A 57,671-nucleotide genomic window follows, 5' to 3' on the forward strand; every position below is an offset into this window, starting at 1 on the left:
GAGCGTGTACAAGCCGACCGTGCATCTAGAAAACCAAATGATTTTGCCGGACGATTTCTTTCTGCCCTTCGGCGGGAAACTGGATAAAGAAAATCGTTGGGTTCAGTTGGCGAAGCTGGTACCATGGGCGCATGCCGAGAAAAACTACGGCCAGTTCTTCAAGGACACGTTTCGCGGGCAGCACACACTCAGCTTGCGAATGGGACTGGGCGCTCTCATTATTCAAGAGCGGATGCAGCTGACGGATCGGGAGACGCTTGCGTCGATCAGCGAAAATCCGTACATGCAGTACTTCATTGGCTTGGCCGGGTTCGAAATGAAGCCCCCCTTTCATCACTCCATGATGACGCATTTCCGCAAACGCCTGAAGGATGTGCTCGCCGAAATCAATGAGATCGTGGCCACCGAAGGCGCGAAGGAATGGAAGGACGATGACGAGGGCGACGCGAATGGCGGCGGCATAAGCAGTAAAAGAAAACGAGCAAGCAAGAAGAGCGCCTCTTCAGATACAGCGGAGCAACAAACGATGTTTGATGATGCGAAGGCCCAAGCCGTGAAGCCGGCGATCCCAGCCACTACGGAGCAGGCGCTTGCGGAACAAGCCCAGGAATGGGCGAATGAGCAGGCGTCAGCAAACGAGCCGCTTTCCACAGATAGGCAAGAACTCGTTACGGAAGCACCGCTCACTCCCAATGCAGGAACGCTTCTCGTTGATGCCAGTTGTGCACCGGCGGATGTCGCGTATCCAACCGATTTGAATCTACTCAATGAGGCACGGGAGAAGCTCGAAGGGATCATCGACACGCTGCATGAACCGGTTGTCGGTAAAGCGACAAAGCCGCGTACCTACAGGGAAAAAGCGCGCAAGCAGTATCTGGCGGTCTCCAAGCAGCGCCGTCCGGGACCGAAAGTGATTCGCAAAGCGATCAGGCGACAGCTTGGATACGTCGGGCGTAATCTGGCCATCATCGCCGAGCAGGCGAAAGAGCAGCCGCTTACGCTGCTTAGCCGCAAAGCCTGCCGCGACTTGTTGGTCATTCACGAACTGTATCGCCAGCAACTTCAAATGTACAACGGTCGTACACATCAGATCGAAGATCGGATCGTCAGCATTCACCAACCGCATGTCAGGCCGATCGTGCGCGGGAAAGCCAAAGCGCGAGTCGAGTTTGGAGCCAAGATCGCCGTAAGCATGACGAAGGGCTATGCGTTCCTTGATCGTATTTCCTGGGACAATTTCAACGAGAGCACGACGCTCATCGAGGCGATTAAGAAGTACCGCAGCCGCATGGGATGCTATCCGGCGGTTGTACAGGCGGATCAAATCTATCGCACGCGGGAGAATCGAAACTTCTGCAAACAACATGGCATTCGGCTCAGCGGACCGGCTTTGGGTCGACCGCCGAAAGACGGTCAGACAAACGAGCAGCGGCACCTGGCTAAACAAGATGCGGGGGAACGAAACGCCATTGAAGGCAAATTCGGAGAAGGCAAGCGAAAGTACGGGCTTGACCGTATTCGAGCGCGCCTTGCACAGACGAGCGAGTCCGTCATCACGCTGCAACTGCTGGTGATGAATCTGGAACGCAGGCTGCGCGTTCTCTTTTGCTTCATTTTTTCCATTCTGCTTCGCCGTCGCCCCACCATCATTTTCAGGTAAACAATCGTTCAGCAAGCCCTATGTAATGCAATTGCCCTGTCGATACATCCTGAGAGTTCTTTGACGTGATTTCATAATTAATCACAAAGGATTCATTCGCCTTGACTAATATGTAGGATGGGAAAGCAATGTTCTCTTTAGGATTAAGTTCATCGAAATGAAACTCTAACACCAAATAATCTGCCTCGTTATGGATTTCAAAATCAAGCAACGTTTTTAAATACCACCTAAAATCTGAATAATCATGTTCAATTCGATCTTCAAGACCTAACAAATCTCGATGCTGGTTAAATGGAGTAAACGAATTATTCACATTGTCTTGAACTTTGCTATCTTTTTGGTGACGCAAGCACAGATTTAAGATGCTATCATATCCTGTAAACTGTTTTAATACAATGTATTCGGGTTCTAGATAACTGTCTGGTGTAAGAACTTCAATACTCCTTGGTAATTTAATCAACACCTTAATTTTTTCGTCATACTGTTTTCCCTCGTTCTTTAAAACAAGAGGTATGAGTGAAAATTCTTCGAGAAATTTAAATTGCTTTACAAATGCATCAAGTTTCTCAAGTTCATAATCATATTCCTCTAACTTTTCAAACTTTTGCTTTTCAACTTCATCCCCGATTCGCTCAACTGGAATTGAAAAGAATGGTGTATGAAGCCAAGTTTTCTGCTCTTTCAAATTGCCAACATAAAAGAAATCATCACTTAGTTGAATACCCAGAAGCCGCTGTGTTTTTTCACGGATTTCTTGTTGCTTCTTCGGTGAGTATTCTGATGAAACGTGCAATGATAATTTAATGCGATTTCCAAATATTTCAGTTTCCTTCACCACTTCTTTGTCTTTTTGTGGTATATGGATATTATTGATTTCATCAATTGCTTTTATTAACTTTTGTTTTCGTTTTTCAATAAACTCCGTGTTTAGTAATTGGAGATTAAACGACTTCATCGTATTTGAAAAAGATACTTTTTGGGAATGGTAAAACTCAACAAGCAATTTATTGGACGGCAAGTCACCCTTAACTTCTGGATAATTAAAATACACCCAATCCAATAGTTGCTTCTCAAAATCAGCTTTAGATACTTTATTGCCATTTGTTGAAAATTTAATAAATTGATAAACAATTGCACCCGTCATCATTTCCAACAAATAATGACCAACAGTATGTCCCTTATGAGACAGGAATTTGTTGAGTGACGTATAAATTTTTGATTCCATTGAGTCCAATTCGAAATTCTCTAACTGGACGGTCATCTTATCAAGAAAAGGACTGATTGTAGCTATTTCATCCTGCTCGTCATCATCAAAATTGTTTTTGTTCAGTTTATTAATAAACTGTTTGGTTGGATCACTACAAGTTCCAATAAGGATTAATTTATAATCTTTTGCATTCGGCACATCCTGAATCAGCGTTTCAAACCAATGAATAATATTGGACTTAGTAAAATTATTTATCGAAGATTTAACTTGCGTGACTTCTTGTTCATCGTTTTCATAAAACCACGATATATCAACCTTATCGTTTGTCGTGTCAGGTTCGATTTGAACGAAAAGCCAATCCCTTGCGACCAATGAATTCAGTACTGACACAACTGACTGATACAGGTACCCTCTTGCCCCTTCTTTTCCGCCCATTCCTCTTCACCCGTTCTATATTTTCAAATGAATTTTACATTTTTTTAAATCTAATCACGAACACAACACCCACAAATATCTAACCACCTACACATATTGAATATGTAAATATCTATTTAACTTTTTTATGGCTTTTTCTGAAATTTGAGGGACATTAACAAACAAATTTTTCATTGCCCTACTACAGGCTACATAATAAACCCTATGATCCTCATTGCCATCAATATCGGGATTCAACAGAAATCCTGAATCTCTGTCCTCATTGTACTTGTATCCGTCCTTACTTTTAACTATCACTAAAACATGATCAAATTCGCTGCCTTTGGCTTTATGAATTGTTCGATGTAAGCTACCATCCTCTGCAATTTTTACATGCAAAGCAATATTCGAATAGATTGTACTTTTATAATAATTTTCTGTACTGGATGGAGATTTGCCACCCTTACTTTCTCTTATCTTTGAAAATTGGAAGTAACCAAGTTTCAATATTTTTTGATACAGTGACCATAATGGCTCATGACTAAATTCATGGTAATCATTCAATAATGTATGAATTACTTGCAATGCTGTCTTTTGTCCATTAAACTCATCAGTGGTTTTTAAATGTCTGCTCAATTCTCTTATCGCATCTTTGAAATGAGAAAGTCTTGCATACTCAATTGCTTTTATAATAGATATAAAAGTTTTCCTTCTGTCATTATCTGAATCTTCGAATGCTTCATCAATTATCGCCCATTTCTGTCCATCTATATATTCCATGTTATTTCTAACAGAATTGGCCATGAGGTTCGAGAATGATAAGGTATAGATTTCTTCGCCGTTAACACTATCCTTTGCATGGTTCAAAGCTTGCAAAGGGGTGCCAACAAGAATTACCGGAAGATTACCGGTCTTTTTTTTCGGGCTTTTTGTATAATGTCCTTCCTGATAAAATTTAATAAATTGATTATCTCTTGAGTGCTTCTATGATTATCTACCATCTTGTAAGAAGCCATGCCTGGCAGCAAGAAATTATCAAATTGCTTAACATCGGCACCTTGGAACTCATAAATAGACTGTGCTTTATCTCCAATAACCCCTACAATGACCTCTTTCATTGCGATTAACTTAATGATTTCCGTTTGTATAGGATTAGTATCTTGAAATTCATCAATGTAAAAATAAGGGAATTTAGCACGTATTATTCGTAAAATTTCCTGGGTGTTATTCAGAAGCTCCCATGAAAATGCCAAAACATCATCAAAGTGAATAATTCCTCTTTCCCAGAACAATTTCTTGTATTTCAACAAACTATTGTGATAGTCACTTTTTCTTCCCTTTATATGCAATTTACAATAGCTGCCCTCAATAAACCAGAATATTTTTTTCAGGTCCTCTTCCTCTACATATTTTCTTCCTAAGTCTGTCTGCTTAAAAAAACCCGTTGATACAATATGTTCGTAAGGAGCATCTACCTTCAAAGGATCAATCCCATATTTATCACCGATTAAAAATAGATACGGCTTAACAATATGAGTGAACAAAAAACTATGAATTGTACTAACCTCTACATGATCAGTCTCATCCCCTAATCTTTTTACTATAGTTTCAACTCCGACATTTGTATATGTGATACAAGCAACTTTCCTATTTCGCCCCAGACGGTTAGAATTGTGGAGAACGTTTTTAATATGATTTATTAAGAACTTAGTTTTCCCTGCACCTGGGCCAGCTGTAACTTTAAAATGCTTTTCAATATCTATTTTGGAATTAGAGTGTATTAGCTGCATACCCACGTTATCGCTTCCTTTATGTATTGTGGAACCTTAAAATAAGTGCAAGCATTCTCATTGTTTAAGTTTTCTTCTAATGCTTTAGATAGCTCGTAAGCATTTTCACCCTTAGAGATTGAGTTTAAATATCTAGAAGCAATTAAGTGCTCTCGGCTATCTGACCCTTTGTATCTTTTTATACTTTCAGCAATTCTAAGATTCTCTCCCCCTTTACTTCCTAATATACCTATCATTTCATCTAATGTTTTCCCTTGCTGATAATAATCAAATAATTTATTAAGTTCCTTAAGATTTGACATTGATTCTGTCAGAATCAACTTGCAATGAGGATTTATGTAAGCAAGTGCGTATTCAAACGTCTTTCCCTTACCTTTATCCTGTGAGAAACATTCGATATTTTCAGCAATACGTTTATCAACCAATTCATTTGAACAAGACTTATAAATGTACTTTTCGTCTTCTAAATCAAGCTCGTAAGGATAACATTTTTCAAATTTTGAATCATCACTAACCCTTTCTTTTCGAACCGGATCGAGATCTGTTATGCACGCAATTTTTTTATGTATTGTATATTCTTTAGAGGAATCAAAAAGCTTGAGAAAATGTTCAAAATAACGACTACCTATATTGATAACTGATATGTGGCTGCTTTCTAAATCAAAGCCTACATATTGAGCGAACAAGGACATGGTTAACTGTTCTGTTATTCCCTCGACCAAAATTACCCCTTTAGCAAACAATATATCTGATTTTGTAGTATCTAGAAATCTTTCCACATATGCCTTTGATTTTAGATCATCACCAAAAGCTCTACCTAAATAACCGACATTTAAAGTGTTATTATTCTTTCTGTGAAGGCAGATAATCTCATCCAAACTTACTGCAGAGGTAATATTCGGTGAATGTGTCGTAATAAAAATTTGTCTAGCTTTCTCTTTCGAATTTTCTCTTAGAAATTTCAAAAACTTATACTGCATTGACGGGTGAAGGTGTGCTTCTGGCTCTTCAATAACAAGTATTGGAAAAATTTTGGCGTTACTTCCAAGATAATCGCCAGAAGCATCTCTCTGCATTTTGGCTAATAAAAGTGACATGTAAATTAAGTTATTATAGCCTAATCCGTTATGAGTTGCTGGGATTGTAATACCAGTCTGATACTTAACTATTAATCTAAGAGCTGAGTACAGCTCTGAATCTAATATATGCCCATCAAAGTCCGGCTCAGCATTTCCAAACGAAGCCCCAGTATCGTTTGCATAACTGAGCATTTCTTTTTTTCCTCGCTCCATTCTCTTCTGCAAGGCATTTATTAGTTCAGATGCTTTCTCGGAGAATTGTTTTTTCAATTGTGCGATCTCTTCTTGCTGCTTTACTTTTGTTATTGTTCTGTCGCTTTTTATTTCGTAGTCCATAAAAAAGTCAATCACTTCACGTAATAACGTATTCTTCCCTGTGAAGAGATCTCTTTCAACATCCCGGACAGCATCTAAAAATTGAAAATCAATTTTTTTAAGGGCTTCAGAGTCTGCCACTTGTTTAAAGTCAGGATTACCTCCATAAATGTTACTCTTGTACTTTCTTAAAAAATTATGTTTTATCGCTAACCAATAATCCTCAATATTATCTGAAGTGATATTTGCCAGAGCTTGTTTATATTCTGCCTCTTCCTTCTCTGGCAAATAAAACACATATGTTAATTGCGCTTTATAAGGACTTTTCAGATCCGTTAACCATGTAGAGACAGTAACTAGATCTTCAGAATACTCTTCTTCATTCTTCGATTCCGTAAATGTAACGGTAATAGAAACCTTCGGCGGCTTCTCTTTCAACTCTTTAATACTTATTTCTTTATTAAAATCATCAACAGATAATTTTTTCGATGAACCAAAATTTAAAACTAAGTCTAAAGCTTTTAGCAAATTAGATTTCCCCGAGTTATTATGACCAATTACTACGTTTATGCCTTCATTAAATTCAATAACATTATTAGGTCCTTTATAATTACGAAAATTCTGTATTTCTATTTGAGAAATGTACATTGATTACGCTCCTTTACAATGCAGAATTTCTTTGTTTAATCATCGACCATAGATTGTTAATTATCTTTTTCGACAACAACTGCTTCCTTCCTACTTTACTCTCCAAAAAACTGGTACTACGAACGCATATATTTAGTGATTATCGACGTAAGTTGCCCAACTCCGATGGAGTTTTTAAAAAAATCACAATAATTATACCTAAACGAGCTTGACCATTTGTACGTCACAAAAAGAGCCGAGGAACTAGTTGAATACTTGACTATTCCTTGGCTCGTTATCAACATTCACTTCAATTATCAAAGTAATTAACATATACCTTCAGTTGCTGAATAATTTTTTCGTCTAACTCTTCTGTAGTATTTCTATACATTGGACTAAATCTCTTAATACTATCAAGTGAACTGACTTTCTTTTTATACTTTCTCATCTGATTAATTATTACGGGGAGATGACGGAGCAAGTATTGTTCATCCGATTCAATGAAACGGCGGTCGATCCTGATAGCCCGGCAAGCCGAGGAAGTATTGGAGGTACGGTTTTCAACGAACGTCCCCATCGTCTCATCAAGGCTCCCAGCGCCGTTCGAACTGAGACTGCCTTTTGCCCGCGGAACGATTTCTTGAAGGACTTCGTGTACTTGCGACGGGGTCGAGTTGTCCCGGCAGACGATGGCCAACTGGATGCTACACGGCGCCCAGTGGCTCACCCACGTATACGAGCGGATGAAACGACGCTGCAAGTGCTGCGGGAGCCCGGACGGACTGCAGATCAGAAATCGTACCTGTGGCTATACCGAACCGGCCCTTGGAGCCCGTTGATCATCCTGTACGAGTACCAACCGACGCGAGCGGGCAAGCATCCGCAGCGCTTTTTGACGGGCTTGACGGGCTACCTGCATACATACGGGTACGACAGCAACGATCAGGTCACCGGTGTGAGCGGGTGGGCTGCTGGGCGCACACTCGGCACAAGTTTGTCGAGACGGTTCAGGCGCTGCCCAAAACACGCCGGCTACCGGCACGGCGGCGCAGCAGGGATTGGACTTCTGCAATCGCCTCTATGCGGTTGAGCGAAAAGCCGAAGGGCTACCGCCAGGAGCAAAGCCGCCCGGTACTGGATGCTGTTTCGTTTGGCTGGAGAAACAAAAAACGAGGGTACTGCCCAAAAGTTTGAGTGGAGCGGCTATTACCTGTTGCCTGAACCAATGGGGACGACTGAAGGCGTATCTCTTGGACGGACGGTTGGAGATCGACAACAATCGAAGCGAGCGGGCGATTGTATTTCGTCAAGCAAAAATCCCCAAAAAAATCGTGCATTTTTCCCCATCATCGTCGTGGGGAATTTTTACCGTTCTTTCATGAGCGCATGCTTCATCCGGTAGCTCTCGCCTTCGAATACGAGCAGGTGCCCGTGGTGCGCCAAACGGTCAATCATCGCCGCGGCCATCTGGTCATCGGTGAAGACGGTCCCCCATTTGGAGAACTCCAGATTGGTCGTAATAACCAGACTGCGGCTCTCGTAGCTGTCGGCAATGACACGGAAGAGCAGCTGCGCGCCGTCCTTGTCAACGGGGTGTAACCGTCAAGTCCATTTGAACATTTTTCGATAAATAAGATTGAACACTTTTAGCTGAAAATCGTTTGCCGATGTTTAAGACGATAACTGTCACCTTGCAGTTGAATAATTTCACTCTTGTGTAGGATGCGGTCTAGGATTGCCGTTGTAATTGCTGGATCACCAAGCAGCTCTGCCCATTCCTCGGGCCCCTTGTTCGACGTAAGGATGATGGAGGTTTGGCCGTAGAGCTTGTTGACGAATTGAAAGAATAAGTTTGCTTCGATCCGATCCATTGCCATAAACATAAGATCATCCATGATCACAAGGTCAGATCGGTAAATCCGCTTCATTTTGTATTGGGAGGCCCTTGAAATGGCCTCCGTTTTTAGCAGTTGAACCAGTGCGTCCATGGTCACAAAGCTAACCTTATAACCCTTCTTTAGGGCCTCCACGGCAAGGCCAATCGCAAGATGTGTCTTCCCGACGCCTGGTGGACCAAGGAAGATGAGGTTGCAGTTTTGTTCCAACCAGAGTAATTCTCGCAGTTGGCTGAGTTGCCGTTTGCTAAGCGACTGCTGTTCTTCGAGTCGGAACTCCTCCAACGTTTTGATCTCCGGCAAAAGTGCCCATCGGTATCGCTTGGCAAGTTGTTTCTCCTCGCGGCGGTTCAGTTCGTGCCGTAGAAGCTGCCCGAGAAACTGACGACATGTCCACTCCTTGGATTCTGCGTCCATCAGGGTCTGTTCAATGACTTGCGCGGCCTCGGTTAAGTTTAGATTGCGTAAGGCCTGTCTAAGCTCAAACGTTGCTTCACTCATCGCTGTCCTCCTGAAAGAATTGCCTTGTAGGCGGAAAAATCCCGAACTTGAGGCTTTACCTGCCGCTTCTTCGTATCGGTGTCCATAAGCGGTTTGACAGGGGGCTGGGAAACGGATGTCTGCTGCTGTGGCCGCTTGTAGTGTTCTACGGCATCTGCAAAATCCGTCGCCCGGTATAACCGATGCTTCACGCAGTAATGAAGTGCCTTCTCCATCGCTTTGGAATCCGCCCCTTCCAATGCCCGCCCAATGAGCTGCAGTTGGTCACGGATATACCTTGGCTTTCGTTTGTAGATCTCATGGAGAAAGGGCACGGCCGTCTCTGGAACAGGGAATGCTTCGGCTACCGTCTGGATGTAAGCGGCTATTCCCTTGGTTCGATCCCGTTTGTGGTTCGTGTTTTGAATCAGTTTTCCACTGCCGGACCCAAGCGGATGTTCCGCCAGAACCTGGCCAGTCTCCACGTCGTAAATTTTCAATTGGCTAGCTTCGGTTACCTGAATGCCCACTCGTTTATCTGTACCGTCATAGGTTCCCAAAGGGACGGAGTAGCGGTTTCCTTCATACCAAATGGTGTTGTCCTTCCGAACGGTCCTTGTTATACTTGATGGTAACGGGTTTATTTTTGTGTGGACCGGGCGGAGGTGCTCCCTTTCAAGAGCAAACACTTCGGCCGGTATTTTTTTCGTTGTATAATGCATCGAGGCATTTCCTGTGCGATGAAGCCAGGCAACACAGTCTTCGTTCAATTTATCTACGTGGCTGAACAGGCGATGACGTGCGAAATTTCTTTTTACATACTTCACGACATTTTCAATCCGGCCCTTACTTTCAGGATCTTGCTTCCGGCACATCCGGATTTGGAAACCTCGCTCCTTCACATACCCCGCAAATTCATGAGTGAGCAGGAGATCTCCATGATTTTCACTGGTCAAAAGCAAATGGTCCTGATCATAGACAAGTTCCTTCGGAAATCCACCGAAGAAGGAAAACGCATCTTCGTGCATCTGAATGACGTCCTTCGTGGTGAACGGGCGGTCCTGCCACTGAACATATTTATATCTCGAATGAGACAACACAAAGGCGATGAACCAAAGTCGAACCAGATTTCCTTGCGGGTTGCGAAGCTTCGTCTCTCCAAAGTCTACCTGAGTTTGGTGGCCCATAGGAGGATCTTCTACCGCTTCGTACTGCCTGATCTGCATCGTTTTCGGAATGCCATGCTTGCTCCGAAGCTCTCGCACATAATTCCTTACCGTACCTTCAGAGATATTTCCCACCTGATACCGTTCTTTAAGCCAATCTTGTACTTGTGCAGCAGAGAGATCGGGGTACTCCCGCAACCACTCTACAATGGTTTTTTCATAACCATCCAGCTTCTTTTTCCTGCTCTCTAGCTGTTCCAGATACTCACTGAACTGATCGGGATTCATCTCGATAAACTTGTACACCGTATTTCTGGATAGCTCCAATCTTCTGGCAATTTGGGTAATCTTTAATCCTTCTTGCTTCATCCGTTGAATGGAGAAGTACATATGCCACCTCTCTAAACGTCTCATACTCTTCCTCACCATTGATGTTTTATCTACCAAAATGATACGAGATCGAGTATGGGGGGTAAAGAGTGTTCATTCTTATTTGTCGTTTTCTGTTGATTTTATTTTACCGGTTACACGGGGATATACCCCCACTCATCAAGAATGAGAAGCTGGCAGCGCTGGATCTCGCTCATTAGGCGTTCGAGCGTGCCGCCGCGCTTCGCTTCAGCCAAACGCATCACCAGCTCTGCGACCGTGTAAAACTTCACTGTCATCCCGAGCTCACAGGCACGCAGCCCAGCCGCAATGGCCAGGTGCGTCTTGCCGGTGCCGACGGGGCCGTACAACACCAGATTTCGCCGTCCTTCAATAAACGTGCCTTCTGTCAGATCGCTCCATTGCAGTGAGCTCGGCAGCTTGACGCCATGGCGCTCGTAACCCTCCAGTGTCTTGTAGACCGGAAATCCGGCGCGGCTGAGTAGCCTAGTGCGGCGGCTACGCTCCCGGCTTTCCATCTCCTCAGATAGTACGCGGTGCAAGAACTCTTCCTGTTTGGGCGTCGCCTCCGTTTCGCACAGCTGGACAGCACGCTGGCTGAGCACAAGCTTCTTGCAGAAGGCCGAGATCTCCGCGCGCAGCGCCTCCCGTTCCCGAATCGCGCTCATGGCTTCACCCCGCCGACAGGCTCCAGCATCCGGTCGTAGACGCTCAGATCGACACTTGGACTTTCTTCCGGCTCAAACGAGGCCAGCCTGGCGGCAAGCACGATGCTGTTCGCACTGGTGAGCCGTCCGAGCTTGGTCGCTTCCTCCATGGCCTGCAGGGCGGTGTCGAATCCATAGCGCCCGGAGAGCTGCTCCATTGTCGCCAGCGTCTCTTTCAGTTCTGTGCGTTCCAGCTTGTCCAGTTCTTCGCGCAGCAGATCCGGAATCGCTTTGCGCAGCTGGCTGTTGCGCCAGGCGCCGGGATTCTGCAATAGGCGGCTGAGCGTGGTCCGCACGTCCACACTGTCTGTCCGCTGTTTGCCGAACAGACGGAGATGGATCGTAATCGGCTCACCGCTTGGCAGGAGCGGTTCCACGGTGTGGGCCCCGATTCGCACGGTGACTTCGCGCCCGGCCCACTCTGGTGACGAGGAATAGAAGTGCTTGCCGTCAATCGAGAATTTACCGTAGCCGTCCGTCTTCACGCGGGCATAGCGACAGGCGGCGAACGGATGGCGCGGAAGATAGAGCAGCGCATTCTTATCATCTTCAAAGAGCAGGTGAATCGGGACGCCTTTCTTGTAATGTTCACGCTGCCAATCGGCTTCGCAGCGGCCGAGCAATTCCTCGTTAAAGGCCTGCATGTCCGTCACGGTGGGCAGCGGCACGAAAAAGTTGCGCCGAAAGTAGCCGACCTTGTTCTCGACATTGCCTTTCTCGTGGCCAGCGTACGGATTGCAGAACGTGACCTCGAAACCATAGTGGGCCTTGAAGCGAAGGAACAGATCCGCCATCTGGACATTTTCGTTCACTCGCCGGCCTACGCCGCTGGCATTGTCAAAGATCAGTCTTCCCGGCACACCTCCGATCCGGTGAAAAATATCGCGCAGGCCGTGCACCACGCACTCGGCCGTCTCGCCGCCGAACAGCTGCGTGTAGCCCGCGTTGCTGTAGGGGAAGGTGACGCAGAGGAACTTACAGGCTTTCTTCTCGCCGTCCGCATCAAAGATATCCGCTTCACCGAAATCGACTTGCGCTTCACCCGGCGGCCATTCCAGTTCCAGCGTCCCTTCCTGATGTCGCGCTTCCCGCAGACTTCGCACGTATCGCTGGACCAGCGGATACGAGGCGTCATACCCGGGGCATTCCGCCACAAGCCGGTTATGAATGCGTTGCGCCGTGTGCCGCTGCTTGTAGCGATTCTTACGATCTTCTTCGAGCCAGCTTTGGATGAGTGGCTTGTACGGATCCAGCTTGGAAGGCTGCGCCACTGCCGCCTTCGGTTTTCGATTCTCAAACGTCTCCGACTTCATGACCTTCCTCACCGTCTTTCGGTCCATCTGCAGCCGCTCGGCGATCGCGCTCGGCCCAAGCCCCTTGCTTTGCATGTTCTTGATCGTTTCAATCTGACTCATCTTCAGCATCTCCCCGTCTCCGCCCCCTCATCGTCTACGAACAGGGTAACGGAGTTGCTAGATTCGGTCCATTTCCGCACGATTAAAGTGGGGAATTTCGCACGATTTTTTTGGGGAAATCCGTTTGATCATTTTGGGTATTTTTATCTTACCGTACACAGGCGATCAAGCCATTCGTCATTGGGCGGAAGAACTGGCTGTTTGCCAACACGCCGAGAGGGGCCCAGGTGAAGCGCGACGATCTACAGCCTCGTCGAGACGGCTAAAGAGAATCGGTTGCATCCGTTTTACTATTTGACCTATCTGCTGGAGAAGCTGCCGCAACTGCCTGATCCCCAAGACGAAATGGCGCTGGACGCTCTGCTTCCCTGGTCACCCCTCGCTTCCTTTAACTTGCCGCGTGTTTACTAAATAGCTTACCCGAGTCCCCGTCTACTTCATAGGTGGGGACTATTTTACGCATACGGTTTTAATTGTAACTGCCCAAATTGACACATCATCAACTTCGACCTTTGGGTGACCTCTGGTAACCTCTGGATGACTTTTTGGTGATCTCTGGGTGACCTTCGATCCTGCAGAATAGAGCTCCAGAATGGCTTAATTCGAATGCTTTATTCTTTCACTATTATTTCACTAAGAAAGCGACTTGGTAGTTTGCCGTTATCAATGCCGCCACGGCGACTTTCACGCTGCTGTGAAGAAGACAGGAACAATTTGCTTTCCGAACGGGTCATCGCAACATAAAGTCCACGCCGCTCCTCAGCTTCATCATTCCTAGCAGGAATAATGTCGTCTTCCAAAGCGATGATAAAGACAGCCTTATACTCCAGGCCTTTGGCCGCATGAAATGTAGAAATTCCAACCTCATCAATTGTATCAACGATATGGTTAGATTCGTCTTGAAGATCAAGCTCACCGATCAAATCCACTAGATTTTTCGCTTGAGATTTAGTCATTTTCTCTTTGAGCAATTCAAGATGCCGGATTTGTTCATAAGTGTGTTCTTCCATCCTTTCGAGCGAGACATCGATTTTAAGAAGGTCATACAAAACATCATAAACCTTTCGATTGCTTATCGAGCTATTGTACCCTGCGCAAAATTGTGCAAACTTTTTTACCGCATCATCCATGTCATCCTCTGGCGTAATTTCAGAAAGCTTCGTAATGGACAATTCTCCTCCAATCAGTTCCTTGTAATAATTGACCGTATCATCATAATTGTGAAGCCTTGAAAAATAAGCAATTAATGGCTCCAGAATCAAATCGTTTGAAGGTTCAATTATTAATTTTAACGATTCGTGAATAAGATCGGACAAAAGCTCGATCCTGTTATTAAAATTTCTACCGAAATGTCGGAACGGTATACCTCTTTGGGTGAAAACATTATCGACAATTTTAAGTCCGGGATGTCTGCTACGATAAAGCACAATAATTTCTTTATATTGAATACCTTCCGTGTGAATTTCTTGTATCTTATCGGCAATCCATTCAGCTTCTTGAAGGGCTGTAGTGAAGCTCAAAATTTTTAAACAGTCTCCGGTCTCTGTCTTCCGGCCACTAAGAGACTTCATTTCCCTTTCATCGTTATGTTCTATTAATGAATTTGCGGCGTCTAAAATAATCTGAGGCGAACGATAATTTTGAATCAGCTTAATGCTTTTTGCATTCAATTGCGTGATATATTCGCGAATTACTGTCGGGAGCGCGCCGCGCCAACCGTATATGGACTGATCATCATCCGCAACAGCCATCACATTCCTCGCACCCGTGCCCAGTAGATGAATTAGTTCAAGCTGCATGCGGTTGGTATCCTGCATCTCATCGATCAGCAGAAAAGGGAACGCGTTATGGTACAACCACAATATTTCAGGATGTCTTTTAAACAAAGTTACAGTTAACAAAATAGCGTCATCAAAGTCAATCATTCTATTTTCTCGCAAGCGCCACTCATATTCGGCAGTGGCAGACTTAAAGCCTATAATTCTTGATTCTGTTTTCTGAACATAATCATCGTAATCTACAGATGAATTCTTCAAGGTGCTGATTCTATTGGCGAGTTCGAATTCGCTCATGGTTGTTAAGCGATTATTACTTCGAATAGAGCGAATTAGCGCATTCCTGTTCGCTGTGGACACAAATGTAAAATCGCGTGGTACCCCGATCTTGTCCCCGTAAGACCTTAGAACGGACTGGCATAAATTATGAAAAGTTCCCAAACGAATACGGCGACTATCAATTCCAAGGTCTTGCACTCTCATTTTCATTTCATTAGCTGCTTTATTGGTAAAAGTTATGGCAAGAACCTTCCTCGAAACTGGAACGAAATCCCCCTCGAACAAATAAGCGATCTTCCGGGTAATAACACGAGTTTTTCCCGTACCTGGACCCGCAAAAACCGGTTTAAACCCGTAACTTTAGAGTCTTACACCCTTATTCACACGATTGCGTAATTTCTCATTGATTTACGTCGTTGTCGCTCGTTGTCGCCCTTGACATGGAGCCTCCAGCGGGCATGATTTTTCGCGATAGGGCGATGCGGATAACACATGCATCGCGAGGCTAACAAGCCTATCATGCCCGCCCCTCCATGTAAAGGGCTTTATCCATCATACCTTAATCACAAGCGGTTTTACGGCTTGCTGATGCATAGCTTGATGAAATTCCTGCGGGGATAGATCATACAAACTTCCATGGATCCGCCGCTGATTATAAAACAAGAGATAGTCAGATACGATACGGTATGCATCCTGATAACTCTCAAATTCATGCCTGGAGAGACACTCTTGTTCTAAAATGGCATGAAATGCTTCGATATGCGCATTTTTATTCGGCGTTTTCGGAGGAATACGTTCATGTTCTACACAATACTCCAGGCATGCTTCTTCAAAAGCATGGCTGATAAATTGCGGGCCGTTATCGGTACGAACCACGGGCAGCTGATCTTTCTCAAAGAGCCGCCGTTTCCATAACGCTCTCTGCAGGATTTGCGCAGCATGCTTCCCTTCACAAGAGAGGCCCATGTGGTAGTCGATAATCGATCGGTCGTAGACGTCAATCAGGCTGAGCAAGAAAAAGAAACGCTGCTCTGCTGCAATATAGCCGTATTTCACGTCCATCTCCCAAAGCTGATTCGAAGCGCAAATCTCACGGTTGTTCGCCAGCTTTCGGGGATATTGGATTCGCTTCCGGCGTTGTGGCTGCAGGATGCCCAGTTCCTGACACAGCCGGTATACTTTTTTCTTGTTAATGATCAGCCCATACTGTCGTTTCAGGCATACGGTTAATTTACGGTAACCGTAAGTCGCTTCTTCCCCGGCAATAAGCTCCATCAGCCATTCCTTGATCTGCTCATCGCTGACGGGACGCCGCTTATGATCCAAGGAAAAGCCGGGAATCGGCCGTCCGCCGTTATACACTCGCTCTTGCTTGAAGTGTTTCTTCCGGTAATAGTACGTCGCTTCACTGACGCCGACGATTCGCAGCACCACTGCAGCTTTATAACCCCGCGCAATCCATTTGTCGGCGATCTCTATTTTGTCCGATAGGCGGGGTTCACCTTTTTTACGAGATCACGAAGAATCGCAATCTCCAAATCCTTCTCGCCCAACAGCTTTTTCAATTTGTCGTTTTCCTGCTCTAACGCTTGAAACTCTTTGGATGATGGAGTGTAGGCTGCAACTTTTTTGGATTCTGGTGATGCGTTTTTCCAGTTTGCATGCTTCGATTGACGAATCCAACGAGCGAGCATTTTCCCGTCTATTCCATGTCGTCTTGCAACTTGGCTGGCATTGCCTGCTTCTAAGGCTTCTTGGATGAGCTGTTGTTTAAATTCAATGCTGTAACTCTTGCGCTGCATCTTTGATCCCTCCACTTTTGTTAATTCATATTGTAGTGGATAAGGAGAAAAGACTCAAAGGTAAATATGGGGCTTTAGAGAAACCATGGTGTTACGATCCATAGTTTCTACAGCTTTAATTTGTTCCTCGTTTAATCCCTCAAGACTCCTCATTTGCAGTTTGCTCTCCTTCAACATCATCTCCATACCCCGCCAATTGTACGACAGCATCGAGCGTATTTTTGATGAATTCATCCGGAAAATGCTCGCTGAACCCTTCTCCGATAAGCCTTCCTGTCGTTCTGCCCTTAATTTTCCGGAATGAATTAGCCAAAGTTTTTCTTATTTTAAGCTCCGCTTCAGGATAATGGGAAATGACAGCCATCAATAAAGGAATCGCATCTACCAAGCTTCGATCATCTTTTCGCATTTCACGCAGGACATTTGACTTCTCTACATCTACAATCTTTATTACCCCTTTTAGATTAGAAAAAAGTTCCGCTTTTCTTTCCGGTGGAAGGACTTCTTCCAAGAATGCAATCAACTTAACAATTGGCATGTGGTTACAAACATATCCCTCGATGTCCCCCATGTCAGGAGTCCTAGGCAACTCATATAGTCTGGAACATATCGTTTTGATTTCCTCCAACTCGTCCTCATGATTTTTATCTTTGGAATCATAATCAATCACAGCGGCGCTCGGTATGCCGAAGTTATTCAAAAGCCTGATAAATGCTTTGATGTTTGTTTTCCCACCAGCATTTATCACGGAAACACCAATGCGATCCAAATCGTAATTGCTGTCCAGATAAGTGAGAGAAAGTCCCAACTCAGGAAACAAACCTTGTTCTGTCGGCCCTTCCGTCAATAAAACCGCTTTAGAGAAGAATGCATCCGCTTTTCCCACATCAAGATGCTTTTCATAGGAGGATACAAACTCTTCAGGAAAATCCACGGGTAATTGCACACTAGTTGATGTGCCTTGCGCCCCTTTTCGAATTAAGCATATTTGCCTCGGATTGATGAGTTCAATCAATGATGGAGAATGAGTGGCAACCCACACTTGTCTAGTCCGGGATAAATGCAAGATCTCTCTGAACATTTTGCGCTGGGCATGTGGGTAAAGGTGAGACTCAGGTTCATCTATAGCGAAGATTCCTTCTCGTAACTTGCCGATACCAGCAAAGGCCCGAAAAATGCTTACCGTAAGCACGCTTTGAAGCCCCAAGCCGAGTTGATCAACATTGAGGTACTTATCCGATGTATGATGTTTTAACTGTATTTGAATGTATTTTTTTATATCTACAGCTGTTGATGTCGCAATAGTAAGACGCAAAAGGTTGTCGATTCTCGGCAAATCAATGATTTCTCTGGTGATATCGGCTACCCCTTTAGTAAAGGCTGCGATCTCTGGGTTGTTTTTTAATGAATCACTCGCTTCGTTTAGTTTGGACAATATAGCTTTTTCTTGTTCCGTAAGATTAATTTGATTGAGTATGCGACCGAACAAACTTCCTTTATTAGACTTGATAGCCCTATAATCGCGCATAGCGTCCTGTAAAAAGAACGAAATCAATTTCTTCTCTCCGAACGACACTGAACGGTCAGGCTGGCGACCAAAAACTAGTGAAGGCTCTGCTTCACGTGTATCCGGGTTATAAATAACGGAAAAATGTAACGGTAAGGTATATACTTCTTTTCCCTCAACTTGTACAGCATCGACAAGACCGATAAATTCCGCGCAGAGTTCCTCACTGAGATCTTCAAAAATAACCTTTACTTCGATAGGTTTGCTAATATCTCTAAAGCCCCATATTTACCTTTGAGTCTTTTCTCCTTATCCACTACAATATGAATTAACAAAAGTGGAGGGATCAAAGATGCAGCGCAAGAGTTACAGCATTGAATTTAAACAACAGCTCATCCAAGAAGCCTTAGAAGCAGGCAATGCCAGCCAAGTTGCAAGACGACATGGAATAGACGGGAAAATGCTCGCTCGTTGGATTCGTCAATCGAAGCATGCAAACTGGAAAAACGCATCACCAGAATCCAAAAAAGTTGCAGCCTACACTCCATCATCCAAAGAGTTTCAAGCGTTAGAGCAGGAAAACGACAAATTGAAAAAGCTGTTGGGCGAGAAGGATTTGGAGATTGCGATTCTTCGTGATCTCGTAAAAAAGGTGAACCCCGCCTATCGGACAAAATAGAGATCGCCGACAAATGGATTGCGCGGGGTTATAAAGCTGCAGTGGTGCTGCGAATCGTCGGCGTCAGTGAAGCGACGTACTATTACCGGAAGAAACACTTCAAGCAAGAGCGAGTGTATAACGGCGGACGGCCGATTCCCGGCTTTTCCTTGGATCATAAGCGGCGTCCCGTCAGCGATGAGCAGATCAAGGAATGGCTGATGGAGCTTATTGCCGGGGAAGAAGCGACTTACGGTTACCGTAAATTAACCGTATGCCTGAAACGACAGTATGGGCTGATCATTAACAAGAAAAAAGTATACCGGCTGTGTCAGGAACTGGGCATCCTGCAGCCACAACGCCGGAAGCGAATCCAATATCCCCGAAAGCTGGCGAACAACCGTGAGATTTGCGCTTCGAATCAGCTTTGGGAGATGGACGTGAAATACGGCTATATTGCAGCAGAGCAGCGTTTCTTTTTCTTGCTCAGCCTGATTGACGTCTACGACCGATCGATTATCGACTACCACATGGGCCTCTCTTGTGAAGGGAAGCATGCTGCGCAAATCCTGCAGAGAGCGTTATGGAAACGGCGGCTCTTTGAGAAAGATCAGCTGCCCGTGGTTCGTACCGATAACGGCCCGCAATTTATCAGCCATGCTTTTGAAGAAGCATGCCTGGAGTATTGTGTAGAACATGAACGTATTCCTCCGAAAACGCCGAATAAAAATGCGCATATCGAAGCATTTCATGCCATTTTAGAACAAGAGTGTCTCTCCAGGCATGAATTTGAGAGTTATCAGGATGCATACCGTATCGTATCTGACTATCTCTTGTTTTATAATCAGCGGCGGATCCATGGAAGTTTGTATGATCTATCCCCGCAGGAATTTCATCAAGCTATGCATCAGCAAGCCGTAAAACCGCTTGTGATTAAGGTATGATGGATAAAGCCCTTTACATGGAGGGGCGGGCATGATAGGCTTGTTAGCCTCGCGATGCATGTGTTATCCGCATCGCCCTATCGCGAAAAATCATGCCCGCTGGAGGCTCCATGTCAAGGGCGACAACGAGCGACAACGACGTAAATCAATGAGAAATTACGCAATCGTGTGAATAAGGGTGTAAGACTCTAAAGTTACGGGTTTAAACCGATATCGTAAAAATCCGTCTCCTCAAATTCCAGTGTTCTAATCGATCTATCTGGATTGAAGATCATATGGAGAATGGATAGCACATTGGACTTTCCAGCGTTGTTTTCTCCAATAAGCACCACGATATCGTGACCGTTTATTTTTTGAGGAGTGATTCGCATCTCATCTTTGAAGTTGCGTAAGTTTTTAATCCGCAATTCTTTGATTCTCATCGCTTACCTCCGGAATACTGTCATTAAGGTTGAAAGCAGGAAAAATAGCTCGTCATCTTAAAGGCAAGGCATTTCATCGTTCCCAAAGAGCTATTGCCACCAAGAATATTCAGTTTTTAAATCTTTTCCTTTCTCGTGTTCGCGTTTCCCAAGAAACTCATCTTCTCTAGCTATTATTGGATCATACCAATCGGCCTTCTTCTTTGCCCAATCGATCCATTGTAAATCTTCCCCTGTCAAATTACCGGACGATTCCAAAGCTGCAACGAATGCCCTGATCTTGCACGCCATCGCGTAATCCTGCGCCAAATTTGTCAATGCAACCGTGCGCTCGACCTCGATCATATAACGTTTTCGGCGTTCTTCTCGCAATCTCTCTACTTCTTCGCGTTTACGACGTTCTTCTTCGCGCGCCTCTCGCTCTTTTCGTATAATTTCAGATGCTTCATACATCTCGATCAGAAGAATTCCCAATTGGTCTTCCACGATGGAAGATTTCGTATCACGAAACCTTTTATTTTGATTCTGATTTATATTGATGCACAGCTGCCCATTAAACACATAATCATATTTGCGAAAATTCGGTTTCGAAGCCCAGGAGTACCGTTTCTTATCTTCCTCATATTTGCGAAGCTGATTTTCCTCTGACTTTGTTAAAACATGATCGACTTTGTCCTGCATTTCATATATCTCAAGGGATACCGATTCATTCCGAATAATAAAGGAGAGAGTATCCGTCACTGAGCATCCCAATGGTTCTATAGTATGAATGAGTGCCCCAAGGATTCGGTAGACACGCGGAAGCGTCTCATTCGAAATCACGCCCGCTAGAAATGGAGGACTGGACTTATATGAGCTGTAGCTTTGACGGCTTCTTTGAGCGCCAACTTCTTTTTTATCGTTCCTGTTCCATTCGTTAACAACGTTCTTATATGCGGCAATTTTAGGGTGCATCTTGGCCTTTTCATGCGGGATCTGTATCCGACTCGCTATATCAAATACCTTGTTCCTTTCATCCTCGTCGAGGAATGCCAACTTATCCAAAAAGCTTTTGTGAGCAGCTTCGGAATAAGTTCGGTTGTTAATATAGGGCTTGCTGAACAAGATTCGTTCCATTTACACCCAACGTAAGTCTCTAAACCCAAGCAGTCTGAAAAAATGCAAAAAGAGAACACGCAGTCGCCGCTCCAGATTCATGACCAGAAACTGAAGGGCGATGACGGTCAAACTGGTTTCGGCGCCACGCGCCCGAATGCGACCTAGGCCCAATTTGCGCTTGCCTTCTCCAAATTTTCCTTCGATCGCATTACGCTGTACAGCGTCCTGGCGCTCTTGCCGACGATCGGCGACTTCACTTTGCTCTTTCGAGGGTCTGCCGAGCTTCGGGCCACTAAGGCGAATCCCTAGCGTTTTGCAATAGTTCAGGTTGTCTCGATTGCGGTAGATTTTATCGGCTAGAATGACGGCGGGATAATACCCGAATCGCTGTTTGTACGCTTCCACCGATGCTTGCAGCGTGGTTGCCTCGTTGAAGCTGTCCCATTGTGCCGTTTCGATCCAAGCGTAACCGTCCACCAGACTGGCGGCGATTTTGGCGCCGAACTCCACGTTCGCTCCAGCTTTGCCTCGAACCATCGGACGTACATGCGGCTGTTCGATACTCACGATGCGATCGGCGACGATATGTGTCTTCTTCTCCATCATTTCGCGCTGCTGACGGTAGAGCTCCGAGATGATCAGAAGCTGGCGATAGTGTCTTTTGCTCAGTTCCGTGAGAGGCGTATACTTCACGAGGGCTTCAATAATCCGCAGATTCCGTCCCACGTAGCCAAGTTGCTTTTTGATCGCTTTGCGGATCACCTTGCCCGATGCCTTGCGTTGCTTGGAAACACTCAGGTACGATTTTCTGGCTTTCTCGCGGTACGTGCGCGGCTTCTCCATCGCTCCGACATGGGGACGGTGCAGTACGTCGATGATGTCTTCCAGGATTTCACGGGCGTGATTCAGCAGCCCCAAGTCAGTCGGATACTTGATGTCCGCAGGCGCGCATGTCGCATCCAGCATGAGGGTGCCCTTGTTCATGACTTCCGCTGTCGGTGCGGCTGTAGATGGCAGGACGTGTAGCTTTTTCGCCATGTTGCGGGGTTTCTTCGCCACAACAGGGGGCTCCTCGGGAATAGAGAAAGCGTCCCCTACCTCCATGGTGAGCTGCGAGCCGCCCGCGTCGTTGTCGTCGTCATCGCGATCTCGCTTGGACGATTTCGGTTTCGCCTCGACCTCTCGCTCTGCTTGCAGCGCGGCTTGGGCGATCCAGTCGTTGACTTCAGCTAGGATTTCCAAGCCGAGCCGTTCCCGAAAATGCGTGAGCAGGGAGTGATGAAACGGCACTTCATCGACATACGCAGTGTAGCCCAAGAAGAACTGCAAATATGGATTTTCCTGGATTTGTAAGGTGGTCTCGCGGTCACTTAAACCAAGGCGCTCCTTGATGATGAGCGAGCCGAGGGCGATACGTGCCGAGTACGCCTTTTGGCCGATGGCTGGGGACTTGAACGAGCTCACATATTTCTCTTCTACTTTGTCCCAAGGGATGATCGCCGCAAGCTGCACCCACCGATTGGTTGGATTTAATTTTCCGCCAAAGGGCAAATAGAAGTTTTCCAACAAGTCTGCCATATCTCGATTCAGCACGAACACTTTCGCTCACTCCATCTGCAAGGTTTTTTACCGATTTTCCGTGTTTTCTTTGCAGATGAATTCGACAAAAGTGCCTCTAAACCCTTGTGAGATAAGGATTTTTTGATTTTTCAGCAAGCCCTAATATATTTTTCGGTTTTACTTGATTTGGATAGTGGCATTGCGCCAGTATCCAAACCTGCTTCTAGGAAATCGTCCTCTTTCATAACAATTTTCGAACCAGCATCAGCATTGTTTACCGCTTCTCCATCCTGTTGCGTGGCCTCGAGCTCTGCTTCTGGAATGGTCGCCATACCCTTATCAATCTTCTGCACTCTTATCCGCGGCGTTTTCGAACACGGAATAGCAACTTCGTGTATAGATGAGTCTGGAAGAGGTGGTTTCGTTACCGACTTTCCAAAATTTAATTTCGTCCAATACCCCGCAGGAGGTATGGGCACATTTGCTTCCTTACAAAGCTTATATATTAGGCCATATGATGTGCCATATTTCCTAGCAACACCAGCAAGCGACAGCTCCCACACCTCGTTATAGATCTGCTCGCGAGCCAGCATTTGAGGTTGTTCCTCGACCATCGTTACGACCTCCTTCTCAGTTTCAAATGCCTTTTCGTTGATAATTTTCTGGTCAGGTTCATAAGCTACAGGAGCCGCTTGTGAAAATAATTTAGCCCCGCCTCCTATTCGTTTCTTTCGCTCAATAAAAAAACTAAATCCTTCTTCATTTCTTCAAATTGCGAAATGATTGTCTCCAGATTTTTCTCTATGCTTTGAATTTGAACTTCTTTGATTCTTCCATACTTGTACGCAATAAGTCGTTCAGCAATAATGTGATAACTCCAGCTATCAGAGTATCGATCCTCATTATGAATTGCAAAACCTATCGGCAGGCGGTCATTTCTCATGCCGATACTTACAACCATGGGAGCGATGCCAAGATAATCAGCTGCAATTTTACAGGTAATTTTGGGTAAGCTTCTTATTTCTTCATCCGTGTATCTTCCCACACGACTCACCTCTAGTCATTCCTTCCGCTTTAAGTTGAAATGTTGTATTTGCTTCATATACTCTTGGTTTTCGAACATCAGTTTTAGTAATATTTCGACAAATGTAAGTGTTTTCCTGTCCATGTGCTGTATCGGTCAAAATTCGCGTCCAAATTCAAGTCTAAAAACACAAAACCCTTCAGACTTATTCTGAAGGGCAGCATTATAAGTTATGTAGTTGTGTTGTTAAGGGATTCTCTATCATTGTATTAACAGGGACCGAGATAAGAAATTGGTTAATAATAAAGGAGCAGACTAATGGAACTGCCCCTATCATTTTCCTTCTAGTCTCTCATTATACACGTACTCATCGCCCATTCAGTTCAATAAATTGGCAGCTAATCTAACTGTTGCTTCCGGGTCTTTGACATTTAATGCGCCGGGATCAAGATTGCAAAACATCTCCACATACTCTTGCGGCACTCCGCTTTCATGGATGATTTGGAGTTCATTTTTTACTTTCTTTTCAAGCAGCAATTGTATGCTTTTTCTTAATACAACGGGTTCAGGCACTGGGATAACGTCATCCAACGGTTCCTTCACTCTCATTCTTTTCATGGACATTTGTTTAAATAACGAAGTGAATTTGCTCTCCGTTATTAGCCCCAGGTCTTTGCATCTATATATCATAGCGGCAATCGAAACTTTCCAGTATTTTTTAAGCTCCACAAAATGAAGCAATGATGTTGAAGTCACTGTTTTTGCAAATGCCTCGGCAGGCAACAAAAAGGCAGACGCAAAGCGATTCGCCTGCTCTTCAATCTTTTTAAACTCCTCTTTGGAAAGAAGATTATTATTCACATCTTCATGCATTAAACGATGTCCAAGTTCGTGAGCCCCATCCAATTGACGCCGAACCGCGGATTGTTTGTCATCACCTAGAAAAATAAAGGGACGGCCTTTTCGATGCTGACAAAAGGCATCGATTTTTTCGCTGGCCATATGGATAGTGAACACCATAATTCCGTTACGTTCAAGCAAATTGACGATGTTAGTTAAGGGTTTATCGCCCAGTCCCCAATGATCTCTAGTCAATTGCGCCAATTTTTCTATTGATACCACATCCCAATTGCAATTGCTGAAATCTTTGGTGTCCGGCAAGTTTAGTTTAGGGAAATCTATATATTTGCTCAGATAGTCGTATATATATCCTGCAAGATACGATTTGTTCAGCTGTATTTCTCGACTTTTTTGGGTTGCGGTTGCATTCGCCCTAAAAAAAGTGTTGCCTACGTATTGCTCGCTGTCTCCATAAAAGAAACTTTTCGGAAATCGAAGCATAACACCGTCGTTATGCACCGTCATTTCATTACGTCACATAGTCTTTATTCCATCATTTTTTCTTTTTCAATCGATCACGTAAATGTCCGATATAGATTGAATTTGGATCGTTCGGATTGTACTTGCGATTCATTGCACGTTCAAACTCATCGATTAACATTGCAAAATCATGTACATTCGGTTCCAGTCCAAAGGTACGCTTCATATCACGGTAATGACGAAAAAAAACGCCCGTTGCCTATTCGCTGTAACTCGCAAATCACCGCTTGAGCATATTGTCTATTCATCTCGCGACGGCTCTTCATCCCACCATCCTCCCACTATAAAGTAATTTTTTCTCCTGTTTTCCCGCCCATTCTTAGTTTTTCAACTTTGACGCCTTGAGGATGTTGATAGACATTGGTGAACAATTGAATAGATTACATTTTTTTCTGTAAGGGCCGGTGGCGGGAATAGAGCTTGAACTCGATTTTATCCAAACTATGGATATATTGGTATGATCGCACAGTGGATCTCCACATTCACCCTTGGGGTTTACCCTCCCATGTCACGCTGGGTCTATGCCCTTACATTCCTTCGTTCTACCTCTCAAGGGGTGGAGGCCGATTCTTGCTCCCTTACTGGGTCGTTGCCCTTATGGTGTATTGTTCTTCGGCTTCTCCGGTGCTTCCGTTGTCAAAGTTGTACACATATGAATACGTGAGAATTCAGGATGACATTGATTAATTTTAAGCTGCACTCCGTTGTAGCTGGGCTTGTCGAACGGGTCCTAATACATCGATTGCATCATACTCTTTTTGCTTTGTCCCCAAGGTGTATAAGATTCGAATGAGTTTTCCACATAGGGCGATGATCGACTGTTTTTTCTTCAGCGGATTCTGACTCCGCGTGGTGTAGTGCTTGTGTAGAGCCTTGAACACTTCGTTCTTGGCCACCATCGGCATCATACAACGGAACAAAAGCGCTCGGAGGCGAGATCGCCCTCGCTTGGTGATGCCGGTCTTCCCTTTACGTTTACCAGAGCTGTTCTCTTTCAGGTTGAGACCCGCCAGGCGGATGATCTGCTGGCCATGGTCGTACTTGTTCAGGTCTCCTACCTCAGCCAGAAATCCAGCTACGGTGACTTCTCCAACCCCTGGGATACTTAGCATGTGTGCAGCTCCCGGAATTTTCTCCAGGATTTCCATCACCTTCTGCATCGTGGACTCCAGTTGCTTGATAAACAGATCGAACTGCTCTAATAGGGCGGATAATTCCAACCTTGCTGCCATGGTTCCTTCCGTTAATCCAATGGAGGACGTTGCAGCAGCGTAGAGTTGCTCTGCTCGCTTGATGCCTACGCCTCGCTTTACTTCCGTCTTCCAGTGTGTGAGAATGCCTCTGGCGCCTGTAGAGACAACCTCCTCTGGCGTTGGAAACCGTCGCATGGTCATAAGCGAGGTCTTGCCGTCCCATTCCTTAAATACGCTGGAATACTCTGGGAAGAAGCGATCGAACCAGTTCCCGATTCGTGCCTTCACTTGCTTGAGATTGATGGATACCTTCTCTCGAAAATTCATCAGAATACGCAAATCCGCATATTCCTTCGTCGGAAGACTGGGCTCAGAGTACTTGCCATTTCGGATTAAATCCGCAATGACTTTAGCATCCTTGTAGTCGCTTTTGGTCGGTGAATTGTCTTCCAGCTCTTTAGTTTTGTTTACATGATGCGGATTCACCACTACAACTTTGATGCCTTGCCCTTCTAAGAATGCAGCCAACGGGAACCAGTAGTGTCCAGTAGGCTCAACGCCAAATACAATTTCCGTTTTGGCATTAGCTTGCTGAAGTTCCTTCATCCACAAGGCTAGTTTCATTAGCCCTTCTTGATCGTTGTAAAAAGTGCATTCCTTGCCTAGTTCAAGGCCACGGAAGTCCACAGCACGAGCTACATGAATCTTCTTGGCAATGTCCGCACCGATGACAAGCGTTCTTTCGGAAATTCTTGTAATTCGTTGATTTTGCTTGTATTTGTCAACTGAAAATCCGGCCACATAATCATTTAATTTCCGGCCACGCGGCATAAAATAAAAGCTACGCCAACTGCTGTTTTTGCAACCACTCCTTTGTTTCTTTCATGCGATATGAATTTCCGTTCATGTTGACGATGTAAGACTGATGCGTCAGCCGGTCAATCATCGCAGCGGTCATCACCGGATCTTGAAAAATCTCACCCCATCGTTCAAAGGACAGATTGGTCGTAATGATCGTCGATTTACGTCCAGCCCGAAGTGACAGATGGGTAAACAATAATTCAGACCCTTCTTTATCAAACGAGATGTAACCCATCTCATCAGCTATGACCAGATCATACTTCTCGAAACGGTTCTGGAATGCACGTAGAGTCTGTTCCGACCGGCATTCCCTGATCCGGTTCACGAGCAGGGGGACGGTTGTAAACCATACTTTGTAACCCTCCAGGCAAGCTTTCAGACCTAACCCGATGCTAATGTGCGTTTTTCCAGTCCCTGGGTTTCCGGACAGAATTACGTTGCGCCCTTCTCGGATAAAATCTAGCGTTTTCAACAGTTTTAACTTCTTCTGTGCATCTTCCGGCAAGTCCCCGACAACCAAATCTTCGAGATATTTTTTGTGCGTAAATTCCGCCAACCGTATTCGGTTGTACCGGGACGCTTCCCGACGGGCATCGCATTCCTTTTCGAGAAGTTGCGTCAGAAATTCTTCGTAACTGGCGTCCCGTTGAGTCGCTTCCTGAATTTGCTCTTCCAAATGCTTACGAATCATCGGGAGCCGCAATTCTTTGCTGTATTCCAGAATCATTTCCTTCAACGCCTTGCGCGGCGAGTGGCTCATGCAGCGCCCTCCTTCGTTTCTGTCGGCCTAGTATCAAACAATTCATCGTACATGCGCAAATGCTCAACTGATCGCTCCGCAATCTCTTGGCCGGTTTCCGAATGTGTCGTCCGAACCACCGGCGCCAGATCTCGGTTTTTGGCACATAGCACTTTAATTTTATCCGTGGTTACATGGGCTGGGTGGATCCACTCCAATTCCTGAATAGCTTGCTCGATCTCCGCGAAACTGGCATCATCTCGAATATATTGCAATAGTTGTACAAATTCCTTGTTGCGTCTGGTATAATACCTTTCGTAGATTGTTTTTATCTTTTTGGGAGCCTGTTGCCACGCCGCGCTACCGGCGAATGCACCAGGTTTTTTCTTTAGCGTATCTAAATAATGGTTCAAGTCCAGCCGCCACTCATGGCTGCCGGTACACCGTACATGCTCCGCTACTTTCGTTTCTTGGTGAAAACAAAGCACTCGGGTCGAGTACACCTTGATCATGATCGATTCTCCAACCAGATGATCTGGTACGGAGTAACGATTTTGGTCCACCATAATCGTCGCGTATTTATCCGCCCGCCCGTAAAGTACACGGGCTGCGTCAAACGGGGGCGGGGAAGGCAAAAGGGTGGGGCGTTCTTCTTCCAGTCGTTCCTTCGCCGTCTGGCCGTTATTCTCGGTTTGCGGCTTTTGGTTGCGCTGAGTGCACACCTCCTGTAAATATTGGTTCGCTTCTTCAAGCGATTCAAATTCGTGCCGGAAGGCGAAGGCTTTCCGACGCACGACTTCTACGCTGCGTTCCACATGTCCTTTCTCATTGCCGCTGCGAATATTGCAAAACCGGAATTGAAAGCCGTAATAAAGCGACAGTTGGAGTAATCCTTGTGTCGGCTCCTTATCCGTTCCGACGAACCGTTTCACCGCGACTTTCATGTTGTCATACACCATGGTTCGATACACACCGCCGATATGCTGAAAGAACAGGGCATGTGCTTCTTGGAAGCATTCCGTCGTTTGCTTGGTGAACAGGTATGCAAAACGGTAATTCCCATATGCGGATGTGAAGACTGCCATCTGAAAAGTTTGAAACTTTCCATTAATTTTGAGCTTCACTTCACCCCAATCGAATTCGCAAATGTCCCCAAGCTCATACAGTGCCTTTATGTATGCTTCCTTTGGTTTTCGTTCCAAACTACGAACCGTCCGAAGAACAGTACTATAGCTGATTTGGATACCTTCGGCTTCTAGTGCCTCGAAGATATCTACCGCCTTCTTTTGCTGTTTGCGTTGCCCTTGGCTTCGCTTTACTTCGTTCTCATCCAGATGAGCCTGAATCTTAGCTGTCATTTCGTCGGTCAGTTTTCGTTTGGGTCGAATTCCGACTGTATACTTGGGCGCGGTAGTGAGGGCATCAATCAGTGCTTGGATATCCACCGAGTTGTTCCCCTCAGCTAGTAGCTGTTGTCTCCTTTCCTCATATTGCCTGATGTACTTCCCAACCGTCTCCCGATGGATCCCTGTCAATCTTGCAATCTCCCGGCGCGACCTCCCCTCATGAATATGCATCATTAATATTTGTTGCATCGTGTTCATCGCGATCATTCTCTCCCAGCCCCTACTTGTTGATTTTCTCTCCAAGTAGGTTTATCGGTTGTGGCCGGTTTTTCAATGATTTTGCTGGCCTGTTTTTAAGTTACCATAGACAATTTTGCTTCTGTTTCAGCTTATACTTCATGGTAGAGCGTCCTCCTTTTAATTAGGGCAGTGAATGTGTCCCATTCCAAGACCCAGCATACAGGAGACGCTTTTTTCATTCAAACCTCAATTTACTTCATTACAGGAATGGCTCCCTTTTGACCCCGTTATTTAACCCAATTATAACCAAAATAGCGATCCATCGAGCAAGGTTTGACTACCTCTCGAGGACCGCTTTTTTGGTAACTTGTTTCACATGAAATATCTATACTATAGTATGTTTTTTAGAAAGTATACCTGCTTTATTCCAATATGTTATTCTTCTGTGATAATGTTACCCTATAACTGTTCTGAGATAATGTCACTATGGGACAGGAGATAATGACATTAACACAATCGAAATTGAAATAATGTGATCGTAGCATCCTCCATTTGGGTTTAATGACAAACCAAAACAAAGGGGGGAGAGCGACAGCCAACGCTCCACGGCAAGCAGGAAGCACAACAAAAAAGACCTCGTGTAACCGTCAAGACCTCTTGAACAATTATTGCTAAATAATTTTGAACAGTTTTAGCTGGCGAAAATAGTCTGCCGGATAGCTATCACCACTTAATTGGATGACCTCGCTCTTATGCAAAATGCGGTCCAAGATCGCAGTCGTAATCGCTTGATCTCCCAATAGCTCACCCCAATCCTCTGGTCCCTTATTGGAGGTAAGGATGATTGAGGTTTGGCCGTACAACTTATTCACAAATTGAAACAATAGATTTGCTTCATTGCGATCCATGGCCATAAACATCAGATCATCCAGAATGACCAAATCAGAGTTATGAATACGTCGGAGTTTGTAGTGAGAAGATCGGGAAATCTCTTGTGTCTTCAGTAGTTGAATTAAGTTATCCATCGGCACGAAGCTCACTTTGCAGCCGTTATTTAATGCCTCTACGCCCAATCCAATGGCGATGTGCGTTTTACCGACTCCAGGAGGCCCGAGCAGGATGAGATTGTAATTCTGCTCAAGCCATAGAAGTTCCCGAAGTTGCTGAAATTGGCGTTTGCTTAAGGACGGTTGTTCTTCCAAACGAAACTCATCCAGCGTCTTCACTTCAGGGAAGGACGCCCATTTATACCGCCTGGCGAGTTGCTTTTCTTCTCGGCGGACTAATTCATAGCGGAGTAGCCGCTGCAGGAACTCACGGCATGTCCATTGGTGTTCTTCAGCCTCCATCAAGCTTTCGTCAACGATCTGGGCTGCTTCCGTGAGGTTGAGCGTTTTTAAGCTTTGTTTCAGGTGCACAATGGTCTCGTTCATGTTCAGCCTCCTCCCAAAATACGCCGGTAAATCTCAATATCACGAATTTGAGGCTTGACTTTCCATTTGGTTGGATCCACTCCGCTCACCCGTTTAATGTTGCTCATATCCGGCGTCGTTTTTTCGTAAGACCTCGAGAAGTGGTTCACGGCATCAACGAAGTCCACTGCCCTGTATAATCGGTTGGTCAAACAGTAACGAAGTGCTTGATCCGCGGCTTCTTTCGATGCCTGATCCAGCGTCTTTTGAATGAGTTGGAGTTGATCTCGGGTATACCGAGGATGAAGCCGATGAATCTTTTTCAGGTAAGATGAAGCCAGGTCAGGATCGAGAAATTGCCTCCTCACGCTTTCTAAGTAGGCAGCGATACCTTTCTGGCGATCTCGCCGATGATTCGTGTTCTGGATGAGTTGGCCCCGCCTCTGTGAGCGTTCATGTTCAGCAATGATTTCCCCGGTATCCAAGTCATAGATTTGCAATGTTGATTCATGGACCCGGACTCCAACTTCTTTCGAGGTGCCATCATAAGTCCCGAGGGGAACGGAATACCGGCTCCCTTCATACCAGATGGTGTTGTCCTTCCGCACGGTCCTTGGTATACTCGTACTAGGAGTTTTTATTTTTTCTGGGACCGGGCGAAGGTGTTGCTTCTCAAGGGCGAACACTTCGGCTGGTATTTTTTGGTCGTATGATGGATAAGAGCATTTCCTGTCCGGTCTAACCAAGCCATGCAGTCCTCATTCAACTTGTCTACACTTACGAAGATCCGATGGCGTGCGAAATTCCGTTTGACGTACTTCACGACATTCTCGATACGACCTTTGCTTTCGGGATCTTGTTTCCGGCACATGTAGACCTGAATGCCTCGGTGGCGAACGTATGCCGCAAATTCGTGGGTTAGGATTAAATCGCCGTAATTTTCACTGGTAAGCAACAAGTGATCCTGATCATAAACGATTTCTTTCGTCATTCCTCCATAAAAGGCAAAAGCTAATTCATGAGCATCGATCACATCCTTCGTAATAAACGGCCGATCTTGCCAATGAACGAATTTCTGTCTGGAGTGGGATAGAACAAACGTAATAAACCAGCACTTCACGAGATTCCCTTGGAGATTCTTCATTTTCGTCTCCCCGAAGTCCACCTGCATTTGTTCACCCATTGGGGGATCGGGAATGGCTTCATACTGCCTTTGTTGCGTCTCCTTTGGGATCCCGTACATCTTTCGCAGCAACCGGACATAGCTTCTTACAGTACTTTCCCCAACTTCAATTTCTGGATGGTGTTCCTTTAGCCAATCCCATATTTGAGCGGCAGAGAGGTCGGGGTACTCCCTCAACCACTGGATGATGCGCTGCTCAAAAGGGTCTAATTTCTTTTTTCGAGTCTCCAGACCTTCCATGAATTGTTTGAATTCATCCGGATTCATGCTCATGTACTTATACACCGTGTTCCTTGAGACATTCAGTTTTCTAGCAATCTGAGAGACTTTCAATCCCTTCGCTTTCATCTGATGAATGGAGAAATACATATACCACCTTTCTAAGCGTTTCATCTTCCTCACCCATGATGATTATTCTACGATGAATAATAGTCACGGGAGGAAGTGGTCGTAAAGTGTTCATTACTATTGAGCAATTTTTGTTGTCTATATTCTAGCGGTTACACCGCTCGTTTTTCAGATCTTTGAACGATGATAAGGACCCATGCAAATGGTACAATTTTGCCCTGTAATTCTTTCTTTTCTGTAAGGCCTTCTCCGGATCAAAATAATGCCGACGGATACTGCTGCTTATAGAACGGTCGTCGCTTATTGCATACCAAGGTCCTGCTGGATAAAAAAAGTTCATGTAGTTAACGTCGCGGAAGTTCAGCAATATTGTCTCCAACAAAAGATCATAATTTAACGTGAACAGATTAACGTCGTGATCTGTCTTGATGATAGAGTAGAGCCATCTTACGAAATTCGGAATGTTTGCTTTGATCTGAGGCAAGCGCACATTCCTGTAGATGATGTCAAGAATCAACGCCATGTATAAGTCGATTGATGCGCGTATTGATTTCTCGTGTTTCTGAATTTCCGCGAGATCCAGACCGTGGCTTTCGACGAATTTGCTTCCGTATATGTCGCTTTTAAAGAAGTTCAATTGGCCATGTAGAGCATCGTAGAGCGTCTCAATTGATGCGATGCATTCCTCGAAGTTGCTCTTGTTAATATTCGCTGGCATGTGATGCTCAACAAATGCGCTGTGTTCATGGGGTAAGCAACCGAAGAATTTTTTGGTTATTCTTGGGATTGAAAATTCAGGATTCAATGCGATAGACAGACCGTTCCCTGTTAACACCACAACTTTCGCCAATGATCGCGCCTCGCTTACATCGTTTTTATCGTGCAGGTAAGAAGAAATTCCCACAGGCGCGGCTAATGATGCCGCCTCCCACTTAAAATTCAGTTCGCTAATAATGTCCCTAAACCCTTTTGCTGCAGATAACTGCCCGTTACTTCAAAAAGGACGCTCCCGCTCCTTCGCTTGGGCTACGTCCTCCTCATTATAATTAAAGTACATATGAGGGTAGTATGTATTGCTTTAATAAGAGACTTTAACTCAACTTTCGCACCTAGAAAATCAATGTAAAACCAATTGTAGAGCGGGCTTAAGGTCTGTTGAATAGCCAGCTTGCACAAATAGAAAAACACCACTTCGTTTGGTAAAGTGAGAGTGACGAACAATCACCACCAGACAGAAGAGGTGTCTTCCATCATGATAGACCATCAGCCCGACCTGAATCAACTGCCAAACGAATTAAAGCCCGCTTTTCAAGAACTGAAAGTGCTGAAACATCTTCAGCAAGCCGGGTTCCGTAAGCGATTCGGCTTTAGCTGTGCTCGGCTGTTCCAACTCGTCTTCGTTCTGCTGTTTCACCAGAAGAATTGGTTCCGACTGCTCGAGAGCAGCAAGGGCGACGCATTTCCCGGCAAGGATGCCGTCTATCGTTTCCTCAACCATGCAGGCTTTGCCTGGCGTCGTTTTCTGACGTCGCTCAGCGTCGCGACGGTGCAGAAGGTCAACGTGCTTACGTCGTCCAATCGGGACACCGTCTTCATCGTCGACGACTCCATGTTCGAGCGCAACCGCAGCAAAGCCGTCGAGTTGCTGGCCAGGTTCAAAGATCATGCTACCGGCGCTTATTACAAGGGCTTTCGCATGCTCACCATGGGATGGTCCGACGGCCATACGTTTCCGCTGGACTTCACACTGCTCAGTTCCAGCAAATCTGCCATTAACGGCATGAACGAGAAGATCGACAAACGGACGAACGGCTATAAGCGACGTCAAGAAGCACTCCTGCCGGCTCCGCAGGTAATCGTATCGATGTTGGATCGTGCGCTTACCGCTGGAGCCACGGCCTCCTACGTCTTGATGGACAGTTGGTTCACGCACGCGCCCCTCATTGGCGAAATCGTTTCTCGCGGGCTCGACGTGATCGGCATGGTCAAGAACGACAATAAGCGTTTCCTTGTTCAAGGCCGGAAGCTGTCGCTCAAAGAACTATATGCGGCAGCGTCTCCGGTGCAGAGTAAGAAACGGGGCATCCTCCGTTCGATTCAAACCGAGCTTGCCCCCGGCATACCGGTTCGCGTGGTATTCGTCCGTCATCGTACGAAGAAGAATGAATGGCTCGCGGTACTGTCGACGGATCTTTCCCTCTCCGTGGAGGACGTGATCCGTATTTACGGGATCCGCTGGGACATCGAGGTCTTCTTCAAGTGCACCAAGTCGCTGCTTCGTTTGCAGAAAGAGTTTCAAGGTCGCTCCTATGATTTGCTGATTAGCCATACGACCATTGTGTTTTCACGCTATATTCTGCTGGCATGGCAGCACCGGCAAAGTACAGATGCTCGCTCGTTCGGCGGCTTGTTTTATGTTTTGTGCGACGAAGTTGGCACGTTGGACTGGGCGATCGCCTTGCAGCAACTGCTCGATCTGATCAACGAAACCGCAACGAAAGCAGGAAAAAAGCTTTCGGCTCTGATTCAACGTCAACTCCAGCAATGGATTGCCGCTTTACCCAACTACATTAAGGCTTGTTTGCCCATTTCATGCTGCGAAAGTTGAGACTTTAACAACTATATTGATCTTAAATTTATTTTTACTTTTATAAACTCAATTATTTCGTTCTTGTCATAATCATCAAGATTTCTAAAAACTTCAATCAACCTTTTCTCGAAATCATCTTCATATGTCGTCCCATCTTCTGCAGCGACACCGGTTAATAACCAATTTATGTTCACATTATACTGCGTTCGAATAGATATAAGCGTTTCTGCAGAGGGATTACTATTCCCCATCTCAATTTCACTCAGGTTCCCTTGGGAAATTCCTATACTTTTTGCAAACTGAACTTGGTTTAAATTGTTCTCTTTGCGGATACATTTGATTCTATAACCAATGTCACTCAACAACTCCACCACCGATCGTCAAATCCTGTGTATATTGATTTCTTAGCAGATTAAAAGGGAGCCACGAATTATTCCCCCCGGGCTCCCTTCTAGATGTTCAATATCTTGCATATCGGTTCACGACATCTTTTACTGGTTCACAACATCTTTTACAGGTTCACGACATCTTTTACTGGTTCCACACTTTTTTATCACTGGACAACAAAAACTACCCAATATCGCTAACTACTCCACCGTCACGCTCTTTGCCAAATTCCGTGGCTTGTCGACATCGTTGCCGCGGGCCAGTGAGGCGTAGTAGCTCAGCAGCTGCAGCGGCACAACGGACAATGCCGGGGTTAACAGAGGCAACGTTGCGGGAATGGCGAACACTTCATCGACTGCCTTGGCAAGCTCGTTATGCCCTTCCGAATGGATGCCGAATACATGCGCGCCGCGGGCCGTAACTTCTTTTATGTTGCTTACCGTCTTTTCGAACAGGTCCTCCTGTGTCGCCAGCGCGATGACCGGGATGCCTTCTTCGATCAGGGCCAGCGTTCCGTGCTTCAACTCTCCGGCTGCATAAGCCTCGGAGTGAATATAAGAAATCTCCTTCAGCTTCAGGGATCCTTCCAGAGCTACAGCATAATCGAGGCCGCGGCCGATGAAGAACAGGTTGTCGTGCGTGGCGATTTGCTCCGCCACATTCTTGATGGCCTCCGATTGAGCGAGAATACGCTCCACCTTCTCAGGCAGCTCTTTCAACTCGGCGATGACTTCCGCGATGTAGGCATCGTCTTGCGAACCCAGTGTTTGAGCAAGGTACAATCCGAGCAAATAGAAAGCGATCAACTGCGATGTATAGGCCTTGGTCGAGGCTACGGCGATTTCCGGGCCGGCCCAAGTGGTAATGACATCATCCGCTTCACGAGCAACCGAGCTGCCCACTACGTTAGTGATGGCCAGCACACGCGCACCGCAGCGTTTGGCTTCACGGAGCGCAGCAAGCGTGTCTGCCGTTTCCCCGGATTGGCTCACAACGATAACCAACGTTTCCGGAGTAATGATCGGAGCACGGTAACGGTACTCGGAAGCTACGTCCGTTTCCACCGGAATACGCGCCAGCTTCTCAATTACCGATTTGCCGACAAGTCCTGCATGGTAAGCCGTTCCGCAGGCCACAATATGAACGTGACGAATTGCCTTGATCTGCTGCGGCGTCATTCCGACTTCATTCAGTACAACTTTTTTGCCGGACGGATCCAATCTGGAGCCCATGGTGTCACGGTAAGCTTTAGGCTGCTCGTGGATCTCTTTCAACATAAAGTGGTCGTATCCGGCTTTTTCCGCGGTGACGATATCCCAATCGACATGAAATAATTCCCGGGAAATAAAATTCCCCTCAATCGTCATTAATTCGACACCGTCTCTTGTCAGAACAGCCATTTCTCCATCATTCAAAATATACACATTTCGCGTATATTCGAGGATCGCCGGAATATCGGAGCCGATAAAGTTCTCACCTTCACCCACACCAATGATGAGCGGGCTGGATAAACGAACCGCAACCAGCTTATCCGGTTCATGCTCTGTCAATACCCCAAGTGCATAAGCGCCTTTCATCCGGCTGACCGCTTTTTGCACGGCTTTGACAATGTCGCCTTCATACAGGCTTGCAATCAGGTGAGAAATCACTTCTGTATCCGTTTCGGATACGAATACGTGACCTTGCGCCGCCAGCTCCTCTTTGAGCACCATGTAGTTCTCGATAATCCCGTTATGCACTACGGAAAACTTAAGAGAATTGTCCGTATGGGGATGCGAGTTGACATCCGACGGTTTGCCGTGCGTCGCCCAACGGGTATGTCCGATCCCGATCGTTCCGTTCAGCGGCGTTTCTCCGAGCTTGGATTCCAGATTGGCCAGACGGCCCTTCGATTTTTTGACCTGAAGCCCTTCGGATGTATAGACGGCTACACCGGCTGAGTCATACCCGCGATACTCCAATTTCTTTAATCCTTCAATCAATATATTTTGAGAATTACGATTCCCTACATAACCAACAATACCACACATAGAATAAGTACCTCCTACAGTATACAACACATAATCATTCCACTTGATCTCGTCGAACTCTTGTCCGCCCGGTCGCCCGGACGTTTTGCATTTCGACTTACGGTATGGATCATCACCGGAAGGCCCCCGCCGAATCCTTCGAACACCTTCACCTCGTCAACTGAGCCGCCCCCTGATATGCTTTTGCTTTCCGCGCTGTCCAAGAAAATGTACGGATCCCGGCAGTACCCGAGACTGGAAGGACCGGATTCGCAGAAACTTAAACCATCAGAAACAGCCGCTCAGTTCTGGCGCTTCGTATGACAATATACTACCCACCTTTCTCTTCAGAATAAATATAATCCCATCTTATTCATTTTGCCATCGATGTGCAACCTCTATTTTTCATGGTGTTTTCATTAATTATTTCGGCACTATGCCCTTATATAGAATCCCAGCCTCACAATTCGGGAGCTGATCCCGAAACCGTAAGGCTGGGGGTCTAACGCACTCAAATTTCCTGCAAAAAGGCGAATTAAACCAACTCCCGCTGAATCACTTCGGCAATTTGCTGGACGTAAGCTTCCACCTGCTCCTTGTCCGGTCCTTCCGCCATGACGCGGATCAGGGATTCGGTGCCAGATGGGCGGACCAGTACGCGCCCGTTGTCGCCGAGTTCTTCCTCGACTTTGCGTATCGCCAATTCCACAGCGGCATTGTCCTTCAGCTTGCTTTTGTCGGCTACACGTACATTCACCAGCGTTTGCGGGTACTTGCGCATAATTTGCTTCAGCTCGCTCAACTTTTTGCCTGACTTCACGACCGTATCCATCAACTGAAGGGCAGTCAAAATACCGTCTCCCGTCGTATTGTAGTCGAGGAAAATAACGTGCCCGGACTGTTCTCCGCCGAGATTATAGCCGCCTTTGCGCATTTCCTCCATGACGTAGCGGTCTCCGACAGCCGTCTTGGCCGCCTTCATGCCAAGCGATTCGATGCCCTTGAAGAAGCCGATATTGCTCATCACCGTAGTCACAATCGTTTGCTGACGCAGCTTGCCCGCCTGATTCATCGCTTGTCCGCAAATGCTCAGAATATAGTCGCCGTCTACTTCCTCGCCATTCTCATCAATAGCGATCAGGCGGTCCGCATCGCCGTCGAAGGCAAGCCCGATTTGAGCGCCCCGCTCCACCACAAGCTTCTGGAGCTTTTCAGGATGCGTCGAACCGAAGCCTTCGTTAATATTGCGTCCGTCCGGCTCCGCGCCGATGGAGATCACCTCAGCTCCCAGTTCCTCAAATACCTTGGGAGCAAGCTCATAGGCCGCCCCGTGAGCGCAATCGAGTACGATGCGGCAGCCTTTGAAGGAAGAATCGACCGTCGATTTTACGTAATCCAGGTACATGTATTTAGCCTGATCGTTGTCCAGAACCGTTCCAATCTCGCCGCCTACCGGCCGCGGAAGCTCGTCAAGCTCCGCATCCATCAACCGTTCGATCTCAAGCTCCGTCTCATCGGACAGCTTAAAGCCATCGGCCCCGAAGAACTTGATGCCATTATCCTCAACCGGATTATGGCTGGCCGAAATCATAACTCCCGCGTCCGCTTTCAGCGTCCGGGTCAAATAAGCAACCGCCGGCGTCGTCACGACACCAAGACGGATGACGTTTGCGCCGATCGACAGCAGCCCTGCCACTAGCGCAGCCTCCAGCATCGGGCCGGAAATCCGCGTATCTCGGCCGATCACGACATTCGGTTTTTCCACTCTCCCGGCAAGAACAAAGCCGCCGCAGCGGCCGATTTTATATGCAAGCTCCGGCGTCAATCCCTGATTGGCGACCCCTCGTACGCCGTCCGTCCCAAAATATTTCCCCATAGTTTATCTCTCCTCAAGTACAATAACCTTTTCATAAGAACACCTTAAACGAAGCCATTCACTGGATGAGCAACCGCGATCAGAGGCAGGTTTTTCTTGTATTAAAAACGGTTCAGCTCCGCAAATTTACTCTGTCGCTAAAAAACCAATGATCCTTTTATTATCCACTAATCCTTGTATGCGGGTCAAATCCTCTGACCGTTATGGTGAAGATGAAGGATTCGCGGTGCCGGAAGGAGCGGAGGTATCGCCCTCCCTGGCACTGATTTCCACCGTCGCTCTGAGATATTCCTGAGACCCTTTCTTTACAAAGGTCGGCAAGTTCCATGTCACCGGTACCTCATGCCGGCCCGGAGGCAAATTGCTCACATCCACAATGCCCTGCACATCCTGGGGCTTCAGCTTTTCAATCCAGTCCGGCGCTCCCTCGACCGTAAGATTCAAGCGCCCTGATTGAGGAATCAGCACACTCGTATGAAAGCCGTCGTTTTGACCGATGATCGACAGCGGAATCGACTCCAATATTTTGGTTTGGGACGGCACAATGCTGACGCTCACCGTCACCTCACCGGGATCAATCTGCTTTACATCGCCCCGAAGCGGAATCGGCAGTGTGAATTCTTTATCCTCTTTCAGCCCGGAAAGATCCACCTGCGGCCCTTCGTAGAACTCCAGCCGATCCAGCATGTCCTGAGCTCCGTACACCGTAACCTTGTCGATGCTTTGGCGAATACCCGATACCGCAAAGCCCGGCGGCGGTTCACCTACCAGCTTCACTTGCAGCGGCACCAGCTTGAACGGACTTGTAATAGGCACTTCCACTTCCACTACCGCAGGATTGATGATGGCCTCCTCGATCGCTTTACCGTCCTTGTCATAAGCAACCAGCTTCGCCTGGGCCGTGACCGGTGAATCCGCCTTATCTACATCCACATCGGCCCGGACCGACTCCACGGCCTCATAGATACGGCTTGGCACACCTACGGTGACCTGCTTCGGTTTAACCACCGGCTGTCCCGCCTTCAAACCGACCGTCGGCGTCCCCGTAACCTGGACCGTCACCGGCATCGATTTGTTTTTCTTCTCATCGACAACCACTTTAGCATATGCCGGTGTGATTTTGACCGATACACTGGATGGGAACCCTACCGGAGTCAGCGGAACCATATGCTCCCCTTTGCCGGTGTTCGTTAAATCCAGCTCCACCGAATAATTGGCCGAATTCAAGACACGCTTCAACGTAGAGCTTCTCCCTGCTATCGTCACCGTAACTTGCGCCGGGGAGATATCCTCAATAAAAAATTGATCTTCATTATACTTGGGCGTGACCGCCACATTCCCAATCGTTTCTTCCACCGTTCCCGTCCCTGTCGATCCGGGAATGGAGCTGCCGTCCATTCGTACGACCGCCCACAGCAAAATACCGATGACGAGGGCCACTACCTTTACGACGTTCGTGTTGCGTAACCATTGGTCCATCTTACCGTCGCCTCCATTTCCAAATGGAGCTCTTTTCCTTGATTTTCATCTTCGGCTTTAATTCCTCGAACAGCTTGGCCAGCAGCGCATCCTCTTTAATGTCCCGCAGGACATGGCCGTTCAAGGCCAGCGATACTTGACCCGTTTCTTCGGATACTATCACGCACATCGCATCAGATACTTCACTCATGCCAATCGCCGCCCGGTGACGAGTGCCGAGCTCTTTGCTGATAAATGGATTCTCCGACAACGGCAAATAGCAGCCGGCAGCCATCAGCCTGGATTTGCTGATAATGACAGCCCCGTCATGCAGCGGCGTGTTAGGTATGAAAATATTAATAAGCAGCTCCGAGCTGATCTGCGATTCGAGTTGAATGCCCGATTCCACATAATCGTTCAGTCCGGTTTCCCGTTCGAACACAATCAGCGCCCCGATTTTCCGCTGCGCCATATATTGTACCGCTCTCAGCACCTCGTTGATCTGCCTGTTGATATCCTGCTCCTCAACGTTCGTACGGCTGAAAAGTTTGCCTCGTCCGAGCTGTTCAAGCGCCCGGCGAAGCTCCGGCTGGAAGATGATAATGACGCCGACGAGCCCGAATGTGAATATCTGATTCATCATCCACTGAAGCGTATTCAGCTTGAACCAGGAACTGAGCGCCCAAGTCACCACGACGACGAGAATCCCTTTGAGCAGTTGAATCGCCCGTGTTCCTCTGACCAACAGAATTAACTGGTAAATCACATAGCTGACAATCAATATATCTATAATATCTGTAATACCTATGTCTGTAATCCACTCCATCGCGTGTGCCCCCAACCTGCCGCGGTGATTTCTTTCTATTATTGTCCCCTTCCTTAAATCATACCATATTTACAGCAAAAAACCCTCCCTTTTGACCATCGGTAAGGAAGGATTTATAACAATTGGGACCGATGAACTATTTCGATCCCGATACGAGAGTGAACCATTGATTCATTTTATAAAGTATCCAACTAAACGCTTCGTCAATTTCTTTAATTTGTCCGGAGATGTGCGCCGTTGAGGCCAGGTTAACCGACCCGTCGATGACAACGATATTGCCTTCAATATCGCCGTCAACCTTGAGTTCTCCGTTCTCGACCGTTAGATCCCCCGCCACTTTCTTCCCTAAGGGGACATAGACCGTGCTCCCTTGGATGACGACCGATTGCAGGTCTGATCCTTTGACAAGCAGTTCTTTATCATCGTTCCATGTGGAAACAAAGACCGACATCATTACGAGAAAAAACACAGCCGCCACCGATACCGCCGGATGCCTGCGTATCCATTGATACCAAGGATGTTGTTCGCGAACGGGAGGCAGGACTTGCATCACCCGTTCCGTAAGCCCTTCCGGCACCGGCTGTGGAGGCCAGGCGTGGACAAGCGCTTCTACCTTCTCGTACTGTTGAAGACGCCGCCGGCATGCTTCGCAAACCAGCAAATGCTCCTTCAGCTTGGCCGACTCCCTCCGGTCTAATCCCCCGTCCAAATACTCGTGCAGCAAAGGGAGGGCTTCCTTGCAATCCATTATAAGCCACTCCTTTCATCTTTCCTACGCAGCTTGTGCAATACATTACGCACGAGCAACGCATATGTTTCAAAATTTATAATACCTGCTCCAATTTTTTTCTTAAAAATTCCCTGCCCCGGTGCAAGCGTGTTTTGATGGTCGTCACCGGCATCGAAAGGACTTCACTGATCTCCTGCAGGGACAAATCCTGCAGATACCGTAATATGACGACCGCCTTATATTTCTCAGGCAGCGTCTCTATACTGTCGCGAATCTGGGAGCGAGTCTCCGACAACAGCACCTGCTGGTCCGGCGTCTCTTCGCGGCTGGGCAGGGTAGAATACCAATCGTTTCCTTCCCCTTCGCCCATCTCCGCATCCAGAGAATAATTGACCTTTCGTTTGCGAAGCCGGTCAATGCAAAGATTCGTACCAATCCGGTAAATCCATGTGGAAAATTTCTGCTCCTCGTCAAACCGGTCCAGATTCGTGTATACCCTCAGGAACGTCTCTTGTACAATCTCCTCCGCCTCATGCCGATTTTGCAGCATGCGGTAAGCGAGATGATAAATTTTTTCTTTATATAGCTCCACCAATTCGGCAAAAGCCGCCCGGTCTCCCTGACGGGCCAGCTTGGCGAGCCGGGTGTCCAATTGATTCACCAACCTACCTCCAACTCCGAATCGGACCCTGTTCCACCTGCGTCAAAATTCGGATTCTTCAAAGACCATGCTATTCTCTCCAAATCACGATCCTTGCTATTGTAAAAAGCATACCAAATCCTTCGCCCCGCTGTACAGTCTCCTGCAAAAGAAAGTGAAAGAATGCTGCAGATTCGGGAAATTTGGTCGGAATCGAGCGGCGGTCAAACGGAAATGAGCCATGGAACACGACCGCAGAATCAGGCGGGCTTTGTTCCATAATGATGAAAATCGTTTTTATCCTATCCAAAAAATGCTCGGGTATCAAAAGTATCCGGATGTGCCGGATCATCCGATCCATTCCGGCGGGATTAAAAAATCCGGGAGGCTTGGCCATGCCAAGTCCCGGATTTTGTATGCGCCGACGTCATCAGCCCGTATTGCGAAGGCCTGCGGCAATGCCGTTGATCGTCAACAGCACCTCACGCAGCAGCGAATCGGCATCCCCCTGCTCCCGCAGCGAACGAAGCTCCGACAAGAGGCCTACCTGCATATAGCTGAGCGGATCGACGTATGGGTTGCGCAAGCGGATCGACTCCTGAATCACCGGTACGTTGTCGAGAATTTCCTGTTGACCGGTAATTTTCAAAATGAGCTCCGAAGTTTGACGGTACTCGTCTTGAATCAGATTGAAAATACGTTCAGCGATGCCCTGATCGTGAATCAAGCTGCTGTATTCTTTGGCAATCACAAGGTCCGCCTTGGCCAGCGCCATCTGAAGGTTGTCGATCAGCGAGCGGAAGAATGACCAATGCTGATACATATCCTGCATGACTTTCAGATTGTCAGGATTTTCTTGATAGAAGCTGTTCAAACCGTAACCGGAAGCGTACCAGGCCGGAAGCAAATACCGGCTCTGCGTCCACGCGAACACCCACGGGATGGCCCTCAGATCCTCAAAACGGTCGCTGTTCTTGCGTTTGGACGGACGGGAACCGATGTTCAGCTCGCCAATCTCCGGAAGGGGCGTCGATTCCTTGAAGAACGTCAGGAAATCCGGATCGCGGAAGATCAAATCCTGATACTTCTGCTGCGCCTTCTCGGAAATCCTGGACATAATTTCTTCCCAGCCTTGCTCGGCATCGTTGATTTGCGGGTTCTTTGCCCACAAAGCGCTCGTAATCAGCGCGGATGTCGCTTGCTCCAGACTGCGGTACGCGATGCCTTTCATCGAATAACGCGAAGAAAGCACCTCGCCCTGCTCCGTAATCTTGATGCCGCCGCCGACCGTATCTGCAGGCTGCGCCAGGATGCTGCGGTTAAGCGGCATTCCCCCGCGGCCGAGCGCACCTCCGCGGCCATGGAAAAACTTCAGCTTCACGCCGAACGGCTTGGCCGCGGCCGTAATGCTGCGCAGCGCCACGCGCAGCTCCCAGTTGGCGGTAATCACACCGCCGTCCTTGTTGCTATCGGAATAACCGAGCATGATTTCCTGCAGGTGGTTCGTGCTGTTCAAGCTGTTGCGGTACGCAGGAATTTGGAACAGCGTCGTCATAATTTCCGGGGCCGCATGCAGGTCGTCGATCGTTTCGAACAGGGGAACGGACTGCAGCGTGCAGGTAATCGAACCGTCCTCTTCATGCTGATACAACCCCGCTTCTTTACCGAAGACGAGCACTTCCAGAAGATCGCTGGCCCCCTGGGTCATACTGATCAAGTAACTGGAGATGCAGCTCCGGCCGAATTCCTGCTGGGCTTTGCGAATCACGCGATACACGTCCAGGCACTCCTGTGTCGATTCGGTATAGTGAAGGTACGGTGATGTAATCGGTCTGGGATCGTTCAGGATGCCTGTCAGCAGCTCGATTTTTTGCTCTTCCGTCAAAGCGCCGTAATCCGGACATATGCTCATTTTGGCCAAAATCTCCGTCATGGCCGATTCATGCTCCTTGCTGTGCTGCCTTATATCTAACGTAACAAGGTGGAAGCCGAACAATTCGACTTGACGAATGATCGTCCGTACATACGTATCGGCGATAAAATCGGCATAGTGATTGCGCAGGCTGCGTTCCACCACCAGCAGATCTTCCATGAACTCAGACGGATTGTTGTATTTTTGCCCTTCTCCGACGTTCGGATCGGCCGTATTTCGGATTTTCTGAATCATATACTTTACTTTAATGCGATAAGGCTCTTTCTCGTTGCGCCATACCACATCTGGAGGAAGAATGACGTTGCTGCGGTCCTTTTCAATGGAATCCAGCAGCTCTTTCGTCACCTCGACGATATTCTTGCTGAAGCTCATGTGCCGCATGAGTCCGGTCAGCTGCTCTTCGTATTTCTTCAAGACCAGATTCCGGTGCATCGTGAGCGTCTGCCACGTAATCTTGGAGGTAACCGACGGATTGCCGTCGCGATCGCCGCCGATCCAGGAGCCGAATTTCAGGAACGTCGGCACGTACCACGACTCTTCCGGATAATATTTGTGCAGACAGCGCTCCAGCTCCTGATACACTTGAGGAAGCACGTCGAACAAGGTTTCGTCAAAATAATAAAGGCCGTACTTAACTTCGTCAATAACCGTAGGTTTACGGTCCCGCAGCTCATCCGTCTGCCAGAGGGTGATGACCTCACCGAGAAGCTTCTCGCGCAGCTGCTCCCGTTCGCGGAACGTCAGGTTCGGGTTGTCCAGCTCCATAACGTCGTTGGCAATGCGCTTATGAATGTCGAGCACCGCGCGGCGGGTCGCTTCCGTCGGATGCGCGGTCATAACTAGCTCCAGCGAGATGCCCTGAATCATCTCCTGCACTTCGGCAAAGCTGATGCCAAGATTTTTCAGCTCGCGAATCGAATCCTCTATCGATCCGGGCTGCACGCTTTCTCCCGCCGTACGCTCATAGTCACGCTTACGGCGAATACGGTGGTTTTGTTCGGCAATATTAACCAACTGGAAATAAATAGCAAATGCACGGATCACCTGATACCGGATTTCCGGCGCCAGGCCGTTCATCGTGTTTTTAAGTTCGGCATACATTTCCGGTGAATATTGGGCGCGAAGCGATTTACTCATCTCTCTGATTTTCTCTACAATGGTAAACAGCTCATTGCCGCCCTGATGCACAAGTATTTCGCCCAAAATATGCCCGAGAAACCGTACGTCTCTGCGCAGCAGATTGTTGGACGTGTTTTTGTTGATTAAACTAGCTGATTCCGACATGGGTACCCTCCATCCTACCAATGCAAGTCATAGCCACTATTTTATCACATCCGGGCTCAACCATGTAGTACGAATATTCGGTAATTCGAATGCGGCAAGCTCAAATCATCGCCTCATGGCCGGGATGGCTTGCAATAGATGGGAAACAAGGAAAAATTCATCTTCTGTATAACCCCGGGCTCCCCGGAGCAGATTGCGGATCCGATGCTGTTTCCGGCCGGCAGGAGTCTTTCCTTGTTTCAGCCGCCAAACTTTACATCGACGGCGCAGAACCGATGCTTCGGAGATAAAATAAAGAGCCGCTCCTCTTAAAGGAGCAGCCCTTTGCAGCTTTGATGATCAGACGCTTCCTACCTTGGACACGGACGGATTCAACACAACATTCCGCCCCTTTGTAAACTGAGGCAGCAAATCCGCGTGGGCGTCCAACAATTCTTTGGTCATATCCCAGATTTCATCTAAAGACAATACGGACGAGGTATGCGGATCCAGCATAGCCGCCTGATACACATAATCCACATTGCCGGTAAGCACAGCCTCAACCGTCAGCTGCTGAACGTTAATATTGGTCATGTTGATGGCCGCCAGCTGCGGCGGAAGGTCCCCCACATGGCAAGGCTGAACTCCTCCCTTATTCACAAGGCAGGGCACTTCCACGCATGCATTTTGCGGCAGGTTAGTGATGAGGTTGGTGTTCAGGACATTCCCCCAAATGACACGGTCGGTTCCCGTTTCAATCGAGTGAATGATCGGAGCGCCATATTCATGGCTTTTTTCCGTCTCGAACGATTCGCCGTTTTCAATCTTCCGCCTGGTTTCCTCAAACCGCTGCAGGTTTCGCTCACTACGGCGGATATACTCGTCGATCGGAATATCAAAACGCTGGATCAAATCATCCCGCTTATTGAAATAAGGCGTATATTCGGACATATGCTCACTGGATTCGGTCACAAAATAGTTCAGCCGCCGCATCATTTCAAAGCGAACCTTGTCTTTTGCGAATATCTCCTCGTTTTCCATCGCTTGAAAGAGCTTCGGATACAAATCCTCTCCCTTCCACTTGAGCTCCAGGAACCAGGCCATATGGTTAATGCCGGCCACCTTGTAATCCAGCTCTTCTACCGGAATGTTAAGATAGGAAGCCAAATCATCCGCCGTATTCTGGACGCTGTGGCAAAGCCCGACCGCCTTGACGGATCTCGCCTTCGCCACAGCCAGCATAAGCATGGCCATGGGGTTCGTATAGTTCAGCAAAAGGGCATCAGGACAAACCTCTTCCATTTCACGGCAGAAATCAAGCATGACCGGAGCTGTACGCAATGCTCTGAACACGCCGCCAATCCCCAGCGTATCGGCAATGGTCTGTTTTACACCATATTTTTTAGGAATTTCAAAATCCTTTAACGTCGCCTCATGCATGCCCACCTGGATAAGGTTCAGTACATAATCCGCACCCGTTAAGGCTGCCCTGCGATCGAGCGTAGCTTCCACCCGCGCCTGATTGCCAAACTGTTCCACCAATTTTTTGGCCATTTTCTCCGCAGTCTGCAGGCGAACCGGGTGGATATCGGTTAAACTGAAGGTACTGTTCGAAAGCTCCGGATACGATAAAATATCAGAAATCAACCGTTTTGCAAAAACTACGCTTCCCGCTCCAATAATTGTTATCTTAGGCATGTTGGTTCCTCCCATGAAATGATATTCTCTCTCCTATGTTTAATTATTCTTTTGTTCCCGAACTGACCATTCCCTGGACAAAATAGCGCTGGAACAGCAGGAATACGATCATGATCGGGATAATGGAAAGCAGTGTCAGACACATGGTCATCGTCCAATCGATGTAATGCTCCCCTTTGACCATAGCCAGGCCCAGCTGGACGGTGTACATGCTCTTCTCGGAGACGGCGATCAGCGGCCAAATCAGATCGTTCCATCTCCACATGAAGGTGAAAATGACCAGTACGGCGATCAAGGGCTTCACGTTGGGCAAGATGATCCGGTTAAAAATTTTGAACTCACCCGCGCCGTCAATTCGCGCCGCTTCGACGAGGGAGTCGGGGATGTTCATGATGTACTGCCTGGCCAGGAAAAGGCCGAACGCCTCCGCGCCCCGCGGAACGATGAGTCCTGCGTAAGTATTGATCCAATCCAATTGCTTCAAGATATAGAAATTGGGCACCATAATAATTTGCGTGGGAATCATCAAGGTGCTTAAGACCATCATAAAAAGAATCGTTTTGCCGACAAATTGATATTTGGCAAAGGCATACCCCGCAAGACAGTTAATGAAAACCGTCATGATGACGGCGAAGACCGCCACAATCAAGCTGTTCCCTACGTAGCCCATGAACGGAGCGGCATTCAGCGCATCCCCGAAATTGCTCCACATCAGCTTCTCGGGAATGATATGAATCCTGCTTCCAGCCGCTTCTGCCGGCGTTTTTAATGCTGTGGAAAGCATCCAGATAAAAGGAAGCAAAAACAAGACGGAGGCCGCGCAAAGAATCAAAAAGATCGCACTGGTTTTCACAGCATTCCGGTTCAGCTTAGGAATTGACTGAGTCAGGATGGACCTTTTCTTGAGGCCGGTCACTTCATGCGCTTTCATCCTTTCTCCCTCCCTAATCTTAATTGAATCGCAACCAGAACCATCATAATAAGGAACAGAACCGCACCGAGCGCCGACCCGTATCCCATGTCTCCTTCAACGAATGCTTTCTGGTAAATATATTGCACAATCACCGTGGTCGAATGACCGGGGCCGCCATTGGTCATCGTATAGATCAGATCAAATACCATAAACCCGTAAATCACGGAAATGACCAGTACGAACGTCGTAGTATGTTTTAACAAAGGTAAGGTTACATACCAAAACTTCTGCCATGCGTTCGCGCCGTCGATTTCCACTGCTTCATATAAGGATTCGGGAATGGCCTGCAAGCCTGCCAAGTAAATCACCAGACAATAGCCTGTTCGTACCCAAAGCGTCGTAATGATCACAGCGGGCATAGCCCAGGTGGTAGAAGAAAGCCAGTTGACACCCTCAATTCCAACAAATTGCAGCAGATGATTAAACAGGCCGTAATTCGGATTATACATCCATGACCAGATCAAGCCGGTAGCCACCAAGGAAACAACGACAGGAGCGAAAAACACGCCGCGAAAGAAAGCACGCAGAGGAATCTTGCGGTTGAGCAAAATCGCCCCGGCCAAACCTAAAGCCATGCTAAAGGGAACGGTGCCTAGCGTATAATAGAGCGTATTCCAAAGCGAGATCCAAAAAACGTTGTCCGTCAATAACTGATAGTAGTTGCCCAAGCCCACAAAATCCGGCTTCCCCAAAATCGTCCACTTGTGAAAACTGATGTAAAAGGTGAATAAGATCGGAAAAATCATAAACACAAGGAACAAGAGTATGTTCGGCGCAATAAATAGGTAAGGTGCTATTTTTATCGAACGTTTTTGATACCAACTCATCAGACCAGGCACCGTTAGCCCCCCTATTGAATATTTACTTCATAAACTATTTACCGCTTAAAATATCATTGACCTTCTTATTCAACGTTTGAGCCGTTTGCTCAGGAGATACTCCCTGTGCGAATAAGCCTTCCAACGAGTCTGCCAGCGCTTGATTGAGCTTCGCGAAGCTGTTGAGGGTCACCGTGTTGGCCATCGCTTTAGGCACCGTTTTGGATTGTTCAATAAACTTGTTCATCATCGACGGGTCTTTAACACTGTAGTTAAACGGACCCTCGATATCCGTTCGGCCGGGCAGGAACAAGCCCTTCTCAACGAACTTCTTCATGTTTTCTTTCTCACCCATAAAGGCCAGGAACTTCTTGGCCGCTTCAGGATGCTTGCTGTTCACCGGGATCGCCAACGCATTGCCGCCCAAGTCGGAAGCCATAGACTTCTTGCGAGGCATAAAGGTAACTCCCCATTCGTAATCTTTCATTTCCTTCTCCCACCTCGGAATCATCCAGTTCCCGTTGATCAGTAAACCGGCTTTTCCCGTTGTAAACAGAAGGTTATAATCATCGGTTCCCTTCATGCTGTTGCCTTGAGACATATAGTTTTTGAACATGGTCTGCAGGAACTTGAACGTCTCGATGGCTTCGGGCGTGTCTATATTTCCTTTCTTCAAATCTTCCGTTACAAGGGATGCTCCATTCTGGAAGAAATACGGCAATGTACGATAAGCCGATGAGGCAGACCAGTTGACAGCGATACCATAGGTAGCCAGCTTTTGATCCTGCAGCTTCTTGGCCACATCCAAAAGCTGTTCCCAGGTCCAGGCTTCCTCTATTTTGTCCGGGGCTTTGATGCCCAGCTTATCCAGATAGGTTTTATTATAAAAAACGGCTAATGTATCCGTTTGATGAGGAAGACCGTAGATCTTATCCCCGAATGTAACCGCTGTCAAAAGACTTTGATTAAAATTCCCCTTATCCTTGGCGAACGTATCCGTTACATCTAATAAGGCATCTTGGCCGGCAAACTCACCTATCTTCTGGTATTGGACCCGGAACACATCCGGTGAGCTGTTCCCGGCGATTCTCGTTTGGATTTTCGTGTAATAATCCCCCTGACTCGGAGACGGAACCTGCTGCGCATTGACTTTGATATCAGGGTGCTTGGCTTCGAAATCGGCAATTAAACTTCTAAAGCCTTCCTCTTCACCACCTGCACTTGCCCAATAAACAAATTCAATCGTTTCTTTACTGCCTGAAGCCTGCCCGTTGGTTTTCGAATTCCCGTCACTCTGTGAAGCGGGTGTTTTCTCGGCCGCACAACCGGCCAGCATAGCCGCAGACAGGGCCGCAGTTAACCCGCCATAAACCAATTTGCGAAAAGTTGTTTTCATCTGTCCCCTCACCTTTCACTTCATTAGTCAACCCTTAAGACTTTACACCAAAGCGTAATGCGAGCAAAGCAAACCCTTATGTCCAGCCAAACGGATAATAACGGTTTCATCACCCCTTTCAAGCTAAATGCAGCTATTTAGATGAAAATCCGCAGCTTTCACGAACGATCAACCTCGTTGGAAGATAGCTCGCCATCGGCAGCGGCAAAGAGCCTTCGATCCGCTGAATGAACAACTTGACGGCAATTCGGCCCAGTTCTTCTTTATCCACTTTAACCGTGGTCAACGGCGGATGCATAAACTGAGACATTTCGATATCATCAAAGGAGGTGACGGCTATATCTCCGGGGATCGTTAATCCCGCTTCCTGTATGGCCCGATAGGCTCCCAGAGCCATCTGATCACTGGCCGTAAACAAAGCCGTAGGACGATCCTTGGCCATAAGAATTTGTTTCATCGCCTCGTAGCCGCCGCCAATCGTAAATTGCCCATCTGCGATCCATTCTTTATGAAGTGCAATCCCTTGTTCCTCCAAGGCATTCTTGTACCCCAGAAACCGCTGTTCTTTTTCCAGCGAGACGCTGTTTTGGAATGAGCTTGAACCGATATAAGCGATCTTCTTATGCCCCAAACGGAGCAGATGATCTACACTCTGTCTTGCTCCCTTCTCAAAATCAACGGTGACGTAATCGATATCCAATTCAGGGGTACCCCCGACACTGATGATGTATTGCACTTTTTTGGATAACAACTCTAAAAGCTCGGTCGTGGTCGCAATGCAAATGATTCCGTAATCGTTTGCTTGAATTTCATCCACCACACTCATATTGTTCAGATCCTGAGCGTCGTATGTAAAGCCCAAGGTATACCCCTGATCCAGCAATTCCCGTTCTACTCCGTAAATCAACTCAGAAAAATAGGGGTCATGGTATTTATCTTTCATTTTGTTAATAATGAGACCGATTTGTTTTTCTGAAATTTTCTTGCGAATTTGCTCAGTTTTTTTTCACCCGCCGGTAACCTAAATCTTCGGCAACCTGGAGAATACGCAAATGCATCGCATCCTCAACCCCATGCGGGCCATCATTTAATACCCTTGAAACCGTGGATATGGAAACATTGACCTTTTCAGCGATGTCCTTTAGCGTAACTTTCATAGGTTCCCCCAGCAGTGAAAATTTTTATATTTGTTCTCATCTTTACTGATATTATATTCTGTATTTTAGTAATTATCAACATTTTTTTCGAGAAAGTTCCTGCAAATTTTCTGAAATGAAAGCGATATTTCTCGCAATTGTCGATGAAAATATTAAAAAATGCAAAAAGCTTCCGGCACTTGAAGTGTCAGAAGCTTTTTGCATTACGTAAGCGGGTGATGGGAATCGAACCCACGCTACCAGCTTGGAAGGCTGGAGTTCTACCATTGAACTACACCCGCATCGATTGATGGTCGGGACGACACGATTTGAACATGCGACCCCCTGGTCCCAAACCAGGTGCTCTACCAAGCTGAGCTACGTCCCGTTAGCTATGAGGCTGCTTGCAGCCCTTGTTTTACTACGTGCCCTGAGAGATTCGAACTCCCGACCTTTTGATTCGTAGTCAAACGCTCTATCCAGCTGAGCTAAGGGCACATATTCATTATTGGAGCGGAAGACGGGATTCGAACCCGCGACCCTCGCCTTGGCAAGGCGATGCTCTACCCCTGAGCCACTTCCGCACTGACTGGCGGGATTGCTTGGCCATCCCTCAACAGCGACAAGAATTAATATATCATTTTCTGAAGAGAAATGCAAATGTTTTTTTGATTTTTTTTTAACACTGCGAACAAACCTGTAGAGACGGACAATCCAATAAACGAACAGCCCTTGGATAGAATACCATTATTCTTTACAAGGATAGAACCGAATATGAAGAAACCGGCGATTATTCAATCCCGCAGGTGAAAAAGAACGCCTGAAAAAGCCGTTTATGGATTGCTGTTTACAGGACGAGAGGGAACGGAAAATACCCTTAGACAGACGATCTGTCTAAGGGCGTACTGTATAATAACGGTTAATCCACATGTACCCATACTCTGTTATTTTCAACCGATACCTCGTACACTTTCACTCTGTACCGGTCCGGGTCGACCAGCGCCTTCCCCGTCTTCACGTCAAACTCCCATGCATGCCAGGGACAGGTCAGAATCTCGCCTTCTCTTCCGTAAATGTATTCATGCGGCTTGGTTTCCAGCGTCGTTCCCGTGAACTTCCCTTTACACAGCTCGACCTGCTGGTGAGGACACACATTGCGGATCGCATAATATTCTTTGCCGTTATAGTATACGCCGATGCTTTTTCCCGCAATCGTTACAATCTTGCATGCTCCGGCTTCAAGCTCTTCTACTCCGACGGCATCATACTTCGTCATTTCGCTACACCTCCTGCCAGCAAGCCTCTTTCCTGCAGCTGATACATCTCGGCGGCGTTCTCGTACGCTACCCGCCGGCGCATCTCTTCAGGCAGCTTGTTCAGCACGAATAATGGAGCGTCGTTGTCCCAGTGCGGATAGTCCGTCGAGAACATTACCGTTTTTTCGGCTCGCATCAATTGGAGCATTTGAACCAGTTCCCTGTTGTCCGGCTCTTCGATCGGCTGGGTCGTCAAGCGGACATGCTTCAAAATATATTCGCTCGGCTTGTACTTCAACCACGGCACTTCGCTGCGCATCGCACGGAAGTTTTTGTCCATCCGCCACATCAGATGCGGCAGCCATCCCAAGCCGCCCTCGATGAAAGCCACCTTCAACGTCGGGAACGTTTCGAAAACGCCTTCACAAACAAGGCTGTTCAACTGCGACATGTGGTGGATCGCCAGGATGTTGTGGCGCTCAAAGTTCGTCGTCGGGTACCCTGCTGCCGTTGTCGGCGGGTTGATGCCATCTCCTTCCCCGCCGCCGTGAATCCCGATCACCAGGTTGTTGCGTACCGCCGCTTCGTAGATCGGATAGTAGCGTCGCTGTCCGTAAGGCTCGCGTGATCCGGACGTCATAAGCACTTGAACCACTCTCGGATGCGACCCTAGACGATCGATCTCTTTGGCGGCGAGCAGCGGGTCTTGCGTTGCGATGACAATCGAACCCAACCAGCGCTCATCGCTTGGAAGCCACGTATCCATCGTGTAGTCGTTGAATGCGGAGGCCAGCGCCGCGGCGTAATCCGGATTGTTGTGCGCCGAGATGGACAGCAGGTTGCCTGTCAGAATCGCTCTTTCTATATTGTAGCGATCCAGTAAATCGGCCTTCGCGAATTCGGGGTCGGAGCCCGGAGGAAGTCCGTTGCCGGGTGCTGCATCGCTGCGTTCCAATGGGATCGAACGGTACAAGAGAAAAGGCAATGTCGCATTGTGGGCCTTCAATCGATCCCACCATACCCGCGGCATATAAGGCTTCAAATCGTCATAGCTTTTGACACACTGATGCACATCGCAATCGATAATCCCGTGATTGAACTTAGAAGCTTTCCTCGTCGCAGACGCTTCCATACGTCTCAACCTCCTGTTGTTTTTGAATCCAGCCTTCGACCACAAACCGCGTACATCCATGCTTGAAATGGCCCCATCAGGCCAACATGAATGCATGTAAATTCCTTACAATACAGACTCCAGCAAGATGTAAACGGTTCCATTTTAGTGCCATCCAGCTCTACTCGTTATAGTTTTTTCTGTAGGTCACATCCTTCAACAGATCTTTGATCCCCGCTTTCCATCTCTTCAACATTCTAAATCCTGTTGTTTATTAACTGATATCTAATATATCAGTTAATACTTCACATTATAGCACAATCAACCCATCTGTCAATTCACTTTTTCTATATTATTTCTGCCTTTTTACGACCTCTGCGACCACTTCCAAATCTTTCAGATCTTGTTCAAGCATCTTTTTAAAGTCTGCTCCATTCTGATAGTCAATGAACAGGTTTTGTTTATTCATGAATTTTTTACTTCACCGATCCCATAAATTCCGAATTCGGCTCTTCCGCCCAAAACCTCTACAACGGCCTGCCCCGTGCCTTGGAAAGGAATCGTGACAAAATCCAGATCGGCAGCTTCGGCAAATGGAATGCCGTAATAGCTTGGTGTGGAGGAGGAGGCGAAATTCAGCTTTCCCGGATTGGCTTTGATATCGGCAACCAACTCTTCAAATGTTTGATATTTTGATTTGGAAGAAACAACCACCATGGCGGGATCCGTATTGACCTTACCGATAAACTTAAAATCGAATGTTTTAAACGGGGCCAGACCGAGCACAGGAAGGGCTGCAATTTCACGGTTTGCCGCCGTTAATTTGTATCCGTCGGGCTTCGCTTGAAGCCCTTCATTCATGCCTACCGCACCGGATCCGCCGGTTTTATTCACAATAACGACATCCTGGCCAAGCACCGTCTTCATCGATTCAGCCAGAGCGCGCCACATGATATCCGTCCCGCCTCCTGCAGCAAAAGGAACTATGATTTCAATCGGCTTCGCAGGATAATTAGTGGTCTTTTTTTCTTCTTTCTTTTCCGGCTTCATTTCCGCCGAACTCGAATTCACGTTTTGATTTCCGCAGCCTGAAGCGAACAGAGTCATCAGAAGAAGAGAGCCTGTTGCGATGATGGCCGATGTTTTTTTCATACCGGTTATCCCCCTAGTCGTATAAGATCAAAATCAGGAGCACTTCAGTAAAATTTTCATTACGCTGCTTCCGCCTTCCATTTGCCTGAATCCTTCCTCCAACCGCTCCAGAGGATAAATTTCAGTAATCAAACGATCCAGCGGCAATTGACCGGATGCGGACAGCTGTATCGCTTTTTCAAAATCCTCATGCTCATACACTCTTGCTCCGGACATTTTTAACTCCCGCCAGAAAAACCGGTGGAGGTCCACTTTCGGCGGCTGTGTAAAAATCCCCACCACTACAATGCGGCCACGCGTACGGGGCAGTCGGGTCATGACTTCCGCTCCGGCTGCCGATGAGGTGACTTCGAACACGACGTCAGCTCCTGCCATTCCCGTTTGTTTATTGACATATTCGACAATGTCTGCTTCTTTGGGATTGATCGTATCCAAACCGAGCGCTTTGGCTAATTCCAGACGAAACGGATTGATTTCCGATATTAATACTTTGGCTCCCGCTTCTCTGGCTACCAGAGCAATCAGCATGCCGATCGGCCCTCCGCCAAGCACGACAATATATTCCCCGCTTGTTACTTCACCGATTCTTACATCGTGACATGCCACAGCCAGCGGTTCGATCATGGCCCCATGCTCTAAGGATAAGCTATCCGGAAGACGGTGCAGGGTAAAGGCAGGTACCGTCCACAAGCTTTGAAAGGCTCCGGGCGTTTCAATGCCGAGAAATTTCAAGTTCTGGCAGATGTGGTTGTGTCCGGCTGAACAGGCTGGACACTGACCGCATGGGCTTAGAGGCATCACCGTCACACGGTCTCCAACGGCATAACCGGTAACGCCCTCTCCTAACGCATGAATCACCCCCGACATCTCATGACCCATAACTTGAGGAAAGCTTACTCTTTTGTCCATATGGCCGTGAAAAATATGCAGATCCGTTCCGCAAATGCCGGCATGAGAAACCTCAATTTGCACTTCCCCTGTGCGAGGCGGCACACTGATGCCTTCTCCTACACGAATCGTTCTGTTTCCTTCATAAAACGCAGCTTTCATCATCATTTTCTCCCCACGTATTTATTTATTTGTTTCACCCGGTTAAGCAGATCATGATGCCGCATTCCCCTTACGCTGTTTACCCGACACTACATAAATGAAGGGAGCCAGGTAGATAGTATGGGAACGTAGCTGATGATTAGAACATCTAAAGTTAAAATGCCCAGGTATAACAATACAGGACGAGTCAATTGGCTCATTTTCAATTTGGCAATTTGACAGGCCACCACCAGATTTACGGCTACCGGCGGAGTTAACATGCCGATCGCAACGTTAACCACCATAATAATCCCGAAGTGAACAGGGTCGATTCCAAATTGTATAGCAATCGGAGCCAGAATAGGGGCTACAATAATAATGGTGATTAACGCTTCCATGATCGTTCCCGCAACAAATAAGAAGATATTGACCAACAACAAAAAGACAATAGGATTATCCGAGAATTCGGCTATC

At 47.0% G+C, this 57,671-nt stretch carries 50 protein-coding genes, 4 tRNA genes and 4 pseudogenes (1 of these 58 running past the window's edge); 8 read left to right on the plus strand and 50 right to left on the minus strand.

The window, feature by feature from the left end; all coding sequences use genetic code 11:
• Positions 1 to 4: 4 nt before the first annotated feature.
• On the plus strand, positions 5 to 1,660 hold the full coding sequence (locus EXW96_RS16950; protein ID WP_174351011.1) for an IS5 family transposase: 1,656 nt from the start codon (positions 5 to 7) through the stop codon (positions 1,658 to 1,660).
• On the opposite strand, the gene EXW96_RS16955 is transcribed toward EXW96_RS16950, so the two are convergent.
• From EXW96_RS16955 to EXW96_RS16970, 4 genes are all read right to left on the minus strand, one after another.
• Positions 1,653 to 3,302: a hypothetical protein gene (locus EXW96_RS16955; RefSeq protein WP_174351012.1), complete on the minus strand. Its 1,650-nt coding sequence runs from the start codon at positions 3,300 to 3,302 to the stop codon at positions 1,653 to 1,655. The genes EXW96_RS16950 and EXW96_RS16955 overlap by 8 nt on opposite strands.
• An 87-nt stretch (positions 3,303 to 3,389) precedes the next feature.
• Positions 3,390 to 4,157 carry a 3'-5' exonuclease gene (locus EXW96_RS16960; protein ID WP_174351013.1) on the minus strand — a complete coding sequence of 256 codons (768 nt, stop codon included), beginning with the start codon at positions 4,155 to 4,157 and terminating at the stop codon, positions 3,390 to 3,392.
• A gap of 17 nt (positions 4,158 to 4,174) precedes the next feature.
• Positions 4,175 to 5,071, minus strand: a complete 897-nt coding sequence (locus tag EXW96_RS16965) for a UvrD-helicase domain-containing protein (RefSeq protein ID WP_254611445.1) — start codon at positions 5,069 to 5,071, stop codon at positions 4,175 to 4,177.
• Positions 5,062 to 7,113 carry an ATP-dependent nuclease gene (locus EXW96_RS16970; RefSeq protein ID WP_174351015.1) on the minus strand — a complete coding sequence of 684 codons (2,052 nt, stop codon included), beginning with the start codon at positions 7,111 to 7,113 and terminating at the stop codon, positions 5,062 to 5,064. The genes EXW96_RS16965 and EXW96_RS16970 overlap by 10 nt, the downstream gene beginning before the upstream one ends.
• Before the next feature lie 448 nt (positions 7,114 to 7,561).
• On the opposite strand from EXW96_RS16970, the pseudogene EXW96_RS28600 reads away from it, so the two are divergent.
• From EXW96_RS28600 to EXW96_RS27650, 3 genes and pseudogenes are all read left to right on the plus strand, one after another.
• Positions 7,562 to 7,935 (plus strand): annotated as a pseudogene (locus EXW96_RS28600) (IS66 family transposase); the annotation flags it as partial.
• Positions 7,897 to 8,040, plus strand: a pseudogene (locus EXW96_RS28605) (hypothetical protein); the annotation flags it as partial. The pseudogenes EXW96_RS28600 and EXW96_RS28605, both read left to right, overlap by 39 nt.
• Before the next feature lie 110 nt (positions 8,041 to 8,150).
• The gene (locus EXW96_RS27650) at positions 8,151 to 8,474 is read left to right on the plus strand and encodes an IS66 family transposase (protein WP_375256459.1); all 324 of its coding nucleotides are present in this window, start codon (positions 8,151 to 8,153) and stop codon (positions 8,472 to 8,474) included.
• Here EXW96_RS27650 and EXW96_RS16985 read toward each other — a convergent pair.
• The 5 genes from EXW96_RS16985 to istA (EXW96_RS17005) all read right to left on the minus strand — a co-directional run bounded on the left by EXW96_RS16985 (position 8,458) and on the right by istA (EXW96_RS17005) (position 13,145).
• Complete coding sequence (locus tag EXW96_RS16985; protein ID WP_217437407.1) at positions 8,458 to 8,661, minus strand: ATP-binding protein; 204 nt, start codon at positions 8,659 to 8,661, stop codon at positions 8,458 to 8,460. The two genes, EXW96_RS27650 and EXW96_RS16985, sit on opposite strands and share 17 nt — an antisense overlap.
• Positions 8,662 to 8,738: 77 nt before the next feature.
• Positions 8,739 to 9,488 (minus strand): IS21-like element helper ATPase IstB, encoded by a 750-nt coding sequence (gene istB / locus EXW96_RS16990; RefSeq protein ID WP_174351017.1) that lies wholly within the window; start codon positions 9,486 to 9,488, stop codon positions 8,739 to 8,741.
• Entirely contained in the window at positions 9,485 to 11,047 is a 1,563-nt protein-coding gene (istA, locus tag EXW96_RS16995; RefSeq protein WP_254611433.1) for an IS21 family transposase, read from the minus strand. Before istA (EXW96_RS16995) ends, istB (EXW96_RS16990) begins: the two co-directional genes overlap by 4 nt.
• A 110-nt stretch (positions 11,048 to 11,157) precedes the next feature.
• Entirely contained in the window at positions 11,158 to 11,691 is a 534-nt protein-coding gene (locus EXW96_RS17000) for an ATP-binding protein (RefSeq protein ID WP_174351018.1), read from the minus strand.
• Complete coding sequence (istA, locus tag EXW96_RS17005) at positions 11,688 to 13,145, minus strand: IS21 family transposase (protein ID WP_254611434.1); 1,458 nt, start codon at positions 13,143 to 13,145, stop codon at positions 11,688 to 11,690. The genes EXW96_RS17000 and istA (EXW96_RS17005) overlap by 4 nt, the downstream gene beginning before the upstream one ends.
• Positions 13,146 to 13,303: 158 nt before the next feature.
• Between istA (EXW96_RS17005) and EXW96_RS17010 the strand changes: the two are divergent.
• Positions 13,304 to 13,556, plus strand: a pseudogene (locus EXW96_RS17010) (transposase domain-containing protein); the annotation flags it as partial.
• Positions 13,557 to 13,756: 200 nt separating this feature from the next.
• Here EXW96_RS17010 and EXW96_RS28100 read toward each other — a convergent pair.
• The 5 genes and pseudogenes from EXW96_RS28100 to EXW96_RS17030 all read right to left on the minus strand — a co-directional run bounded on the left by EXW96_RS28100 (position 13,757) and on the right by EXW96_RS17030 (position 18,556).
• Positions 13,757 to 14,815 carry a 3'-5' exonuclease gene (locus EXW96_RS28100; protein WP_302621132.1) on the minus strand — a complete coding sequence of 353 codons (1,059 nt, stop codon included), beginning with the start codon at positions 14,813 to 14,815 and terminating at the stop codon, positions 13,757 to 13,759.
• A gap of 24 nt (positions 14,816 to 14,839) precedes the next feature.
• A pseudogene (locus EXW96_RS28105) lies at positions 14,840 to 15,529 on the minus strand (UvrD-helicase domain-containing protein); the annotation flags it as partial.
• A gap of 222 nt (positions 15,530 to 15,751) precedes the next feature.
• Positions 15,752 to 16,678, minus strand: coding sequence for an IS3 family transposase (locus EXW96_RS17020; protein WP_141336822.1), 927 nt, complete (start codon positions 16,676 to 16,678; stop codon positions 15,752 to 15,754).
• On the minus strand, positions 16,675 to 17,001 hold the full coding sequence (locus tag EXW96_RS17025; RefSeq protein WP_141336823.1) for a transposase: 327 nt from the start codon (positions 16,999 to 17,001) through the stop codon (positions 16,675 to 16,677). Before EXW96_RS17025 ends, EXW96_RS17020 begins: the two co-directional genes overlap by 4 nt.
• Before the next feature lie 139 nt (positions 17,002 to 17,140).
• Positions 17,141 to 18,556 (minus strand): ATP-dependent nuclease, encoded by a 1,416-nt coding sequence (locus EXW96_RS17030; protein ID WP_174351021.1) that lies wholly within the window; start codon positions 18,554 to 18,556, stop codon positions 17,141 to 17,143.
• Between the two features lie 304 nt (positions 18,557 to 18,860).
• Here EXW96_RS17030 and EXW96_RS17035 point away from each other — a divergent pair, with 304 nt between their 5' ends.
• Together EXW96_RS17035 and EXW96_RS17040 are read left to right on the plus strand one after the other, a co-directional pair.
• Positions 18,861 to 19,187, plus strand: a complete 327-nt coding sequence (locus tag EXW96_RS17035) for a transposase (RefSeq protein WP_141336823.1) — start codon at positions 18,861 to 18,863, stop codon at positions 19,185 to 19,187.
• Positions 19,188 to 19,204: 17 nt separating this feature from the next.
• Entirely contained in the window at positions 19,205 to 20,110 is a 906-nt protein-coding gene (locus EXW96_RS17040) for an IS3 family transposase (RefSeq protein WP_258313571.1), read from the plus strand.
• A gap of 194 nt (positions 20,111 to 20,304) precedes the next feature.
• On the opposite strand, the gene EXW96_RS17045 is transcribed toward EXW96_RS17040, so the two are convergent.
• The 13 genes from EXW96_RS17045 to EXW96_RS17100 form a co-directional block, all read right to left on the minus strand.
• Positions 20,305 to 20,532 (minus strand): AAA family ATPase, encoded by a 228-nt coding sequence (locus EXW96_RS17045; protein WP_174351022.1) that lies wholly within the window; start codon positions 20,530 to 20,532, stop codon positions 20,305 to 20,307.
• 90 nt (positions 20,533 to 20,622) lie between these two features.
• On the minus strand, positions 20,623 to 21,648 hold the full coding sequence (locus EXW96_RS17050) for a hypothetical protein (protein ID WP_174351023.1): 1,026 nt from the start codon (positions 21,646 to 21,648) through the stop codon (positions 20,623 to 20,625).
• Positions 21,649 to 23,229: an IS5 family transposase gene (locus tag EXW96_RS17055; RefSeq protein ID WP_375256423.1), complete on the minus strand. Its 1,581-nt coding sequence runs from the start codon at positions 23,227 to 23,229 to the stop codon at positions 21,649 to 21,651. It lies immediately after the preceding gene.
• Positions 23,230 to 23,339: 110 nt separating this feature from the next.
• A complete protein-coding gene (locus tag EXW96_RS17060; protein WP_174351024.1) occupies positions 23,340 to 23,804 on the minus strand; it encodes a hypothetical protein in 465 nt (154 codons plus the stop codon).
• A gap of 104 nt (positions 23,805 to 23,908) precedes the next feature.
• Entirely contained in the window at positions 23,909 to 24,244 is a 336-nt protein-coding gene (locus EXW96_RS17065) for a hypothetical protein (protein WP_254611435.1), read from the minus strand.
• Positions 24,245 to 24,592: 348 nt separating this feature from the next.
• Positions 24,593 to 25,579 (minus strand): ImmA/IrrE family metallo-endopeptidase, encoded by a 987-nt coding sequence (locus tag EXW96_RS17070; RefSeq protein WP_174351025.1) that lies wholly within the window; start codon positions 25,577 to 25,579, stop codon positions 24,593 to 24,595.
• A 704-nt stretch (positions 25,580 to 26,283) separates the two neighbouring features.
• Positions 26,284 to 27,618: an IS110 family RNA-guided transposase gene (locus tag EXW96_RS17075; RefSeq protein ID WP_174351026.1), complete on the minus strand. Its 1,335-nt coding sequence runs from the start codon at positions 27,616 to 27,618 to the stop codon at positions 26,284 to 26,286.
• Between the two features lie 10 nt (positions 27,619 to 27,628).
• A complete protein-coding gene (gene istB / locus EXW96_RS17080) occupies positions 27,629 to 28,408 on the minus strand; it encodes an IS21-like element helper ATPase IstB (RefSeq protein WP_174349575.1) in 780 nt (259 codons plus the stop codon).
• Complete coding sequence (istA, locus tag EXW96_RS17085; protein ID WP_155615814.1) at positions 28,405 to 30,000, minus strand: IS21 family transposase; 1,596 nt, start codon at positions 29,998 to 30,000, stop codon at positions 28,405 to 28,407. The genes istB (EXW96_RS17080) and istA (EXW96_RS17085) overlap by 4 nt, the downstream gene beginning before the upstream one ends.
• A 644-nt stretch (positions 30,001 to 30,644) precedes the next feature.
• A complete protein-coding gene (gene istB, locus EXW96_RS17090) occupies positions 30,645 to 31,406 on the minus strand; it encodes an IS21-like element helper ATPase IstB (protein WP_174351027.1) in 762 nt (253 codons plus the stop codon).
• A 2-nt stretch (positions 31,407 to 31,408) separates the two neighbouring features.
• Complete coding sequence (locus tag EXW96_RS27655) at positions 31,409 to 31,993, minus strand: Mu transposase domain-containing protein (protein ID WP_254611436.1); 585 nt, start codon at positions 31,991 to 31,993, stop codon at positions 31,409 to 31,411.
• Positions 31,994 to 32,022: 29 nt separating this feature from the next.
• Positions 32,023 to 32,961 carry an IS21 family transposase gene (gene istA, locus EXW96_RS27660; protein WP_309225131.1) on the minus strand — a complete coding sequence of 313 codons (939 nt, stop codon included), beginning with the start codon at positions 32,959 to 32,961 and terminating at the stop codon, positions 32,023 to 32,025.
• 100 nt (positions 32,962 to 33,061) lie between these two features.
• Positions 33,062 to 33,766, minus strand: coding sequence for a hypothetical protein (locus EXW96_RS17100; RefSeq protein WP_174351028.1), 705 nt, complete (start codon positions 33,764 to 33,766; stop codon positions 33,062 to 33,064).
• A gap of 402 nt (positions 33,767 to 34,168) precedes the next feature.
• Between EXW96_RS17100 and EXW96_RS17105 the strand changes: the two genes are divergently transcribed.
• Positions 34,169 to 35,524 (plus strand): IS4 family transposase, encoded by a 1,356-nt coding sequence (locus EXW96_RS17105; RefSeq protein WP_174351029.1) that lies wholly within the window; start codon positions 34,169 to 34,171, stop codon positions 35,522 to 35,524.
• 11 nt (positions 35,525 to 35,535) lie between these two features.
• Here the strand turns inward: EXW96_RS17105 and EXW96_RS17110 are convergent, their stop codons facing one another.
• From EXW96_RS17110 to EXW96_RS17220, 23 genes are all read right to left on the minus strand, one after another.
• On the minus strand, positions 35,536 to 35,880 hold the full coding sequence (locus EXW96_RS17110; protein WP_217437398.1) for a helix-turn-helix domain-containing protein: 345 nt from the start codon (positions 35,878 to 35,880) through the stop codon (positions 35,536 to 35,538).
• A 213-nt stretch (positions 35,881 to 36,093) separates the two neighbouring features.
• Entirely contained in the window at positions 36,094 to 37,923 is a 1,830-nt protein-coding gene (gene glmS / locus EXW96_RS17115) for a glutamine--fructose-6-phosphate transaminase (isomerizing) (protein WP_137671052.1), read from the minus strand.
• 514 nt (positions 37,924 to 38,437) lie between these two features.
• On the minus strand, positions 38,438 to 39,778 hold the full coding sequence (gene glmM, locus EXW96_RS17120; RefSeq protein ID WP_174351031.1) for a phosphoglucosamine mutase: 1,341 nt from the start codon (positions 39,776 to 39,778) through the stop codon (positions 38,438 to 38,440).
• A 201-nt stretch (positions 39,779 to 39,979) separates the two neighbouring features.
• Positions 39,980 to 41,257 (minus strand): CdaR family protein, encoded by a 1,278-nt coding sequence (locus tag EXW96_RS17125; protein WP_174351032.1) that lies wholly within the window; start codon positions 41,255 to 41,257, stop codon positions 39,980 to 39,982.
• A 1-nt stretch (position 41,258) separates the two neighbouring features.
• Entirely contained in the window at positions 41,259 to 42,062 is an 804-nt protein-coding gene (cdaA, locus tag EXW96_RS17130; protein ID WP_054819462.1) for a diadenylate cyclase CdaA, read from the minus strand.
• Positions 42,063 to 42,198: 136 nt separating this feature from the next.
• Entirely contained in the window at positions 42,199 to 42,810 is a 612-nt protein-coding gene (locus EXW96_RS17135) for a zf-HC2 domain-containing protein (protein WP_054819463.1), read from the minus strand.
• Between the two features lie 76 nt (positions 42,811 to 42,886).
• Complete coding sequence (sigW, locus tag EXW96_RS17140) at positions 42,887 to 43,453, minus strand: RNA polymerase sigma factor SigW (protein WP_062410416.1); 567 nt, start codon at positions 43,451 to 43,453, stop codon at positions 42,887 to 42,889.
• Positions 43,454 to 43,862: 409 nt separating this feature from the next.
• The gene (gene ppc, locus EXW96_RS17145) at positions 43,863 to 46,649 is read right to left on the minus strand and encodes a phosphoenolpyruvate carboxylase (RefSeq protein WP_174351033.1); all 2,787 of its coding nucleotides are present in this window, start codon (positions 46,647 to 46,649) and stop codon (positions 43,863 to 43,865) included.
• Between the two features lie 339 nt (positions 46,650 to 46,988).
• Positions 46,989 to 48,326, minus strand: coding sequence for an alpha-glucosidase/alpha-galactosidase (gene melA, locus EXW96_RS17150; RefSeq protein ID WP_062410413.1), 1,338 nt, complete (start codon positions 48,324 to 48,326; stop codon positions 46,989 to 46,991).
• A 43-nt stretch (positions 48,327 to 48,369) separates the two neighbouring features.
• The gene (locus tag EXW96_RS17155) at positions 48,370 to 49,257 is read right to left on the minus strand and encodes a carbohydrate ABC transporter permease (RefSeq protein WP_137671053.1); all 888 of its coding nucleotides are present in this window, start codon (positions 49,255 to 49,257) and stop codon (positions 48,370 to 48,372) included.
• The gene (locus EXW96_RS17160; protein ID WP_174351034.1) at positions 49,254 to 50,126 is read right to left on the minus strand and encodes a carbohydrate ABC transporter permease; all 873 of its coding nucleotides are present in this window, start codon (positions 50,124 to 50,126) and stop codon (positions 49,254 to 49,256) included. The genes EXW96_RS17155 and EXW96_RS17160 overlap by 4 nt, the downstream gene beginning before the upstream one ends.
• 46 nt (positions 50,127 to 50,172) lie before the next feature.
• Positions 50,173 to 51,513, minus strand: a complete 1,341-nt coding sequence (locus EXW96_RS17165) for an ABC transporter substrate-binding protein (RefSeq protein ID WP_174351035.1) — start codon at positions 51,511 to 51,513, stop codon at positions 50,173 to 50,175.
• Between the two features lie 133 nt (positions 51,514 to 51,646).
• Positions 51,647 to 52,504: a substrate-binding domain-containing protein gene (locus tag EXW96_RS17170; protein ID WP_309225133.1), complete on the minus strand. Its 858-nt coding sequence runs from the start codon at positions 52,502 to 52,504 to the stop codon at positions 51,647 to 51,649.
• A gap of 4 nt (positions 52,505 to 52,508) precedes the next feature.
• On the minus strand, positions 52,509 to 52,670 hold the full coding sequence (locus EXW96_RS28610; RefSeq protein WP_174351037.1) for a LacI family DNA-binding transcriptional regulator: 162 nt from the start codon (positions 52,668 to 52,670) through the stop codon (positions 52,509 to 52,511).
• Between the two features lie 210 nt (positions 52,671 to 52,880).
• Positions 52,881 to 52,951 (minus strand) — tRNA-Gly (locus tag EXW96_RS17180).
• Between the two features lie 9 nt (positions 52,952 to 52,960).
• Positions 52,961 to 53,037: transfer RNA gene (locus EXW96_RS17185), tRNA-Pro, on the minus strand.
• Positions 53,038 to 53,073: 36 nt separating this feature from the next.
• Positions 53,074 to 53,147: transfer RNA gene (locus EXW96_RS17190), tRNA-Arg, on the minus strand.
• Positions 53,148 to 53,158: 11 nt separating this feature from the next.
• A tRNA-Gly gene (locus tag EXW96_RS17195) sits at positions 53,159 to 53,233 on the minus strand.
• A gap of 335 nt (positions 53,234 to 53,568) precedes the next feature.
• Positions 53,569 to 53,925, minus strand: a complete 357-nt coding sequence (locus EXW96_RS17200; RefSeq protein ID WP_174351038.1) for a Rieske (2Fe-2S) protein — start codon at positions 53,923 to 53,925, stop codon at positions 53,569 to 53,571.
• Positions 53,922 to 55,037, minus strand: coding sequence for an amidohydrolase family protein (locus EXW96_RS17205; RefSeq protein WP_174351039.1), 1,116 nt, complete (start codon positions 55,035 to 55,037; stop codon positions 53,922 to 53,924). The genes EXW96_RS17200 and EXW96_RS17205 overlap by 4 nt, the downstream gene beginning before the upstream one ends.
• Positions 55,038 to 55,481: 444 nt before the next feature.
• Entirely contained in the window at positions 55,482 to 56,168 is a 687-nt protein-coding gene (locus EXW96_RS17210; protein ID WP_217437400.1) for a tripartite tricarboxylate transporter substrate binding protein, read from the minus strand.
• A gap of 33 nt (positions 56,169 to 56,201) precedes the next feature.
• Complete coding sequence (locus EXW96_RS17215; protein ID WP_254611437.1) at positions 56,202 to 57,224, minus strand: zinc-dependent alcohol dehydrogenase; 1,023 nt, start codon at positions 57,222 to 57,224, stop codon at positions 56,202 to 56,204.
• 83 nt (positions 57,225 to 57,307) lie between these two features.
• Positions 57,308 to 57,671: the end of a TRAP transporter large permease gene (locus tag EXW96_RS17220; protein ID WP_174351040.1), read on the minus strand. 917 nt of this gene lie beyond the right edge of the window; the window shows 364 of its 1,281 coding nt (coding positions 918-1,281); its start codon lies beyond the right edge, outside the window — the gene reads right to left on this strand; its stop codon occupies positions 57,308 to 57,310.

The sequence above is a fragment of the Paenibacillus sp. JMULE4 genome (genome assembly GCF_013337105.1).
Lineage (GTDB): Bacteria > Bacillota > Bacilli > Paenibacillales > NBRC-103111 > Paenibacillus_G > Paenibacillus_G naphthalenovorans.

Excerpts from the sequence above, each read along its gene's own strand:
- melA (WP_062410413.1), bottom strand. The coding sequence starts at position 48,326 with ATGCCTAAGATAACAATTATTGGAGCGGGAAGCGTAGTTTTTGCAAAA.
- EXW96_RS17165 (WP_174351035.1), bottom strand. The coding sequence starts at position 51,513 with ATGAAAACAACTTTTCGCAAATTGGTTTATGGCGGGTTAACTGCGGCC.
- EXW96_RS17060 (WP_174351024.1), bottom strand. The coding sequence starts at position 23,804 with ATGGTCGAGGAACAACCTCAAATGCTGGCTCGCGAGCAGATCTATAAC.
- EXW96_RS28610 (WP_174351037.1), bottom strand. The coding sequence starts at position 52,670 with ATGAAAGTTACGCTAAAGGACATCGCTGAAAAGGTCAATGTTTCCATA.
- istB (WP_174351027.1), bottom strand. The coding sequence starts at position 31,406 with ATGAACGAGACCATTGTGCACCTGAAACAAAGCTTAAAAACGCTCAAC.
- EXW96_RS16955 (WP_174351012.1), bottom strand. The coding sequence starts at position 3,302 with ATGGGCGGAAAAGAAGGGGCAAGAGGGTACCTGTATCAGTCAGTTGTG.
- EXW96_RS16970 (WP_174351015.1), bottom strand. The coding sequence starts at position 7,113 with ATGTACATTTCTCAAATAGAAATACAGAATTTTCGTAATTATAAAGGA.
- EXW96_RS17135 (WP_054819463.1), bottom strand. The coding sequence starts at position 42,810 with ATGGATTGCAAGGAAGCCCTCCCTTTGCTGCACGAGTATTTGGACGGG.
- EXW96_RS17105 (WP_174351029.1), top strand. The coding sequence starts at position 34,169 with ATGATAGACCATCAGCCCGACCTGAATCAACTGCCAAACGAATTAAAG.
- istA (WP_254611434.1), bottom strand. The coding sequence starts at position 13,145 with ATGAGTCAGATTGAAACGATCAAGAACATGCAAAGCAAGGGGCTTGGG.
- istB (WP_174351017.1), bottom strand. The coding sequence starts at position 9,488 with ATGAGTGAAGCAACGTTTGAGCTTAGACAGGCCTTACGCAATCTAAAC.
- istA (WP_254611433.1), bottom strand. The coding sequence starts at position 11,047 with ATGAGACGTTTAGAGAGGTGGCATATGTACTTCTCCATTCAACGGATG.
- glmM (WP_174351031.1), bottom strand. The coding sequence starts at position 39,778 with ATGGGGAAATATTTTGGGACGGACGGCGTACGAGGGGTCGCCAATCAG.
- EXW96_RS17050 (WP_174351023.1), bottom strand. The coding sequence starts at position 21,648 with ATGGAACGAATCTTGTTCAGCAAGCCCTATATTAACAACCGAACTTAT.
- EXW96_RS17025 (WP_141336823.1), bottom strand. The coding sequence starts at position 17,001 with ATGCAGCGCAAGAGTTACAGCATTGAATTTAAACAACAGCTCATCCAA.
- EXW96_RS17070 (WP_174351025.1), bottom strand. The coding sequence starts at position 25,579 with ATGACGGTGCATAACGACGGTGTTATGCTTCGATTTCCGAAAAGTTTC.
- istA (WP_309225131.1), bottom strand. The coding sequence starts at position 32,961 with ATGAAACGCTTAGAAAGGTGGTATATGTATTTCTCCATTCATCAGATG.
- EXW96_RS16965 (WP_254611445.1), bottom strand. The coding sequence starts at position 5,071 with ATGCAGCTAATACACTCTAATTCCAAAATAGATATTGAAAAGCATTTT.
- EXW96_RS17000 (WP_174351018.1), bottom strand. The coding sequence starts at position 11,691 with ATGAGCGCGATTCGGGAACGGGAGGCGCTGCGCGCGGAGATCTCGGCC.
- glmS (WP_137671052.1), bottom strand. The coding sequence starts at position 37,923 with ATGTGTGGTATTGTTGGTTATGTAGGGAATCGTAATTCTCAAAATATA.
- istA (WP_155615814.1), bottom strand. The coding sequence starts at position 30,000 with ATGATCGCGATGAACACGATGCAACAAATATTAATGATGCATATTCAT.
- EXW96_RS17125 (WP_174351032.1), bottom strand. The coding sequence starts at position 41,257 with ATGGACCAATGGTTACGCAACACGAACGTCGTAAAGGTAGTGGCCCTC.
- EXW96_RS17205 (WP_174351039.1), bottom strand. The coding sequence starts at position 55,037 with ATGGAAGCGTCTGCGACGAGGAAAGCTTCTAAGTTCAATCACGGGATT.
- EXW96_RS17160 (WP_174351034.1), bottom strand. The coding sequence starts at position 50,126 with ATGAGTTGGTATCAAAAACGTTCGATAAAAATAGCACCTTACCTATTT.
- EXW96_RS17155 (WP_137671053.1), bottom strand. The coding sequence starts at position 49,257 with ATGAAAGCGCATGAAGTGACCGGCCTCAAGAAAAGGTCCATCCTGACT.
- EXW96_RS17215 (WP_254611437.1), bottom strand. The coding sequence starts at position 57,224 with ATGATGATGAAAGCTGCGTTTTATGAAGGAAACAGAACGATTCGTGTA.
- EXW96_RS17075 (WP_174351026.1), bottom strand. The coding sequence starts at position 27,618 with ATGCCGCGTGGCCGGAAATTAAATGATTATGTGGCCGGATTTTCAGTT.
- istB (WP_174349575.1), bottom strand. The coding sequence starts at position 28,408 with ATGAGCCACTCGCCGCGCAAGGCGTTGAAGGAAATGATTCTGGAATAC.
- EXW96_RS17210 (WP_217437400.1), bottom strand. The coding sequence starts at position 56,168 with ATGAAAAAAACATCGGCCATCATCGCAACAGGCTCTCTTCTTCTGATG.
- EXW96_RS17200 (WP_174351038.1), bottom strand. The coding sequence starts at position 53,925 with ATGACGAAGTATGATGCCGTCGGAGTAGAAGAGCTTGAAGCCGGAGCA.
- EXW96_RS17035 (WP_141336823.1), top strand. The coding sequence starts at position 18,861 with ATGCAGCGCAAGAGTTACAGCATTGAATTTAAACAACAGCTCATCCAA.
- cdaA (WP_054819462.1), bottom strand. The coding sequence starts at position 42,062 with ATGGAGTGGATTACAGACATAGGTATTACAGATATTATAGATATATTG.
- ppc (WP_174351033.1), bottom strand. The coding sequence starts at position 46,649 with ATGTCGGAATCAGCTAGTTTAATCAACAAAAACACGTCCAACAATCTG.
- EXW96_RS17045 (WP_174351022.1), bottom strand. The coding sequence starts at position 20,532 with ATGAGAATCAAAGAATTGCGGATTAAAAACTTACGCAACTTCAAAGAT.